This is a genomic window from Bifidobacterium mongoliense DSM 21395, from assembly GCF_000741285.1.
GTDB lineage: Bacteria > Actinomycetota > Actinomycetes > Actinomycetales > Bifidobacteriaceae > Bifidobacterium > Bifidobacterium mongoliense.
This window is the reverse complement of the sequence record NZ_JGZE01000001.1, coordinates 57,672-115,342: the sequence shown is the minus strand read 5'-3', so window position 1 is coordinate 115,342 and position 57,671 is coordinate 57,672. Positions and strand designations below refer to the sequence as shown.

General features: G+C 64.8%; 42 protein-coding genes, 1 pseudogene and 1 riboswitch (2 of these 44 cut by a window edge). Of the genes and pseudogenes, 24 read left to right on the top strand and 19 right to left on the bottom strand.

The genetic code is table 11. The features are described from left to right. Positions 1 to 1,160, top strand: partial view of a proteasome accessory factor PafA2 family protein gene (locus BMON_RS00440; protein ID WP_033512184.1) — the 3' portion only. The gene continues 400 nt to the left of window position 1, outside the view; 1,160 of the gene's 1,560 nt are visible here — the last part of the coding sequence; its start codon lies off the left edge, out of view; it ends in the stop codon at positions 1,158 to 1,160. Between the two features lie 230 nt (positions 1,161 to 1,390). On the opposite strand, the gene BMON_RS00435 is transcribed toward BMON_RS00440, so the two are convergent. The 12 genes from BMON_RS00435 to BMON_RS00380 form a co-directional block, all read right to left on the bottom strand. Further along, entirely contained in the window at positions 1,391 to 1,672 is a 282-nt protein-coding gene (locus BMON_RS00435) for an HU family DNA-binding protein (protein WP_033511961.1), read from the bottom strand. A 161-nt stretch (positions 1,673 to 1,833) separates the two neighbouring features. Continuing rightward, entirely contained in the window at positions 1,834 to 4,314 is a 2,481-nt protein-coding gene (locus BMON_RS00430; RefSeq protein ID WP_337588743.1) for a lysylphosphatidylglycerol synthase transmembrane domain-containing protein, read from the bottom strand. An 8-nt stretch (positions 4,315 to 4,322) separates the two neighbouring features. Beyond that, positions 4,323 to 5,768 (bottom strand): adenylosuccinate lyase, encoded by a 1,446-nt coding sequence (gene purB, locus BMON_RS00425; RefSeq protein ID WP_033511962.1) that lies wholly within the window; start codon positions 5,766 to 5,768, stop codon positions 4,323 to 4,325. A gap of 150 nt (positions 5,769 to 5,918) precedes the next feature. After that, positions 5,919 to 7,418, bottom strand: a complete 1,500-nt coding sequence (locus BMON_RS00420; protein ID WP_033512187.1) for a PGAP1-like alpha/beta domain-containing protein — start codon at positions 7,416 to 7,418, stop codon at positions 5,919 to 5,921. A 5-nt stretch (positions 7,419 to 7,423) separates the two neighbouring features. Beyond that, complete coding sequence (locus BMON_RS09770; RefSeq protein ID WP_123644838.1) at positions 7,424 to 7,849, bottom strand: hypothetical protein; 426 nt, start codon at positions 7,847 to 7,849, stop codon at positions 7,424 to 7,426. Positions 7,850 to 7,958: 109 nt separating this feature from the next. Next, a complete protein-coding gene (locus tag BMON_RS00410; RefSeq protein ID WP_051917681.1) occupies positions 7,959 to 8,516 on the bottom strand; it encodes a DUF6466 family protein in 558 nt (185 codons plus the stop codon). Continuing rightward, positions 8,513 to 9,556 carry a vWA domain-containing protein gene (locus tag BMON_RS00405; protein WP_033511964.1) on the bottom strand — a complete coding sequence of 348 codons (1,044 nt, stop codon included), beginning with the start codon at positions 9,554 to 9,556 and terminating at the stop codon, positions 8,513 to 8,515. The genes BMON_RS00410 and BMON_RS00405 overlap by 4 nt, the downstream gene beginning before the upstream one ends. Continuing rightward, positions 9,553 to 10,605: a VWA domain-containing protein gene (locus tag BMON_RS00400; RefSeq protein ID WP_033511966.1), complete on the bottom strand. Its 1,053-nt coding sequence runs from the start codon at positions 10,603 to 10,605 to the stop codon at positions 9,553 to 9,555. The genes BMON_RS00405 and BMON_RS00400 overlap by 4 nt, the downstream gene beginning before the upstream one ends. A 5-nt stretch (positions 10,606 to 10,610) precedes the next feature. Next, positions 10,611 to 11,204, bottom strand: coding sequence for a hypothetical protein (locus tag BMON_RS00395; protein WP_051917679.1), 594 nt, complete (start codon positions 11,202 to 11,204; stop codon positions 10,611 to 10,613). After that, the gene (locus BMON_RS00390; protein WP_033511967.1) at positions 11,201 to 12,151 is read right to left on the bottom strand and encodes a DUF58 domain-containing protein; all 951 of its coding nucleotides are present in this window, start codon (positions 12,149 to 12,151) and stop codon (positions 11,201 to 11,203) included. Before BMON_RS00390 ends, BMON_RS00395 begins: the two co-directional genes overlap by 4 nt. After that, positions 12,148 to 13,221, bottom strand: a complete 1,074-nt coding sequence (locus tag BMON_RS00385; RefSeq protein ID WP_033512193.1) for an AAA family ATPase — start codon at positions 13,219 to 13,221, stop codon at positions 12,148 to 12,150. Before BMON_RS00385 ends, BMON_RS00390 begins: the two co-directional genes overlap by 4 nt. 61 nt (positions 13,222 to 13,282) lie before the next feature. Continuing rightward, on the bottom strand, positions 13,283 to 14,017 hold the full coding sequence (locus tag BMON_RS00380; protein ID WP_033511969.1) for a uracil-DNA glycosylase: 735 nt from the start codon (positions 14,015 to 14,017) through the stop codon (positions 13,283 to 13,285). A gap of 121 nt (positions 14,018 to 14,138) precedes the next feature. Between BMON_RS00380 and BMON_RS00375 the strand changes: the two genes are divergently transcribed. The 4 genes from BMON_RS00375 to groL all read left to right on the top strand — a co-directional run bounded on the left by BMON_RS00375 (position 14,139) and on the right by groL (position 18,147). After that, positions 14,139 to 14,789, top strand: a complete 651-nt coding sequence (locus BMON_RS00375) for a LytR C-terminal domain-containing protein (RefSeq protein WP_033511971.1) — start codon at positions 14,139 to 14,141, stop codon at positions 14,787 to 14,789. 186 nt (positions 14,790 to 14,975) lie between these two features. Further along, entirely contained in the window at positions 14,976 to 15,179 is a 204-nt protein-coding gene (locus BMON_RS00370; RefSeq protein ID WP_033511973.1) for a cold-shock protein, read from the top strand. 208 nt (positions 15,180 to 15,387) lie between these two features. Further along, positions 15,388 to 15,933, top strand: a complete 546-nt coding sequence (locus tag BMON_RS10610) for an IS1/IS1595 family N-terminal zinc-binding domain-containing protein (protein WP_420307211.1) — start codon at positions 15,388 to 15,390, stop codon at positions 15,931 to 15,933. Between the two features lie 585 nt (positions 15,934 to 16,518). After that, complete coding sequence (gene groL, locus BMON_RS00365; RefSeq protein WP_033511975.1) at positions 16,519 to 18,147, top strand: chaperonin GroEL; 1,629 nt, start codon at positions 16,519 to 16,521, stop codon at positions 18,145 to 18,147. Between the two features lie 251 nt (positions 18,148 to 18,398). Here groL and BMON_RS00360 read toward each other — a convergent pair whose 3' ends face one another. Further along, positions 18,399 to 18,692 (bottom strand): WXG100 family type VII secretion target, encoded by a 294-nt coding sequence (locus BMON_RS00360; RefSeq protein WP_033511976.1) that lies wholly within the window; start codon positions 18,690 to 18,692, stop codon positions 18,399 to 18,401. Positions 18,693 to 18,801: 109 nt separating this feature from the next. Between BMON_RS00360 and BMON_RS00355 the strand changes: the two genes are divergently transcribed. From BMON_RS00355 to BMON_RS00335, 5 genes are all read left to right on the top strand, one after another. Further along, complete coding sequence (locus BMON_RS00355) at positions 18,802 to 19,572, top strand: TPM domain-containing protein (RefSeq protein ID WP_152595724.1); 771 nt, start codon at positions 18,802 to 18,804, stop codon at positions 19,570 to 19,572. Positions 19,573 to 19,840: 268 nt separating this feature from the next. Further along, positions 19,841 to 20,584 carry a response regulator transcription factor gene (locus BMON_RS00350; RefSeq protein ID WP_033511978.1) on the top strand — a complete coding sequence of 248 codons (744 nt, stop codon included), beginning with the start codon at positions 19,841 to 19,843 and terminating at the stop codon, positions 20,582 to 20,584. A gap of 74 nt (positions 20,585 to 20,658) precedes the next feature. Further along, positions 20,659 to 22,515 carry a sensor histidine kinase gene (locus BMON_RS00345; protein ID WP_081882714.1) on the top strand — a complete coding sequence of 619 codons (1,857 nt, stop codon included), beginning with the start codon at positions 20,659 to 20,661 and terminating at the stop codon, positions 22,513 to 22,515. A gap of 267 nt (positions 22,516 to 22,782) precedes the next feature. Next, positions 22,783 to 23,172: a cold-shock protein gene (locus BMON_RS00340; RefSeq protein ID WP_033512197.1), complete on the top strand. Its 390-nt coding sequence runs from the start codon at positions 22,783 to 22,785 to the stop codon at positions 23,170 to 23,172. 23 nt (positions 23,173 to 23,195) lie between these two features. Beyond that, a complete protein-coding gene (locus tag BMON_RS00335; protein ID WP_081882713.1) occupies positions 23,196 to 24,269 on the top strand; it encodes a DUF3027 domain-containing protein in 1,074 nt (357 codons plus the stop codon). 100 nt (positions 24,270 to 24,369) lie between these two features. Here the strand turns inward: BMON_RS00335 and BMON_RS00330 are convergent, their stop codons facing one another. After that, the gene (locus BMON_RS00330; RefSeq protein ID WP_237745265.1) at positions 24,370 to 25,413 is read right to left on the bottom strand and encodes a universal stress protein; all 1,044 of its coding nucleotides are present in this window, start codon (positions 25,411 to 25,413) and stop codon (positions 24,370 to 24,372) included. Positions 25,414 to 25,572: 159 nt separating this feature from the next. Here BMON_RS00330 and BMON_RS00325 point away from each other — a divergent pair, with 159 nt between their 5' ends. Continuing rightward, positions 25,573 to 28,257: an ATP-dependent Clp protease ATP-binding subunit gene (locus BMON_RS00325; protein WP_081882712.1), complete on the top strand. Its 2,685-nt coding sequence runs from the start codon at positions 25,573 to 25,575 to the stop codon at positions 28,255 to 28,257. 232 nt (positions 28,258 to 28,489) lie between these two features. Here BMON_RS00325 and BMON_RS00320 read toward each other — a convergent pair whose 3' ends face one another. Then, complete coding sequence (locus tag BMON_RS00320; RefSeq protein WP_033511980.1) at positions 28,490 to 30,004, bottom strand: DUF349 domain-containing protein; 1,515 nt, start codon at positions 30,002 to 30,004, stop codon at positions 28,490 to 28,492. A 91-nt stretch (positions 30,005 to 30,095) separates the two neighbouring features. Here BMON_RS00320 and hisS point away from each other — a divergent pair, with 91 nt between their 5' ends. The 10 genes and pseudogenes from hisS (at position 30,096) to BMON_RS00270 (ending at position 44,040) form a co-directional block, all read left to right on the top strand. Further along, positions 30,096 to 31,499: a histidine--tRNA ligase gene (hisS, locus tag BMON_RS00315; RefSeq protein ID WP_033511982.1), complete on the top strand. Its 1,404-nt coding sequence runs from the start codon at positions 30,096 to 30,098 to the stop codon at positions 31,497 to 31,499. 47 nt (positions 31,500 to 31,546) lie between these two features. Further along, positions 31,547 to 33,346 (top strand): aspartate--tRNA ligase, encoded by a 1,800-nt coding sequence (gene aspS, locus BMON_RS00310; RefSeq protein ID WP_033511984.1) that lies wholly within the window; start codon positions 31,547 to 31,549, stop codon positions 33,344 to 33,346. A gap of 267 nt (positions 33,347 to 33,613) precedes the next feature. Further along, positions 33,614 to 34,396: an amino acid ABC transporter ATP-binding protein gene (locus tag BMON_RS00305; protein WP_081882711.1), complete on the top strand. Its 783-nt coding sequence runs from the start codon at positions 33,614 to 33,616 to the stop codon at positions 34,394 to 34,396. A gap of 72 nt (positions 34,397 to 34,468) precedes the next feature. Beyond that, a complete protein-coding gene (locus BMON_RS00300) occupies positions 34,469 to 35,317 on the top strand; it encodes a glutamate ABC transporter substrate-binding protein (RefSeq protein WP_051917677.1) in 849 nt (282 codons plus the stop codon). A gap of 2 nt (positions 35,318 to 35,319) precedes the next feature. Further along, complete coding sequence (locus tag BMON_RS00295) at positions 35,320 to 35,997, top strand: amino acid ABC transporter permease (protein WP_033511985.1); 678 nt, start codon at positions 35,320 to 35,322, stop codon at positions 35,995 to 35,997. 5 nt (positions 35,998 to 36,002) lie between these two features. Then, positions 36,003 to 37,211 carry an amino acid ABC transporter permease gene (locus tag BMON_RS00290; RefSeq protein ID WP_081882744.1) on the top strand — a complete coding sequence of 403 codons (1,209 nt, stop codon included), beginning with the start codon at positions 36,003 to 36,005 and terminating at the stop codon, positions 37,209 to 37,211. A gap of 46 nt (positions 37,212 to 37,257) precedes the next feature. Beyond that, positions 37,258 to 39,786 (top strand): annotated as a pseudogene (locus BMON_RS00285) (DEAD/DEAH box helicase); the annotation flags it as partial. Positions 39,787 to 39,916: 130 nt separating this feature from the next. Further along, positions 39,917 to 41,359: a replication-associated recombination protein A gene (locus BMON_RS00280; protein ID WP_051917676.1), complete on the top strand. Its 1,443-nt coding sequence runs from the start codon at positions 39,917 to 39,919 to the stop codon at positions 41,357 to 41,359. Positions 41,360 to 41,488: 129 nt separating this feature from the next. Further along, positions 41,489 to 42,970, top strand: coding sequence for an MFS transporter (locus tag BMON_RS00275; protein ID WP_033512209.1), 1,482 nt, complete (start codon positions 41,489 to 41,491; stop codon positions 42,968 to 42,970). Positions 42,971 to 43,071: 101 nt separating this feature from the next. Further along, positions 43,072 to 44,040 (top strand): D-2-hydroxyacid dehydrogenase, encoded by a 969-nt coding sequence (locus tag BMON_RS00270; protein ID WP_033512211.1) that lies wholly within the window; start codon positions 43,072 to 43,074, stop codon positions 44,038 to 44,040. A gap of 101 nt (positions 44,041 to 44,141) precedes the next feature. Here the strand turns inward: BMON_RS00270 and BMON_RS00265 are convergent, their stop codons facing one another. The 3 genes from BMON_RS00265 to BMON_RS00255 form a co-directional block, all read right to left on the bottom strand. Further along, positions 44,142 to 45,491 (bottom strand): metal-dependent hydrolase family protein, encoded by a 1,350-nt coding sequence (locus BMON_RS00265; RefSeq protein ID WP_033511986.1) that lies wholly within the window; start codon positions 45,489 to 45,491, stop codon positions 44,142 to 44,144. A 161-nt stretch (positions 45,492 to 45,652) separates the two neighbouring features. Beyond that, the gene (locus BMON_RS00260) at positions 45,653 to 48,202 is read right to left on the bottom strand and encodes an energy-coupling factor transporter ATPase (protein ID WP_081882709.1); all 2,550 of its coding nucleotides are present in this window, start codon (positions 48,200 to 48,202) and stop codon (positions 45,653 to 45,655) included. A 14-nt stretch (positions 48,203 to 48,216) separates the two neighbouring features. Beyond that, positions 48,217 to 48,915 (bottom strand): ECF transporter S component, encoded by a 699-nt coding sequence (locus BMON_RS00255; protein WP_081882708.1) that lies wholly within the window; start codon positions 48,913 to 48,915, stop codon positions 48,217 to 48,219. 4 nt (positions 48,916 to 48,919) lie between these two features. Further along, positions 48,920 to 49,075, bottom strand: a riboswitch (FMN riboswitch). Between the two features lie 258 nt (positions 49,076 to 49,333). On the opposite strand from BMON_RS00255, the gene ppgK reads away from it, so the two are divergent. Next, positions 49,334 to 50,104 (top strand): polyphosphate--glucose phosphotransferase, encoded by a 771-nt coding sequence (gene ppgK / locus BMON_RS00250; RefSeq protein ID WP_033512215.1) that lies wholly within the window; start codon positions 49,334 to 49,336, stop codon positions 50,102 to 50,104. Positions 50,105 to 50,170: 66 nt separating this feature from the next. Beyond that, entirely contained in the window at positions 50,171 to 51,358 is a 1,188-nt protein-coding gene (locus BMON_RS00245) for a pyridoxal phosphate-dependent aminotransferase (protein ID WP_033511988.1), read from the top strand. Between the two features lie 79 nt (positions 51,359 to 51,437). On the opposite strand, the gene BMON_RS00240 is transcribed toward BMON_RS00245, so the two are convergent. After that, positions 51,438 to 53,687, bottom strand: a complete 2,250-nt coding sequence (locus tag BMON_RS00240) for a hypothetical protein (protein ID WP_237745264.1) — start codon at positions 53,685 to 53,687, stop codon at positions 51,438 to 51,440. A gap of 1,272 nt (positions 53,688 to 54,959) precedes the next feature. Between BMON_RS00240 and BMON_RS00235 the strand changes: the two genes are divergently transcribed. Then, positions 54,960 to 57,671, top strand: partial view of a tetratricopeptide repeat protein gene (locus BMON_RS00235; protein ID WP_156098602.1) — the 5' portion only. The gene runs 81 nt beyond the window's last position; the window shows 2,712 of its 2,793 coding nt (coding positions 1-2,712); the start codon lies at positions 54,960 to 54,962; the stop codon falls past the right edge of the window.

Sequence of the window (57,671 nt, the reverse complement as noted above, 5' to 3'; positions counted from 1 at the left end):
ACTCGGCCGGGCACGCCTTCGGATGCCACGAGAACTATCTGGTGCGCCGGCAGGTGTCGCTCGATGCGGTGGAGCGGCAGCTGCTGCCTTTCCTCATCACCAGACAGCTGATATCGGGTGCCGGCAGGGTCGATCCCCGGGGGTTTCAGCTGTCCCAGCGCGCCGCCTTTCTCGAGGAGGGGGTCTCCTCGTCGACCACGCGCGACCGGCCCATGGTCAACACCCGTGACGAGCCTCACGCCGACCCTGACCAGTTCCGGCGGCTCCACGTCATCATCGGGGACTCCAACCGCATCCAATACGCCACGATGACGAAGCTGGCCCTGACCCATCTGGTGCTGTGCGTCATCGAATACGGCGTGCGCACGGGGACTCCGACCGGTTTCGAAGCGTGCGCGCTGTGCGATCCCAGTGCGGGGAATCGTGCGGTGAGCGCCGATACCGGGTGCGCCGATGCGCGACTGGAGCTTGAGGATTCGATGGGATTCAGGGAGTGCGAACAGCGGTTCCTTGACGATGACGGCGACGATGACGACACCCAAGCACCTGCGTCGCGGCACGCTGACGACAACGGGCCTACCGCCGTGAGGATGCAGGAGCATTACTGGCGGGTGGTGCGCCGGTTCGTGCGCGAGCACGGTGAGGAGATCGACCGTGACACCCCCGGCTTCGATGCCCGGGAGACCTGCCGTGCCTGGCGTGGATTACTCGATGATGTCATCGCGGGCGACATCGACGCCTTGGCCGACCGGGTCGATTGGGCGGCGAAGCGCCGGTTGCTCACGCGGATGGAGTGTCGTCTGCCGCAGGGTGGGGGACGTGCTGCCCTGCAGCGTCTCGATATGGACTATCACGATCTGGCGAACGGTTCGGTCTTCGCCTCGTTGCAACGCCACGGGCTTGTGGGTGAACTGGCCACGCGGCAGGAGGTGCTTGCGGCGTTGCACGAACCGCCACATGATACCCGTGCGTGGTTGCGCGGGGCGTTCGTCGCGCGTGCGTTGGACGCGTCGCTGCCTTTCTCGTGCGATTGGACCCATATGGCTCTCGGGGCCCATGGACAGGCGGGGGACATGCGCGCGCAGGCCACCCTGCTCGACCCCTTCGACACCACGGGCGATGCGGAGTACCGCGCGCTCATGGAGCAGCTGGATCACTAAGCCGTCGATCCTTGGGACGTCGGCCCATGAGGCGCCGGCCCATAGGATGGCGGTCGCTGAGTGATGCGTCGTTGTCGTATGAGCCACAGTGTGTGAGCTACCGAATGATGATGCACCGAATCATGGTGCGCAGGGTGTGATGGACGAATAGTGAATATGACGAAGCCCGGGACCTTGCGGTCTCGGGCTTCGCGGTTCGTGGTGTCTGAATGACGCCTACTCGGTGATGCTTACTTCGCCACGGCTTTCTTGAGCAGGGATCCCGCGGAGATGCGCACGCCGTAGGACGCCGGAATCTTGATGGTCTCTCCCGTACGCGGGTTGCGGCCGGTGCGGGCGGCACGCTTGACGCGCTCGGCGGAGAACAGGCCAGTGAGCTTCAGGCCTTCGCCGGACTGCATGGCCTCGACAAAAACGTCCTGGAACGCGTTGACGGCTGCTTCGGCCTGTGCCTTGGTCAGATTGGACTTCTGGGCGATCTTCGAGACGAGATCAGACTTGTTGTATGCCATAAAGCATCCTTCTTGATTCGGGGGCCTCCCACTTCGCAAAGGCCACGTTCATCACACGATACTAGCGCATATTGGCGCATGATGCCGCATGATTCATAGGTTTTCAGCATATCCTTCGTGCAATTCGCCACACGGGCGAGCGCTGCGCAGGCGATGCACGGTCAGACGAGGTTGTGCCGGTCGAGCCATTTCATCGACAGCGCCCCGATGGGGATGCGTATCCAGTAGAAGCACACGCGGTACAGCAGCGTCGCCGAGAGGGCCACGGCGGCGGGAACGCCGACCGAAGTGAACGAGAAGGTCAGCGCCGCCTCGACCGCGCCGATGCCGCCTGGAGTGGGCACCGCCGACCCCAGGGTGTTGGCGAGCAGGAAGATGAACAACGTCTCGACGGGGTTGGTGTGGTAACCGAAGGCGAGCAGCGCGGCCCAGAAGCCCATGCCGGTCGAGATGTTCAGTACCAGCGCACCCAGGATGCCGCCGGTCATCTTGGCGGGTTGGGACATGATCTCGAGCAGCTGCCGCGCATACGCCTTGACAATGGGCCAGTATCGGTCCACGACCAGTCGCCGTATCGGCGGTATGACCATGGCGGCGGAGATGGCGAGCGCCACCACGCCGATCGAGACGATTAGGGTGTTCGCGGGAATCATGCCGGACAGGGTGTTGCGCCCGGTGAACACGCCGATGACGAGCAGCAGGAAGACGGTGGTGATGGCTTGGATGAGCCATGCGGCGGTCATGATGGCCGTGGCGGCCGTGCCGTGATAGCCGTTCTTGCGCAGGAACTGGAGGTTGACGAAGGCCGGGCCGACCCCTGCGGGCATGGAGACCGCGGTCAACCCCGAGGCGGCCTGGGAGTTGAACAGGGCGAAGTACCGGCGTTTGGAGCGCTCCATGAAGGCGCCCAGCGTCGTGGCCGCACCCACCCAGGCCAGCAGGCTGAAGAGGAAGCACATGGCCGCGGTCCACAAGGTGGCATGGCGTACGGCGTCGATGATGTCGTCCGGGCGCAGCTGGATGACGATGACGATGAGCGCGACGACGGTCAGCACCAACGCGACGAAGGATCGCAGATTGAACCGCGAGAGCACCACCGGTTCCATATCCTCTTCGGCATCCTCGGGTGCCAGCGCCTTGAGCGCGCCGCGCAACGATCCCAGCGTGTCCTTGTCCCATCCCGGCAGGGCCCGGGTGGCCGCCGGGACCGCGACCTTCTGCACGAAGGGCGCCAGGGCGATGAGCTGAGCATCACCCCAGGCGCGGCGTGCGGCGGCGATCGTGCGCGCGACGCCGCACGCCGCGGTGAGCAGAGCCAGAAGCTGGACCTTGTCCAGCGCGGCGTTGGCGGAGCCGCTCGCGCAATCGCCGTTATGCCATCCGATGATCGCCATGGTGCCGTCGCCCATCCTGCCGATGGTGTCCGGGGTGATGCGTCGATGCGTGTAGCCGCGCCGATTCGCCGTCTCGAGGAAAGTCAGGAGTCCGGCGATGTCATCGTCCGACAGTTCCTCCGGAGCGCAGGGTGTGGCCTCATCCTCGTGCGTGAAGACGAGGAGTGAGGATTCCTCGCTGTCGGCGACGCCGTAGGCTTCCAGCGTCGCCAGTCCGATGTGGCGCAGGCCCAGCAGCATGGCCAGATGGTGGTGGTTGGCGGCGGCGGCCGATCGATCACGGCGCATGGAGACGCCCGACAATCTGATCCACTGCCAAAGCTGGTTGATGTATCCGGCCGTATGCGTCTGGTTGTCGAGCACCGAGATCGTGTAGCGTCGTCCGGTGCTGTCCGCGCCGTCGTACAGACGTGAATTCTCGATGAGGTCGTCATCGAAGGAGGTCTGCAGGATCCCCGTTTCACTTGAGGTTGCAGGCCGACGGACGAGCGTCGTGAGATCGAGTCCGATGCCATGCAGGCACTGCACGATGTCGCGGCCCCAAGTGCCCTTGTTCTGCGTGCCTACGGTGAACCGCAGCAGCATGCCGACCACGCGGCCCACGGCGAAGGATGCAAGGACTCCGGCGATGGAATGCCAGGAGACGATGATCAGCACGACCGCGACCGTATACAGGGTGTTCCAGCCCCATTTGACCGGGGTGCGGCTGCGCCGCGGACCGGCGAGCGTCAGGAATGCGCCGACCCCCGCATAGATATCCGGCAGGAGTCCGGAGTCGGGGCTGACGCCGACGGAGTCAAGGGCGGCGATGAAGTCGAGACCGGCGATGTGGGTCAGCCCCAGGGACAGGGCCCTGATGGCGAGGTATCCGCCGAACAGCGCGATGACGGATATGCCCGATTGCAGCCACTCCCTGCCGATGAGCATGTGGATCAGCACGCTGAGCACGATGACGACGGTGGCGAGTTGCTGCAGCACGGAGGCGGGCAGGTCCATGAGCCAATCGAGCGCGTGGACCGCCGTGTGGGCGTCGTATTCGACGCCGCTGGTCACCCCTCGCAGATACAGGGATATGAGCAGTGCCCCCACGGTGAGCAGCGCCGCGATGGCCGCGTGCATCAGGTCGCCCAGATCCCTGGTCCGCAACGGGGCCGTATCGTCGATATGGACGGGTTCGTCGTCATGGTCGTTCGGGGACGTAGCGTCCTTCGCGGCCGTCTTCATCGCATCACGCATCGCAACGTTCACCGGTCCGTTCACCGGGTCGTGTAATTCACCAACTGCGCGGCGAGGCCGACATACGAGTCGGGGGTGAGTTCCTTGAGTCGCCGCGCGGTCTGCTCATCGAAGGGCAGGGAGTCGATGAAGCGCTCCACGTCGCGCTGGCTGATCGCATGGCCACGCATGAGGGCCTTGACCTGCTCGTACGGGTGGTCCATGCCGGGCCTGCCCGCCAGTTCCTCGGCGCGCATGGCCGTCTGGATCGGCTCGCCGAGCACCTCCCAGTTGCCGTCGAGCTCGGCGGCTATGGCATGGGTGTTGGGGTGGACGGCCTGCAGTCCACCGAGAAGATTGTTCAGCGCCAGCAGGGAGTATCCAAGCGCCGAACCGATGTTGCGCTGCGTCGTGGAATCCGTGAGGTCGCGCTGCCAGCGGCTTTCGACGAGCGTGGTGGCGAGTGTGTCGAGTAGGGAGCAGGACAGCTCGAGGTTGGCCTCGGCGTTCTCGAAGCGGATCGGGTTGACCTTGTGGGGCATCGTGGAGGATCCGGTGGCGCCCTTGACGGGTTCCTGGGCGAATACGCCCCGGGAGATGTACATCCAGATGTCCACCGCGAGATTGTGCAGGATGCGGTTGGTGTGCGAGATCGCGCCGTACAGCTCAGCCTGCCAGTCGTGGCTTTCGATCTGGGTGGTCAGCGGGTTCCACGTCAGTCCCATGCGGCCTTCGACGAACTCCCGGGAGATCGCTATCCAATCGGCCTGAGGCCGTGCCGCGACATGGGCCCCGAAAGTACCGGTGGCGCCGTTGATCTTGCCCAGGTACTCCTGTGCCCGGATATGGATCATTTGACGGCCGAGGCGATGCACGTAGACGGCCAGTTCCTTGCCCAGTGTGGTGGGCGTGGCGGGCTGGCCGTGCGTCATGGAGAGCATGGGCAGCGTCCGGTGCTCCTGCGCCTTCGCGGCGAGCAGGTCGACGATGGCTTGGGCCGCCGGCAGCCAGACATGCTCGACGGCGCCCTTCACGCACCGGGCGATCGAGAGGTTGTTGATGTCCTCCGAGGTGCAGGCGAAATGCACCAGGGTCTTGAGCCGGGGCAGCTGCGTGTCCGGTCCCAGCGTCTCGACCGCGCGCTCGAGCTGGTCGTCGATGTAGTATTCCACCGCCTTGACGTCGTGATGCGTGATCTTCTCGTAAGTGGCATGGGCCGCGATGCCCTCCTTGCCGAACGCTTCGGGGATGTCTCTGAGGTAACGCCGCTCTTCGTCGCTCAGCGGTTCGACCCCGTCGAGCACCGACTGGTCGCCGTTGGCGGCGTAGCCGTTCGCCAGCAGGATCATCCATTCCACTTCGACACGGATGCGCTCGCGATTGAGGGCCGGTTCGCTCAGGTATTCGACCAACGGGGAGGTCTGGGTCTGGTAGCGCCCGTCGAGCGGGCTCAGGGCAATGGCGGGTGAAATGTCAGTCAGCTGCATGGGGCCTAGATTACCGTCAGCCGTGAACCTGCATGTGCGTCGTGGTCGCGCCTCACCGGACGTTCCTCGAAGGCGTCCCATCCGGACGGGTGCCGCATGTAAGCCGGCCGGTGGCGTCGTCGCCTGTCGCCGCCGGCGAAGGTGCGCGATTCAGCGCCCTTGGGAATCGTGCGACATGCGGCCCTGCCAATAGCTCGTTTCCTCAAGTTCGCCGGCGATCAGATCTTGGAAATGGCGTTCGTGGCGCCGCACGCCCGGTGAACCCAGTTCCTTCGCGTGGCGGTACGCGGCCTGATGGAAGGGCAGCCCATGGCTCATCTCGCGTTGCTCGCCCACGCCGCGGACCCTGCTGGCGCTGAAGGGTGGCGATGATCCGGCGTCGGCCCGCCGCACCGTACCGTGCACCGTCAGCCAGGAGGGGGAGCTGGGATTGTCCGCGCCGTCCAGCGCCGCGACGAGTTCGTCTTCGATCTCGATACTCGTCACCCATGTTCGGGAGGGTATCGGGTGGCCGGCTATCGGCGCACCGGCGGTCACCACATGCTTGATGGCATAGCGCTTGCCCTCGTCGGCGGCGATGGCTGCGGCCACGATGCCTCCCTGGGAATGCCCGACGAGCGCGACTTCGTCCCGTGGCCCGATCCCGGCCCCCGCCATGGCCTGTTTCACCAGCCGGACGCTGTCGGCGTGCCGTCTCCTCACCGGATCGGCGCTCATCGCCTCCACGTTCTGCATCCAGCCGAAGGGGGAGTCGGGTTGTCCGTCGGTCCCCGGAATCACGACGAGCCAGGAATGCGAGCCGTCGGGTCGTCGGTAGCGCTGCACGGCGATGGTGGCGTAGTCCAAGCCGCTGCGTGAGGGTACCGTGACGCCGGCGCCGTCGTAGGTCCGTTCGGAGTCCAGGGTACGCAGATTCTCGAGCGCCTGGGGCAGGGAACGGCTCGCGGTGAGCACGGGTGTCTTCGGATGGACCCGGGTGACCCGTAGGGTATCGCCCTGACGGTTGTCCGCCATGCGCCGTGCGATGCCGGCGATGCGTTCCGCGCCGGCGTTGACTTGTCCGTGCCGGGCCGTGAACAGGTTCAGCGGGGCGGCGCCGACACCCAGGCCCCGCATGAATCCGTGGTGGGCCCAGGATGTCGAGTCGAGCGCCGCGAGGCCGCGGGGCGTGTCGTCTCCCCGGCCGGGGCCGAATGCGCCAGCCAGAGCCGAGGCCCCCACGCCCAGCCCGGTGTGCACGGGAAGGAAAGTCGTCGCGCCCTGCACGATCGAGTCCATGAAACCGCGTGATTCCGCCTCCGCGTCCGCATACAGCGCATGGGCCCGGATGAGCAGATCCGACAGATGTCGGGTCCGTTCGGCGATGCTGCGGCACCATGCCGCGCAGCGATCCGCTTCGGCATGCAGGTTCGCGAAGGACATGGCGGTATGGCCGGGACCTGGCGACAGGCCTGCCGCGCGATGGACCAGACAGGGGATCGCGGCGGTTTTCGTCCGGATCTCGAGTCCCGTCGCGGTCCATGACACGGCGAGGCCATCGAGGGTCGAGGCCTCGTCGGTGAGCGCCCTGGCGACCCGGGCGTACTCCTCGAGCGTTGCCGCGGTCGTGACGGTACCGCCTCGGATATGCGAGGACACTTCCCATGCCATGGCCGTCACCCGCCTGCGATCAGTCGTCGCACGACGGCGACACGGTCATCCAAGATGGTTTCGTGGCGCGACAGTTCATCGATGCGGTCGCGGAAATAGGAGGCCGCCGGTCCCGTCCAATCCAGTTGGTCGGAGGCGCGGCCGGCCGTGCGCAGTCCGTCGGTGGCGCGGGTCGTGGCGCTGGCGAGTCGGATCAGGGTCGGCTGGAGGTCGGCTTCGGCGCGCATGCAGGGACATGTCGAAGCCTGTGCGGACAACGCCGGCGCGGCCGCCTGGGAGAACGGGGTTGGCCCGGAGGGCAGTGGTGGCGCCCCGCCGCCGAAAGGGGACGGGGCAGTGGGGGATGGCGAAGGGGTGGATGGCGCAGTGGTGCGTGGCGCAATCGGTGACGGCGTGCTGCGTGACGGTGTGCTGCGTGATGAAGTGGTCATGCCTCCATTGCATCCCATCCGATCCGGTCGGCCGTGGTCGTCGGGGTCGTTGTGGTCGAACGCGGCCAGAAGTGGAGGATTGGCGTGTCGGGGCGGGGGAGTGCCGGCTTTACCAGGGTTTGACGGTGGAGTCCTGCGTGGGGGTCTTGCCGTCGTCCACGTGTCCTGACGTGGAACGTTCGTTCGAGGTGAGGAGTTTATCGAGTTTGTCTCGCTGCTCGGCGTTCATGCCGTTGTCGTTCCGTGGCGACGACGAGGCGGACGGGGATGACGTGGAGGCATCGCCCTGCCCTTGTTTCGCGGTGTTCTGACGTCGCAGCGTCTCGGCCGTCCGCTGGGTGAGGGCTCGGGAAGTGGAGGCGTTCGCCTCGAGGGATTCGCGCACCGAAGGCAGGAGGGCGGCACGCAATGATGAGGCTTCGGCGAATTGGGCGTCGGTCTGCTGCTGCCGGGTGTGCAGGGCGTCGAGATCGACGCCGGTGGATGTGGAATCCTTGATGGCCGCATCGAGGGCGCGCGTCGCCTGGTTGTATATCGATATGGCATGCAGATTCACCGCCGACCATCCCGCCCCCGCGAGCAGCACGGCCGCCAATGCGATCATCACGATGCGCAGGACGGTGGCTTTCCCGTGGCGTTGAGGGGTATGTGTTGTCGCGTTGTTCATATCATCCTCCGTGACATGGCCAGCCATGCGCCGGCCTCCCAAGCGAGCAGCAGGGTGGTGCCGATGGCCAGCGGCCAGATCACCGGCGATACCCGTTCGCGCTGCTTGGGCGTCTGGCTCAGGCGCCACCGTGTGGAGCGTTTGGCCGAAGTGGCGTTCGTGATGGTGTGCGAGGCGTCCATGATGACCGACGTGCCGTTCATCTCATCCGCGATGGCATGCAGATTGTCGGGGTTCATCATGGAGATGCCGGGCTTGCCGGTGCTCGGGTCGTTGACCCAGGGGCCCGCGTCGTCGGACTTGGCCGAGGGGGTTCCGCCCGACGGGTTGTCGGTGGCGACGGGGATTTTGCCGCCCTGCTTCGAACCGACGCCGATGGTGAATGCGTCATCGAGGTACTGGCGCAGCGATGAGAACGTGCGTCGTGCTCCGGAGGCCGTCTGCTCGCCGTCGGTGATCATATAGAGCACGATGGCGTCATCGGGTCGGTTCTCGCGCATGGCCTTGAGCTGGACCAGGAGCTGGTCGAGCGGCGCGTCGAGCTTGGACCCCGCCGAGACGGATGTCGGTTCGACCGTCAGGGTATCCGCCCAGCTGCGTATGGCCAGCGTGTCCGGTGTGAGGGGCACGTCGAGCGTGCCGGCGGCGCCGAAGCGCAGCGCGGCGAAACTCGAATTCGGGTACATGCCGGTGAGGCCCTCGACGGCCTTGCGGGCCGCGGCGATCCGGGGCATGGTCTCCTGGGATCCGTATCGGGCGTCGTCCACGCCCATGGAACCCGTCACGTCAACGGCGACCACCACGTCGGTGGTGTTCACCGCGCGGGAGGTCGTGGTCGTGACGATACTGGGGGTCAGGGCCATCGCGGCGATGAGGAGCGGCAGCAACGTCCTGCGGATGCAGGCGGTCAGGGTCTCATCGCTCGATTCTCGCCGTCGCACGTATACGACGACTCCGGCAATGGCGAATCCAGCCATCGCCACGGCGATGACCAGACCCACGGGCCAGCCCATCATGGGGCGTATCGTGACGCCGTTCATCGTCTCAACCTCCAAGTCATGACCCGCCATACCGCGGCCAGGGTCGCCAGGGCCAACATCCACCAGAACGGCGCGTCGATGACGGCGGTCTGGTGCCGCCTGCGGTTCTGCGCGTCCCGCCGTCGCTCGATGTCCCGCACCAGGGCGTCGACGGAATCCGACGATGTCCTCGTATGGAACACGCCACCGTGGGATTCGATCGCCGTGCGCATCTGCGTCGTGGTGTCGTCCCCTTCGCTTTGCCGGGGGCCGGAGAAGAGTCCGTCGACCGTGATCTTCGCGCCGCGTGTCAGATCGAGCGCCTGTTGCAGGGTGTAGGTCGGATTTCCGGACACGACGTTATCCGTCGCCAACACGATGGAACTGGCGCGGCGCTGTCCGTCGCTGGCCATCTGCTCGTCGCCGTAGGCGAACCCGGGCAGCATCGCCGCGCAACTGACGAGGCCATCGCCGATCAGGGATGTGGCGTCCTTGCGGTTCTGCGTGCCGTCGAGCCAGTCCGAGATCTTCTGATAATCCCGGTCGCTCATTTTGTCGATGTCATCCTGGGACTGGACCTTGCGCAGTATGGACGCCGCGGATTTGAGCTGGGTGAGCACCAGCGGGTAATCGTCGGTCAGGGGGAAGACCGTGCGCGAGGTGGAGTTGAAGATGCTCAGGGCGATGCGCTCGCCCTGGAACCGCGACACGAGATCGATGTACGTCTCGATGACCTGCCGGTCGTAGGGCAGCGTGGATCCCGATACGTCGAGACAAAGCACGATGTCGCGGCTGTTGGCCCGTTCCTCGCCGGTGTCCACGGCCGACGGCCGCGATACGAGCGCGATGGATACCGCCAGAGAGCACGCGAGCAGAACGGCGGCGATGCGTTTCATCCGACGCCACCGCACCATGAGTCGCGAGGCCTCGTCGGTGCGCAGATCCTGCGCGAGGCTGAAGACCGGATCGGTGTTGTGCTCCCGTCGTCCCATCAGCACGACAAGCAGCACCACCAGTGCGATGCATGCCACGAGGGCGATGAGGGCGGCCCAGGGCCATTGCCATGTCATACCCGTCATCGGCGCCACCGCTGCACGAGGCGCAGCACCCATTCCCCGGCCTGGTCCACGCTGGCCTCACGGGCGGCCGCATCGGCTTGGGTGTCCGCGAATTCGGGCGGGTACAGTGCCGCAATCGTCTGCCGGAACAGATCGAGGCCATGGCGATTGCCCGGATTGCGGGGTGCATTGCCGATGTCGGCGAGCGTATGCGAGGTCATGGGTGTGCCCGAGACGTGGCTGGCGTAGTCGCGTGCGACCTTCGCCAAGGCGGTGAACGCCGCATCGCGGTCCAACGATCCGTCGTGGTATCGGCGAAGGATGTCGTCGACCCGTGCGCGCCACGGCCCTTGCGCGCGTGATCCGCTATGCGCCCCTGCCGGTTGCGCCGGGTGGGGGCGTCGACCGATGCGCGACGCCAGGATGGCCGTCGTCACGCAGACGATCGCGAGGGCCAGACAGCACAGCAGTGCCACAAGCAAGGTCGTGGAGCCGCCGATGAGGGCGCGTGTCCGCAGTGGGCTGTCAGCGTTCGTGATGTCAGCGCTCGTGATGCGTATGTTCGTAAGGATTGTGTTCGTGCTTATGGTGTTCATGATGGTGGTGGTCATCGGGCCTCGCCTCCCCAAGCGGACACGGGGGTGCGTGCATCCAGGTGCGCCTGACCGGAACTCGCGGCGACCAGACGCACGAACCGGGTGAACATCGCCTCGCTGGAGGCGGAACGGATGAGACGGGAACCGGAGGTGTGCAATTCGCGCTGGAGCGCAGCGGCGGTGAACTCGCGATGGGTCGAAACCTCTCGCGCGGCCTGCTCCGTCTTGAGGAAGGCCGGCACGCGCCGGCCCGACACCCCGTCGGCGGCGTGGTTGGCGTTGCCCGGGACGAAGGGGTTGAGCGTGGCCACGTCGACGATCACCAGTGGATGGGTCTGCGCGATGGTCCGGATCGTATGCAGATGACGCTCCGTAAGGGCATGCTCGTCGGTGGCCAGGATGATCAGGGCGTGGCGTTCACCGATGCGTCTGGCGTATTCCAGCAACGCGTCGATATTGCGTGGGGTGTCCCAGCCATGGCGCAGTGCGGTGTCCAGGGTCCGTTCGAAGTGTGCAAGCCCGCCGTGGAAGGGGATGCGCACGATGGATGCCGCGTTGCCGAACACGAGCGAGACATCATCGCTGCGCCGCAGGCTCAGGGCGGCGAACATGCACAGGGCGTTGGCGGCCACCTCGTATGCCGCCTCGCCGGAAGGGCAGACGCCGCGCATCTCACGGCCCACATCGAGCAGCATCCAGACGCGCGAGGTGACGAGACGCTGGCGCTGCACGACCATGGTCCTGCCCGTTCTGGCGCTGCTCTTCCAATCGATCAGTCGAGCCTCGTCGCCGGCCTCGTAGGCGCGGACGTCCATGGCGTCGTCGCTGCCGAACCGGCGCGTCGACGCGTGTTCGCCCTCGAGAGCGCCCAAAGCTCGACGTACGGTCGGCAGCGAAATGCTGGTGCCGAGCGCCTCGATCCTGCGGCGAATCCGGTCGCTGGGAAGCATGTCGTCGATCATGGAACGGGGACCGCTTCGACGATGGAATCCACGACCTGGTCGGTGCTCACCCCGTCGGCCAACGCCTCGAAGGTGAGGATGATGCGGTGACGCAGCACTTCGTGGGCGAAGTCCTTGATGTCCTCGGGAATCACGTAGTCACGGCCGGCCAGCAGTGCCCGTGCCTGCCCGGTGCGCAGCAGGCCTATCGAGGCTCGAGGGCTGGCTCCCAAGCGTACGAGCGAGGACAGCCCCTGCACCGGATGCGTGCCGGCGCCGCGGGACGTGGCGGCGAGGTCGACGGCATAGCGCATCACGGCGTCGGAGGCGTGCACGCGGCGGGAGGCGGCCCGAAGGAACTGCACGTCCTGCAAGGAGATGGCGTCGTGGGATGGCGTGGAGGTGTCGAGCGTGTCCGAACCGCGTCGGCTGAGCATGTCCAGCATCCGGCGTTCCTCGTCCGCCGACGGATAGGTCATGACCGCCTTGATCATGAAACGGTCCATCTGGGCTTCGGGCAGGTTGAAGGTGCCCTCCTCCTCGATGGGGTTTTCCGTGGCGATGACCATGAATGGCTGCGGCAGGGCGATGCGCTCGCCGCCGATGGTCGTGGCGCCCTCGGCCATGGCCTCGAGCATGGCGGACTGGGTCTTGGCGTTGGAACGGTTGATCTCGTCGAGCAGCACGAAGTTGGCGTGGATCGGACCGATCTGCGTCGAGAACCGCTGCGTCGAGAAGTCGAAGACCTGCGTGCCGACCAGGTCGGAAGGCATGAGGTCGGGGGTGCACTGCACACGTTTGAATGTGCCGGACACCGATGTCGCCAGCGTCTGGGCCGCCGTCGTCTTGGCGAGGCCCGGCACCGATTCGATGAGGATGTGGCCGCCGGCCACGAGAGCGACGATGAGCGCCTCGCGCAGGGTGGTCTGGCCGACGAGGGTGTCGGCGAACCGCGCACGGATCCGGTCGGTCAGCGTCCGTGCCCGGGCCAGGTCATCCTTGGAGGGTCCTGCCGGTGTCGCGGACGCCATGGTGGGCGTGGTCGCCCGGGTCTGTGCGGGGGTGGTGGGTTGTTGCGGGAATAAGGTCATGATCTTCACTCTATCGGGCATGGGGTATGGGACGGTATGTTCGTCCACTGGATTGTAGCGTTCACGCTTGTGTGTCCGCTGTGAGTTTTTCCGTGGGCAGCCTCCAATCGACGGGATCGGCATGCATGGCGACGAGGGCTTGGTTGGCGCGGGAGAAGGGGCGGGAGCCGAAGAACCCGCGGGATGCGGAGAGCGGACTCGGATGCGGCGAGGCGATGATCGTGGCGTTGCCGAGCAGCGGTGAGAGACTCTGCGCGTTGCGTCCCCATAGGATCGCGACGAGCGGCATGGGAGAACCATGTTCGTCGGTCCGGGCGTTGAGGGCGCGTATCGCGGCCTCGGTGACGGCTTCCCAACCCTTGCCCTGATGGCTGTTCGGTCTGCCGACCTGGACGGTCAGGCAGCGGTTGAGCAGCATGACCCCCTGTCGCGTCCACGGGGTCAGGTCGCCGTTGATGGGCGTGGGCACGCCGAGATCGTCGACCAGCTCCTTATAGATGTTGATCAGGCTTTTAGGCAGCGGCCGCACGTCGGGCGCGACGCAGAAACTCAGTCCGACCGGATGTCCCGGGGTGGGATAGGGGTCCTGTCCCACGATGAGAACCTTGATCTGGTCGAACGGGATGGTGAACGCCCGCAGTATGGCGTGACTGGCCGGCAGATAGCGTCTGCCGTGCTCGAGTTCACCCCTGAGGAAATCGCCCATGCGGTGGATATTCGGCTCGACGTCGGCCAAGGCCCGCGCCCAACCGGGGTCCACCAGTTCATCAAGTGGCTTGATATGGCTTGTGCTCATGGCTCACCACTGTAGGGACACCACTGTAGGAAGCCTGAAGAGACGGTGATTACCACGGCTGCCGCGCGTGGACCTTGGTGGTCGGTACACTGTGATGTGGGAATAATACGAAGGGACGGCCATGGCTCGCAACAATCAGGACACCTATGCGTCATATCAGCGTGATGAATTCGATAATCCGCCGCAGGGTCCGGTGGGGGCGCATCGGGGCAAGACATCGCTTGCCAGCCGCATCATGCCGTATTTCATCGTTGTGATCGTGGCGGCGCTGGTGGGCGCCCTGGCTTGGGGCGTGTACTCGGGCGAGGCTTCCCATATTCGCATGCCCTGGTCCACCTCCGCGTCGTCGTCCGCACCCAAGGCCAAGAGCGCCGCGCCGTCGGCCAAGGACAAGACTGACACGGATAAGACCGATACTCCGAGCACTTCCGCGTCCCCGTCTCAGAAGGACTCCGAGAGTCCCGAGGCTTCGTCGTCCCCTTCCAGCTCCGCTCCGCAGCAGACGGTGAACAAGAACACGGCGATCGTGGTGACGAACGCCACGTCGATATCGGGCCACGCGGCCCAGCGGGCCTCCGCGCTTACGCAGAACGGGTATACGAGCGTGTCTTCGCGTAATGCCTCGGGGCAGGTTCCGAGCGCCACCGTCGTGATGTACCAGAATGAGGTCGACAAGGCCACGGCCCAGGATGTGGCCAACACGCTGGGCATTTCGCTCGTCGAGCAGGTGCCGACGATCGCGGGCCCGGTGGTGGTCGTGCTGCTTGACTGAGCGCATTTGTCGCGTGGAGCCGTGACCAGGGCCCGTATTGACGTTTGCATGGCGAACGGAATACGGGCCCTCGGCGTTTCGGTCATCGCCGGACGATACACTGGTGCACAGCCACGAGGTGGAGGGTTCGGAATCGACCGAGTTTTCTGTATGTGTTCGCGGCGATTCAAACGAGAGATGATAATTATGGCACAAGGCACCGTAAAGTTCTTCAATGCAGGCAAGGGTTATGGATTCATCAGCCCTGATGATGGAAGCGAAGACGTGTTCGTGCACTATTCTGCAATCCAGGGCAATGGCTTCAAGAAGCTTGATGACGGCGACAAGGTCGAATTCAAGGCGGAGCAGGGCCCCAAGGGTCTGCAGGCCACCGAAGTAACCAAGATCTGATTACTGCTTCAGCAGTACATACGAAACCCCAACCACTCCAGTGGTTGGGGTTTCTTCGTATGTTGCGGTCTGTTGGGGTGCTGGGTCGGTTTCGGGTGCGTGGCGTGCTGGTTATAGGCACAGAAGTGTGTGGGAAATCGTGTTCTAGCCTTTGTGGGAGTAGGCGTTGCTTCTGTTTTATATTTTTTGGGGGTTATAACGGCACGGCATGAAAGTGTGTGTGAAACATGCCGTGAGTCGTTCTCCCGGCTGGGGTTTGGGCTGGTTTATAACCCTGCTTGACTTCGAAGGCATGAAAGCCACCATGTGCCGGCATTGCGGCACCATCATGCACCGCAACGGGACCACCAGCGCGGGAACGGCCAGGTGGCGTTGCCCGAACCGTGCGTGCGGCCGTTCCCGTGTTATACATCCTGACCTTGTGATGCGTGACTTCGACCTGTTCCTTCCCTACCTGTTCGGAGCGTGGGACGTTGCGTCTCATGTCCGTCATATCCGTCAGGCAAGTCGGGGGATAGCGAAATGGAGCCGCGGAATATGGCCCCTCGGATTTCGTATCACCCGACTTGCCTATGCGAATCGTCGACTTGTGTCGGGCTATCGTCGACTTGCGTCAGTGAATCTCCGACTTGTGCCAGTCAACCGTCGACCTTGGTACGTAGATCGTCGACTTTGGCATGGCAATCGTCGACCCTTGTCACTCAATCTCCGACTTGTGTCGCTCAACCGTCGACTTGTGGCGGGTAAGCGTTGACTTGTGTCGGTGAATCACCGACTCTCGTTAATCAACCATCGACCTTGGGCGCTCAATCGTCGATCCTTGTCGCTCGATCGTCGACTTGTGTCGGGCAAACGTCAACCCTTGTCGATCAACCGTCCAACCGTCGACCTTCGTACGTGCATCGTCGACTTGCGCCAGCTCGTCGTCGAACTCGGGCGGTCAAACAACGAACGCCGGTATGCAGACAAGAACACGTGCCCCGTCCGCCGGTGATGTGGCCGGGGTCAAATGCGGTTGGGCACTTATTGTTCGCGCTCCCGGAATTACGCCCGCAACGACTTCACGCCCAAACCTGATTCTCTATTCACCCGTTCCTTTCTCTTCCCGATGCACTCCCGGATGCACTTGCTGACCGATGATTCCTTGACCGTCGCCACACTGGCATCCGTATTCTTGCCATGAGCGCAATAGCGGTGCCTCGTGTTGGCACTCGGTCGGTGAGAGTGCTAATCTCCCAATTAGCACTCGGAGCCTGAGAGTGATAACCGGCAGCTGACGGCCGGTCATCCGAATCGGGTTCGGGGTGGGTATATCCATGGAGCCACATGTGGAGGAACAATGGCAAAAATCATTGCATATGACGAGGAAGCTCGCCAGGGAATGCTCGCGGGCCTCGACAAGCTCGCCAACACCGTCAAGGTCACGCTTGGTCCGAAGGGCCGCAATGTCGTGCTCGATAAGAGCTACGGCGCCCCGACCATCACCAACGACGGCGTGTCCATCGCCAAGGAGATCGAGCTCGAAGATCCCTATGAGCGCATCGGCGCGGAATTGGTGAAGGAAGTCGCGAAGAAGACCGACGACGTGGCCGGTGATGGCACCACCACGGCGACCGTGCTCGCACAGGCTTTGGTCCATGAGGGACTGAAGAACGTCGTGGCCGGATCCAACCCGATCGCACTGCGTCGCGGTGTCGAGAAGGCGTCCGACGCCATCGTCAAGGAGCTCGTCGCCTCGGCCAAGGACGTGGAAACCAAGGAGCAGATCGCGGCTACGGCCACGATTTCCGCCGCTGATCCCGAGGTCGGCGACAAGATCGCCGAAGCACTCGACAAGGTCGGTCAGGACGGCGTTGTGACGGTTGAGGACAACAACCGGTTCGGCCTCGATCTGGAGTTTACCGAGGGCATGCGCTTCGACAAGGGCTACATCGCCCCGTATTTCGTGACCAACAACGAGGACCAGACCGCCGTGCTCGACGATCCCTACGTGCTGCTCACGTCGGGTAAGCTCTCCAGCCAGCAGGATGTCGTACACATCGCCGAACTGGTGATGAAGTCCGGCAAGCCGCTGCTGATCATCGCCGAGGATGTCGACGGTGAGGCGCTGCCGACCCTGATTCTGAACAAGATTCGCGGCACGTTCAACTCTTGCGCCGTCAAGGCCCCTGGCTTCGGCGATCGCCGCAAGGCCATGCTGCAGGATATGGCGACCCTCACGGGCGCTCAGGTTGTGTCCGAGGATCTCGGCCTCAAGCTCGAGAGCATCGATATGTCGGTGCTGGGCACCGCCAAGAAGGTCATCGTCTCCAAGGACGAAACCACCATCGTGTCCGGTGGTGGCTCCAAGGATGAGGTGGCCGCGCGCGTCTCGCAGATTCGCGCCGAGATCGAGAACACCGATTCCGACTATGACCGTGAGAAGCTGCAGGAGCGTCTGGCAAAGCTCGCCGGTGGTGTGGCCGTCATCAAGGTTGGTGCCGCTACCGAGGTCGAGGCCAAGGAACGCAAGCATCGCATCGAGGACGCCGTGCGTAACGCCAAGGCGGCCATCGAAGAGGGTCTGTTGCCCGGTGGTGGCGTGGCTTTGGTCCAGGCCGCCAAGAAGGCCGAGAAGTCGGCTGATCTGGCCTCGCTGAGCAACGAAGAGGCCACGGGTGCCGCGATCGTCTTCCGCGCCGTTGAGGCGCCGATCAAGCAGATCGCCGAGAACTCCGGTGTGTCGGGCGATGTCGTGCTGAACAAGGTGCGCGAGCTGCCCGAGGGCGAGGGCTTCAACGCGGCGACCAACGGTTACGAGGATCTGCTGGCCGCAGGCGTTGCGGACCCGGTGAAGGTCACGCGTTCCGCCTTGCAGAACGCCGCTTCGATCGCGGGACTGTTCCTGACGACCGAAGCCGTCGTCGCCAACAAGCCTGAACCGGCCGCTCCGGCCGCTCCGGCCGGTGGCGCTGACATGGGCTACTGATCTAGCCGCACGTGCGAAAGCGCTGCGTGCAGGCGTTGATGAATACCGTGCGGTGAACGCCGCACCGCATGCAGTGCGCAGAATGTCGCGCGCCGCATCAGCGACAAGTACGATTCCCCGGATGGCTTCGGCCGTCCGGGGAATCGTCGTCTTGGACGTCGTCTTGGACGTCGTATCTCCGGCGACGGATCGTAACTGCTCTGGACGTCGTATCGCCGGTGATGCCCACACCGGTCATGGCATCAGTCTGCTCATGACCCCGCGAACAGTCGTGAGGCCTGCACCTCGGCGTCGGTGTACACGCTGGACGCCTGACTGAGCGCCAGCTGGATGGATTCCAGCGATTGCTCCATCTGCAGTTGCGCGGCTCGCCATTGTTCGGACACCCCGGCGAACCGGGTGGCCGCCCCACCGGTCCACACGCTTTGGAGCGAGGTGAGGTTTGCATACATGCCGGCCACGGCCTCCCGTATGGTGCCGACCGAGGCCGAAACGGCCGCACTGGCCGTCATGATGCGTTCTGAATCCACTTGATATTGCGACATGTCTGTCCTCTCATATGATGCGGTATGCATCGGTTGGCACGGTCCGACGGTTGCCGGATTGGATCCGTGGCGGAGGTCCTTGGCGGACCTGCCCGCTACCATGGAATCTATGGCACGAATGAACCGGAGAGACGATGGGCCCGCCACTGTGGTCGAAGGGCTGATGTCCACGACGTGTATGGTGTTGGCGATCGTGCTGTTGATGGCGCTTGGTTTCGACCTGACCCCCTACCGCGCGTACGCCGACGACGCATCTCCCACGGCGTCGCCCTCGGCCTCACCTTCGCCTTCGAGCCAGCAGGGCTCCGAATCCGACGGCATCACGGTCACCAGCAACATCACCGATACCGAGAATCTGTTGGGCGACAGTGTTTCCGCCGTCAGCGACAAAATCGCCGCGACCCATCGCTCCAGCGGCGTCACGGTCAAGCTGCTGTACCTGTCCACCTTCGGTGATCATGTCAAACCGGAGACTTGGGCCGGTCAGGTGTTGGAATCAACGAATCCCAAACCCAATACGGTTATGCTCGCCGTGGCGTCCAATGACGGCAGCCTCGTCGTTGTGGTCTCCTCGAATTCCGATGAATGGCTCAAAAGTCGCAAAACCGCGGACCTGCTCTCTGCGGCCGCACTGAAACCCATCATGAAGGACAGCCCCGATTGGGCGGGCTCCGCGATGGCCATGATGACCGAAATCGACACCCTCAAACAGACGTCGACCTCGACCATGACGTCGCGGGTGGGGGTCATCGTGCTCATCGTGGTGTTGCTCGCTCTGGCTTTGCTGGTCGCGGTGGTTCTGATCCTGCGGCGCAGGGGCATCAGTCTGCGGCCTCGCCGCCGTGCCGGCAGGCATGCGCCCCGTGACCCCACCGCCTGATACCGCGTGTGTCGCCGAGTGTGCGCTGTGTGTGGCGAGTGTGGTGTCGCATCGTGATTCCGTGGTGTTGCTATATGGCTGGGTGATCCTTGGGTGCGATACGGCGGTGCGATACGGCGAATGTGTGACCACATCGACGCCACCAGGGCACGCATCCGCCGCGTTGGTGCCCGCCCCGTGTGGCGGACGCAACCCCGGCCCCCGATTCGCGTATAAGTATCAGTGAACGTTCAGGAAACATCCAGTACATGGAGACAAGCTAGCGAATATGAGCAATTCAATAGAAGCATCGATCGTCGTCGTGGACGACGAGCCCTCCATCAGGGATCTGCTCGTCGCATCCCTGCATTTCTCGGGATTCGAAGTCGAGACCGCGGCCTCGGGCTCCGCGGCCATCGAGGTCATCGAGCGGACCCAACCAGACCTTATCGTCCTCGACGTCATGCTGCCCGATATCGATGGATTCACCGTCACCAGGCGCATCCGGCAGGCCGGTGTCACCGCACCGGTGCTGTTCCTCACCGCCCGTGACGACACGCAGGATAAGATCATGGGATTGACCGTGGGCGGCGATGATTATGTGACGAAGCCCTTCAGCCTCGAAGAGGTCGTCGCGCGCATCAGGGCGATCCTGCGGCGCACGCACGAGCAGATTGAGGATGATCCGATCATTCGGGTCGGCGATCTCGAGATCAACGAGGATTCGCACGACGTCTCCCGAGCGGGACAGCCCATCGAACTGAGCCCGACCGAATACAAGCTGTTGCGCTATCTCATGGACAACGAGGGCCGAGTGCTATCCAAAGCGCAGATCCTCGATCATGTCTGGCAGTATGACTGGGGCGGTGACGCCGCCATCGTCGAATCGTACATCTCCTATCTGCGTAAGAAGGTCGACGGCATCGAGGTGGCCGACGAGCACGGCGACACACACAAGGTGACCCCGCTGATCGAGACCAAGCGCGGCATCGGTTACATGATCCGCGGGCCCAAGGCCGGCCAGGCGTCGTGATGGCTGGGGCGAGGCCGGATTCCGAAAGCGGGCGGAACGCGGCGTCGGCGGGGCAGGAGTCTCCCGATGCCCGTATGACGGATGCCGGTTCCAAGGATGCCCGTCTCGCTGATGCCCGCTCGACCGGTCAGAAGACGACCGGTCCGAAGACGACCCGGCCACAGGGTCCCGCCGCACGCTCCGGAACCCCGCGCGCGCGGCGGATCACCGACACCATCCCGCTGAGCACGAAGCTGGCCGCGTGCACCTTGATTCTTCTGCTCATCGGCGCGGCGGCCATTTCGTTGACCATCCGCGAACTGGTGGGCAACTATATGCTGGAGAAGACCGATGCCCAGCTGGTCAACCAGGCGCAGCTCGTCTACGACAACGTGGATGTTCTGCGCAGCAAGGATGGCGACGGCGCATCATCCGGGCCGAGCGATTACTTCATGCAGATACGTGACATGGATGATGCAATCGTCGTGACGCCGCTGGTGCCCACCCTGCCCAACGGCGTGGTCTCACAACCCCTGCTGCCCGCCAACCGTTCGAAGGCCGGCGTGCGCATCGGCAGGCCGTTCACCACGCCCGCCGTCGTCAAGACGGCCTCCGGCTCGAATCCGGACCGCAGCACGGTGCAGGTAGCTCACGCCCCGTGGCGCGTGCTGGTCGTCAGGCTGGTGCAGAAGGTCGACGGTGACACGACCGAGAACCGTGGGCTGGTGTATATCGGGTTGTCGCTCAGCGATCAGATCGACACGATCAACACCCTGACCCGGTATTGCGCGATGGTCGGTCTGGCCATTGTACTGCTCGGCGGGGCCATGGCCACCTTGCTCATACAGCACACACTTACACCGCTCAAACGCATCGAGAAGACGGCGGCGAAGATAGCCGCCGGCGATCTGAGCCAGCGCGTCCCCTCCGCTCCTGAGAACACCGAGGTCGGTTCGCTCGCTGCTTCGCTGAATGCCATGCTGGCCCGCATCGAAGGCAGCTTCCACGAGCAGCAACAGACCACCGAGAAGATGAAACGGTTCGTCTCCGACGCCAGCCATGAGTTGCGTACCCCGTTGGCGACGATCCACGGCTACTCCGAGCTCTACACCATGCAGCGCGACATGCCCGGCGCCTTGGAGCGTGCCGACGAGTCGATCGCCCACATCGAGGCCTCGAGTTCGCGTATGACGGTTCTGGTGGAGGATCTGCTTTCCCTGGCGCGTCTCGATGAAGGACGCGGCATCGACATTACCCAGCAGGTGGCGGTACGACCGCTGATCGCCGACGCCGCCGACGACTTGCACGCCCTTGATCCGGAGCGCACGATCCGCCGAGGTGCGGTCCTGTTGGACGAATCGGGCAGGAATTCCACCCCGCGCCTGAGATTCCGCGAGGGGCCGATGCCCGACATCGAGCTCAACGGGGACGGCTCGCGGTTGCGCCAGGTGATCACCAATATCGTGGGCAACATCCATCGCTACACGCCCGGCGACTCCCCGGTCGAGGTGGCGCTGGGGATGGTGCCCGCCTCCATCGGGCCGGAGTCATTGGCCCGGATGCCTTCGACGGAGCGGTCGATGCACCGATTCCTCGAGGCGGCGGAGGTCGGCCGTTCCATGCAGGTGGGGATGAACTACGCCGTGATCCGGTTCATCGACCACGGACCCGGCGTGCCGGTGGCATCGCAGGCGCAGATCTTCGAACGGTTCTACACCGCGGATCCTTCGCGGGCCAGGCAGAAGGGCGGCACAGGATTGGGCATGTCGATCGCGCAGTCCGTGGTCAAGGCCCATCGGGGCTTCATCTGCGCTTCGAGTTCCGATGGCGGGGGACTGACCCTCACGGTGATCCTGCCCGTGGGTCCGTTGGAGCCCGTAGGCGTTGCCCGACAGCAGACGAAAGTATCGACGAAAGGCGATCGGCGAGGCAGAAAGTCGCGCAGATCCTGAATGCGCCACTGATGGCGGGGCCCGGCACGGCGATACCGATGGCCACGGTCCTGCATGCTTATCCGTCCATGGCGGTGGTTCCGTGGTCGGACGTCGCCTTCCGGTCGCGGGGTCGACCGTGTCGTGATAGCGCGGATCGACCTCGCCGCGATAGCGGGGATGCGCTAGACTGGGAAGCTGGTTTGGCAAGGATGGGCGGTGGCCCTTCTGAGCGCGGAGTGTGCGGCATAAGGAAATGCGGCACAGGGAATGGATGAGGTGTGTGATATGCCCAGCGGACGAGTGCGTTGGTACGATGCGAACAAAGGCTATGGATTCATCACGGACGCGGAGGGAAGGGACGTCTTCCTTCCTTCGGCGGCGTTGCCCGACACGTTGACGACCCTGCGCAAGGGCGCCAAGGTCGAGTTTTCGGTCGTGGACGGCCGCAAGGGGCCGCAGGCCATGAACGTCACCGTGCAAGGTCCCGCGCAGTCGGTGGTCAAGGCTCGCAGGCCGAATCCCGATGACATGGCCGCGATCGTCGAGGATCTCATCAAGCTGCTCGATGCGGCGGGCAACGGGTTGCGGCGGCATCACTATCCGTCTCCCGTCGACAGCAAGAAACTCGCCCATGTGCTGCGCGCCGTGGCCGATGATTTCGATGTACAGGACTGACACTGAGAATGAAGGCTGAGGATATGGACGAATCGCAGGAGCAGGGCGCCGTTGAGGCCGATCCGAGGATGCTCGCGAGGCAGGTCGCGCTCGACGTGGCCGACGAATCGGACCAGGTCGGCGATTTCGTCCACTCCATCCCTATGGATGACGGAGTGGAGGACTTCCGCTTCGCCTGCCTGATGCGTGGGTACGAAGGATGGCAGTGGTCGGTCACGTTGTATCACGACGTGGAGCGCGGCCAGTGGTCGGTCGATGAGTCCTCGCTGGTGCCTACCGAAACCGCGTTGCGGCCTCCGGCCTGGGTGCCGTGGAAGGATCGCCTGCGGTCCTCCGATCTATCCATGACGGACGCGCTGGGAACCGATCCGAACGATCCGCGGCTCGAAGATGGATTCTTGCCGACCCGCAAACCTGCCGACGCCGGTCATTCCGACGCCGCCGATACGGGTACGGATCATCAGGGCGCGGATCATGCTGATGCGACGGCCGCGGATGGGGCGGCGCACAAGGCTGCCGGGGCTGCCGACGGCGTGTCCGGCGCCACTGCCGACCACGCGACGTCGGACGCATCCGCAGACGCAGATGCCGACGAAGACGGCGATGAGGATACGAGGCAGGTGGCGGAGGAATTCGCGCTGACCAGGCGTCATGTGCTCAGCCCGCTGGGTCGGTCGCAGACCGCGAAGCGCTGGTACGAGGGGCCGCACGGTCCCAAGTCGCTGTCGACCAGGACGGCCGGAGGCAAGGTTTGCGAGACCTGTGGCTTCATGGTGCCGTTGCAGGGCGAGTTGGGCACCATGTTCGGCGTCTGTGCGAATGCGTGGAGTCCTGATGACGGGCGGGTCGTTTCCCTGGATCATGGCTGCGGCGAGCATTCGGAGATCGAGCCGCCGGAGACGGCGCCGTTGTGGGTGCAGTCCAAGCCCGCATTCGACGATCTTCATATCGACATCCTCGATACCGGCCAGCGAGGGGAGCATGGTCATGTGGAGCTGCTCGAGAGTCTGACCGATACCGATCCCAACGAGATCGATGACGACGATGATCACGGCGACGACGGACACGATAACGAACGCGGTGACACCGAGCGCTGAGGTGGCACCGAACACTCAATCGTGACGGTACAGAGTCGGTCGGCACTGAAGTCACAACGACTCCAAGTCGCTACGGCACTGAGACGCTACGTACGGGGCCTCAGTGCACGACGGTGACCGTGCATTCGGCGAATTCGACCACCCGATTGGACACGGACCCCAGGAAATGGGCGTCCAGACCGGTTAATCCGCGTGAACCGAGAATCAGGTGGGCGGCGTACTTCGACGCATTGACGAGGCCGTGGTCGGCACGGATATGGAAGGCGTGGGGGCGTACGTCGAGGTCGGGGCCGAGGTCGGCCCGTTCAATAACCTTGTCGAGGATGTGCTCCGCATGGCGCTGGTTGACGTCCATGGGCGCGACGGCGCGTTCATAGCCGGGAACGACTCCCAGATCCTTGATCTGCCAGCAGAAGATGACGTGCAATGGTTGCCCGTGCAACCGGGCCTCACGGGCCGCGAACCGCAGGATGGATGAGTTGGACGGCGAGGCGTCGACTCCGGCCACGATGAGTCGATCATGGTGGCTGGCTCCCGTCGCTCCGGCATCCTGCCCAAGATTCACACCATGCCGTTCGTCGCCCAGGGCTTTGGCGATGCCCTGCTTGACGTCATCCTCATCGGGTTCGCTCATGCGCACGACGGTGACGGGGACGACGGATTCCGAGGTGAGCGTTGAGGACGTCGACCCCGAGAACCAGCGCATCACCCGTCCCATGGTGCGCCGGCCCACGACGATCTGCTGGGCGTCGGCGCCGATCTGCAGCAGGGCGACCGCGCCGGAGGCCCGGACCGAGGTCAGCGCGATGTCATCGGGCTTGCGCGGCAACGTCGAGCAGACGTCATCAACCCAAGCGCGCAACTTCGCCGATATGCGCTCCCGCATCCGATCCCAACCCTCATCGTTATCAGGCTGATCTCCCATGTCCCATGAGGCGGTCCACCCGAACACGGCGTTCACCGGCTGTCCGCTGACACCCGCCTCGCCCAGCGCCCAACGCAGCGCGGCGAACGACTCCTTGGATCCATCGACGCCCACGACGATGTCACCCGTCACGTGCGCCGCATCGCCTGGTCCGTTCGCGACGGCGTCATCGCCATCCGCCCGGTCACCCATGATCAACCGCGGTTCCTCGTCATGCATCGTCAACCTCCTCGTTTCGACCCGATCCGTACGGACGCGGGTATGGCATCCAGCATATCCCGCGCGCTTTGCGTTGTAAGCTCAATTCGCCACCCCCGGAAATAAACGTCACCGCGAATCGGTAGAGTGAAGTGGATTATCACTAATGGAAGGACAAGCATGTTCGAACGGTTTACCGACCGTGCCAGGCGCGTGATCGTGTTGGCGCAGGAGGAGGCTCGGGCCCTTCAGCACAACTACATCGGCACCGAACATCTGCTGCTCGGCCTGATCCGTGAAGGCGAGGGCGTGGCGGCCAAGGCGCTCGCATCCAAGGGCGTGACCTTGGAGGACACGCGCAAGCAGGTGGAGGAGATGATCGGCAAGGGCAATGCCTCGCCGAACGGACACATCCCGTTCACCCCGCACGCCAAGCAGGTGCTTGAGCTCAGTCTGCGCGAAGCGTTGCAACTGGGTCACAGCTATATCGGCACCGAGCACATCCTGCTGGGTCTCATCCGTGAGGGAGAGGGCGTGGGCACCCAGGTGCTCATCAAGATGGATGTCGATCTGGGCGATCTGCGCAGCGCGACCATCGATATGATTCGCGGGAATTCCGGTAGGGGTGACGACGGCGACAAGGGCGACCTCGCCAATGCCGGCGGCGTCGAGGACAAGGGACAGAAGACCGGTTCGGCCATTCTGGACCAGTTCGGCCGCAATCTGACCGCCGAGGCCGCCCAGGGCAAGCTCGACCCGGTGATCGGGCGGAGCAAGGAAATCGAACGGGTCATGGTCGTGTTGTCAAGGCGCACCAAGAACAACCCGGTGCTGATCGGCGAGCCCGGTGTGGGCAAGACCGCCGTCGTCGAGGGGCTGGCCGAGAAGATCAACGCCGGCGACGTGCCCGAAACACTCAAGGGCAAGCAGGTGTATTCCCTGGATCTGGGCTCCATGGTGGCCGGTTCCCGGTACCGTGGCGACTTCGAGGAACGTCTCAAGAAGGTGCTCAAGGAGATCAAGACGCGGGGCGACATCGTCCTGTTCATCGATGAGATCCACACCATCGTCGGCGCGGGCAGCGCGGACGGCGCATTGGGCGCCTCCGACATGCTCAAGCCGTTGCTTGCACGCGGCGAGCTGCAGACGATCGGCGCCACGACGACCGACGAGTACCGCAAGTACATCGAGAAGGATGCGGCGCTCGAACGGCGCTTCCAACCCATCCAGGTCCATGAGCCGACCGTGGCGGAGACCATTGAGATCCTCAAGGGTCTGCGTGAGCGCTATGAGCACCATCATCACGTGACCATCACCGACAAGGCTCTCCAGGCCGCCGCCGAGCTGTCGTCGCGGTACATCCAGGACCGCAACCTGCCCGACAAGGCCATCGACCTGATCGATGAGGCCGGCGCACGGCTGCGCATCAAGCGGCTCACCGCACCGCCTGAGCTCAAGGAACTCGACGCCAAGGTCGCCAAGATCTCGGCGCAGAAGGATCAGGCCATCAAGGACCAGGACTTCGAGAAGGCCGCTGACCTGCGCGACCGCCAGGAGAAGCTGGAGGCCGAGCGCAAGGAGAAGGAATCCACGTGGCGCGAAGGTGGTTCCGATGTGAAGATGGTGGTCGATGAGGATGTCATCGCCCAGGTCATCTCGAACAGCACCGGGATCCCCGTGTTCAAGCTCACCCAGGCGGAGTCGAAGAAGCTGCTCGGCATGGAGAAGGAGCTGCACAAGCGCATCATCGGCCAGGACGAGGCGGTCTCCGCCCTGTCCCGTTCGATCCGTCGTGCGCGCGTCGGTCTCAAGGACCCCCGCAGGCCTTCGGGCTCCTTCATCTTCGCCGGCCCCACGGGCGTCGGCAAGACGGAGCTGGCCAAGGCGTTGGCCCAGTTCCTTTTCGACGATCAGGATGCCCTGATCAGGGTCGATATGTCCGAGTTCTCCGAGAAGTACGCCGCGTCGCGGCTCTTCGGCGCCCCTCCGGGGTACGTGGGGTACGAGGAGGGCGGCGAACTCACCGAGAAGGTGCGTCGCAAGCCGTTCTCCGTCGTGCTGTTCGACGAGATCGAGAAGGCCCACCCGGACATCTTCAATACCCTGCTGCAGGTGCTGGACGACGGCCACCTGACCGACGGCCAGGGCAGGACCGTTGATTTCAAGAATACGATCATCATCCTGACCACGAACCTGGGCACGAGGGATATCGCGAAGGCGGCCAACACCGGCTTCAACCTCGGTTCGGGTGCGGCGTCGAGCTACCAGCGGATGAAGGATCAGGTCACGAGCGAGCTCAAGCAGCAGTTCCGGCCTGAGTTCCTCAATCGTCTCGATGACATCATCGTGTTCCAGCAGCTCACCGAGCCCCAGGTCCGTCAGATCGTCGACCTCGATATCGCGCAGCTCAACGATCGTCTGTTCGAGCGTCATATGTCGCTCGAACTCACTGACGACGCCAAGGATCTCTTGGCGCGCAAGGGCTTCGATCCGTTGCTTGGTGCACGTCCGTTGCGTCGTGTCATCCAGCGTGACATCGAGGACGCGATCTCCGAGCAGATCCTCATGGGGAATCTCTCCGATGGGCAGAACGTGCTGGTGGATGCCCATGGTGAGGATATCCTCGGCGAGTTCACCTTCAAGGGGGAGCGGTTCACGCCCCAGGTCCCGGCCGACGGGGCGGGTTCCGACGGTGATGGCGATGCCGACGGTGCCCATCCGGGCGACGGGGACTCCGAGACCTCCGGTCACACCGAGCCACGCGAGATGGTCGATGCGGCGACGGGGACCGGATCCACGACCGAAGCGGACGCCGACACGGGCGCTGCGGATCCGGATCATCAGGAAGGCACGCAGGGCGACTAGAGTCATGCATCCTGAATCTGGTTCGGCCCCCAGTACCGATTGGTACTGGGGGCCGAACCGTATGCGGGTGGCGAGGTCGTGTTCGCCGATATCTCATGACGTAGGGCCGGCCGAACGGTGAATCACATCGTTCGACCGGCCCTACGTCGCCCTGTGTTGCAGGTGGTTGTCCGCATCACTGCGGTGATGCGGACAACCGGCGCCTATCGTGGTGCCGTGGGGATGACGGCTGTTACTTCACCGCGTTGAGCCACTGTTCCTTGGTGGCCTTCTCGGCTTCGAGCTTCGCCTTGCGCTTCGGGTCGTCGGTCGCGGCGATCTTGGCGTCGAGCTCGGCGAGCTGTGCGTTGAGCTGCTCTTCGAAACTCGATTTGCGGGCGTCCGCCTCGGGATCGGTCTTGGTCCAGGCGGCGTCCTCCACGGCCTTGATCTGCTTGTCGACCGCGTCGAGACGGCCTTCGATGCGGCGCATGTCCTCGCGGGGCACGTAGCCGATCTCATCCCACTCGTCCTGGATGGCGCCCAGCGCCTGACGGGCGCGTTTGGCGGAGGGCAGGTCCTTGACCGGCACGAGCGCTTCGGCGCGGGTGAGCAGCGCCTCCTTCTTGACGAGGTTCTCCTCCTCGGCGCCGTGCATCTGATCGCGGTCAGCCTGGCGGGCGTTGAAGAACGTGTCGGCGGCCTCGCGGAAGCGAGCCCACAACGCATCGTCCTCGGCGCGACCGGCGCGTCCGGCCTGCTTCCACCGGTCCATCAGGGCGTTGAACCGACGCGAGGTCTCGCCCCAGTCCGTCGAATCCTTGATGGCGTTCGCCTCTGCGATGATGCCTTCCTTGGCCTGCTTGGTCTCCGCCCGTTCGCTGTCGCGGTGCTGCGCCCACTTGCGACGGCCCTGGTTGAATGTGGTGCGTGCCGAGGAGAACCGCTTCCATAGGGCGTCGGCATCGGGTTTGTCCAGGTGGACTGAAGTGCGCTGATGCTGCTGCCACTGGTCGAACAGGGAACGGAACTTGTCGGCGGTCTGGCGCCAGTTGGTCGAGTCGCCCAGCGAGTTCGCCAGGTCCTCGGCCTTGACCACGATCGCGGTGCGTTCCTCCAACGCCTTGGCCACGGCCTGTCGGCGGGCCTTCGTCAGCTCCTGCTTCTTGGTCTCGGCGGCGGCTTTGAGCTCGGCGTACTGCGTCTTGAGGGACGCGATATCGCCGACCACTTCGGGTTCGGCGGTCTCCTGCTCCAGCGACTTGACCGACTCGTCGATCTCGTGCTGCTTGATGGTCGAGGATTCCAGGCGCTTGGCGAACAGCTCCAGTTTGTCCTTGATGTCGAGGAATCGACGGGCGTAGAGCGTCAGCGCCTCATCCGCCGGTGCCCCCGGGAATTCGCCCACCTTGCGTTCGGTTTCGCCCTCTCGGACGAACACGGCGCCGGATTCGTCGACATGGCCGAACTGCTTCGCCGCGGAGATGTCCTCATCGGCGTGTTTCGACACGGCCGGTGCGACCGTCGGTGCGGCATGGCGTGTCGGATGCTTGGCGAACGCCGCAGGGAAGGGTGCGTGGGGCATGGGAACCGCGGCCTTGTGCGGTGCGGGCACTGCTGCGGGCGTGGGTGCGGGCTCGGACGGTGAAACCTCGGGGTTCCGGGCCTGCTGGGCTCCGTCGTCGGACGGCGTCGGCGTGGGCGATGTGGCGCCCGGCTCCTGGTGCTCGGATGTGTGTTCGGGTTCGGTGACGGTTTCGTCGGCCATGGCCAGCTCCTTACGGGTACGTGATGCGCGGTGCGCGGATCGGCGGGATTGACGCCCCACTTTTCCGTGACCTCACTTATTATAGGGAATCGTGTCAAAAGGTGCATCAATATCAGGATTTCCGGAATGGCTTCCCACCGAACGGGTGGTGGAGCAACGCGTCATCGATACGCTGCGTAGGGTTTTCGAGCTCAATGGGTTCATTGGCATCGAGACACGCGCGGTCGAGGCGGGGGCGAGTCTGCTCAAGAAAGGCGAGACGAGCAAGGAGATCTATCTGCTCTCGCGTCTGCAGGAGGTCGGGCATGAATCCGACACCCCGCTTGACGAACGGCTGGGGCTGCATTTCGATTTGACCGTGCCGCTGAGCCGGTACGTCGTCGAACATTCGGGCCAGTTGGTCTTCCCCTTCAAACGGTGGCAGATCCAGAAGGTCTGGCGTGGCGAACGTCCGCAGGAGGGCAGGTTCCGCGAATTCGTCCAGGCCGATATCGATGTGGTCGGCAACGGCGAGTTGCCCGAGCATTACGAGGTCGAGCTGCCGCTGGTCATGGTGCGCGCGCTTGAGGCGCTGCGTGACTTCGGCCTGCCCAAAGCCACGGTGCACGCCAACAACCGCCGACTTTCCGAAGGTTTCTACCGTGGTCTGGGGCTTGAGGACATCGAGGGCGTGCTGCGCGAGATCGACAAGCTCGACAAGATCGGTGCCGATGAGGTCGCCAGATTACTGGTCGAAACCTGCGGGGCGAACGAGGATCAGTCGCGGGCCTGCCTGGAGCTGGCCGACCTGAGCGCCGCGAACGGCGCCGAACTGGCCGAACGCTTCGACGCCTTGTGCGCGCGCCACGGCATCGCCCGTGAGAGCGAGGCCTATGCCCTGGCCCATCAGGGGCTTGAGACGCTGTCCATGATCATTGACGAGGCCGCGCGCATTCGCCCCGGTTCGGTGATCGCCGACCTCAAGATCGCCCGTGGTCTCGATTACTACACCGGCTCGGTCTATGAGACCTTCCTGGAAGGGGCCCAGTCGCTCGGGTCCATCTGCTCGGGAGGGCGTTACGACGACCTCGCCTCACAGGGCAGCAAGCGCTATCCCGGTGTGGGGTTGTCCATCGGGCTCTCCCGTCTGGTGTCGTACATGCTGCACACCGCCGGCGCCACCGCCTCTCGGGTCTCGCCCGCCGCGGTGCTGGTGGCCGTCTGGGACGAGGCCGACCGTGAGGGGTCCAACCGCATCGCCGAGACCTTGCGTCAGCGCGGCATCGCCGCCGACGTGGCCCCGACGGCGGCCAAGCTCGGCAAGCAGATCCGATACGCCTCGAGGCTGGGCGTGCCTTACGTGTGGTTCCCCGCCCAAGCCGTTGACGATGGGTCCGCCCAGGGCGTCGACGAGGTCAAGAACATCGTCACCGGGGACCAGGAGGCCGCCGATTGCAAGTCGTGGGAGCCGGATACGGTGTATGCCCGGCAAACCATTGGTCTGAAGGCTGAGTGAACCGCGGTGTCATGCGGTTTTGCGAGGGATACGAAGAAAGAGGAAGTATGAGCCAGACGGCTTATCGTACATATCATGCCACTGAGGTCACCGAACAGCTGATCGGCGAAGAGGTCACGCTCGCCGGTTGGGTCGACCGTCGCCGCGACCATGGCGGCGTGGCCTTCATCGACCTGCGCGACAGCACCGGTCTGGTTCAGATCGTCATCAACGACGAGGAGATCGCGCGCCCGCTGCGCAGCGAATTCGTCATCCAGGTCATCGGCAAGGTCCGCCTGCGCCCCGACGGCAATGAGAACGTCCACCTCAAGACCGGCAAGATCGAGGTCGTGGTCAAGGAGCTCAAGGTCCTGGCCAAGTCCGACGCCCTGCCCTTCCAGGTGTCCACCGCGCTCGAGAACGAGTCCGAGAACAAGCTGCCGGGCGAGGACGTGAGGTTGGCCTACCGCTACCTCGACCTGCGTCGTCCGGAGATGCAGCGCAATCTGAAGCTCCGCTCCGACATGACCAGGGCCGCCCGCCATGCCCTGGAGGACATGGACTTCACCGAGGTCGAGACCCCGACGTTCATCAAGTCGACGCCCGAGGGCGCCCGTGACTTCGTGGTGCCCGCCCGTCTCGTGCCGGGTTCCTGGTACGCCCTGCCCCAGTCCCCCCAGCTGCTCAAGCAGCTGCTCATGGTCGGCGGCATCGAGCGTTACTACCAGCTGGCACGCTGCTACCGCGACGAGGACTTCCGCGCCGACCGTCAGCCCGAGTTCACCCAGCTCGACATCGAGATGAGCTACGTGAGCCAGGAGGACGTCATCGCCATGGCCGAGCACGTCATCCAGGCCATATGGAAGACCCGCGGCTATGAGATCACCCTGCCGTTGCCCCGCATCACCTGGCAGGACGCGATGGACCACTACGGTTCCGACAAGCCCGACCTGCGCTTCGGCAACCAGCTCATCGACCTGACCGAGTACTTCAAGGGCACGCCGTTCCGCGTGTTCCAGGCGGCCTATGTGGGCGCCGTGCTGTTCAAGGGCGGCTCCTCCACGCCGCGTCGTCAGTTCGACGCCTGGCAGGAGTGGGCGCGTCAGCGGGGCGCGAAGGGCCTGGCCTACGTGCAGTTCGGCGATGACGGTGAGCTCAAGGGCCCGGTCGCCAAGAACCTGTCCGACGAGGAGCGCAACGGGCTCAAGGAAGCGGTCGGGGCCGAGAACGGCGACGCCGTTTTCTTCGCCGCCGGTTCCCGCGAGTCCTCGCAGCTGCTGCTAGGTGCGGTCCGCGTCGAGCTTGCCCGTCGCGCCGGTCTGCTGCATCCCGACGACTTCGCGTTCACTTGGGTCGTGGACTTCCCGCTCTTCAAGCGCACCGACGATCCCGATGACGACGACGTGGCGGTGGGCCACTCCAAGTGGACCTCCATGCACCATCCCTTCACCATGCCGTCGGCCGATTGGATCGACACCTTCGACAAGGACCCCGAGCATGCGATGAGCGATTCTTACGACATCGTGTGCAACGGCGAGGAGATGGGCGGCGGTTCGGTACGTATCCACCGCGACGACATCCAGGACCGCGTGCTCAAGGTCCTCGGCATCGAGCCCGAGGAAGCCCAGGAGAAGTTCGGCTTCCTGCTTCAGGCGTTCAAGTTCGGCGCCCCGCCTCACGCCGGCATCGCGCTGGGATGGGACCGCACCGTGTCGATCCTCGCCGGTGCGAGCTCCATTCGCGACGTCATCGCCTTCCCAAAGGCCGGCGGCGGCCGCGATCCGCTGACCGGGGCCCCCGCCCCGATTTCGGACGAGCAGCGTGCCGATACGGGCGTCGATTACGACCCCGATGAGGACGACGACTGAGGTCCGAACCCAGCATTGATGCCGTCTCGATGAGACGTGGTGTGCGTGGCACATCCGCTTCATCGGGGCGGCATTTCGCGTATCCGGTAGGGCCCGCCGGTCGCCGGCGGAGGTTCGTGAGCGAGTTGCATGAGGCGAAGGGGTGGCACTCGGGGCCTGTATGGCATGGACGATGGGGCATGGACGACCATACCTCGTTGAAACATGGCGTCGTTATAGTGAGCACCACATGCTCGGCATGCGCGTTAAGAAGAGAAAGAGGCAACCGTGATATCACCAAGCTCATCACCGGATTCGACGGTGAAGGACCCGGGACACCCGCTGGTCGAACTGTCTCATGTGGAGAAGCATTTCGGCAGTCTCCACGTGCTCAAGGACATCAATCTCAGTGTCAACAAGGGTGAGGTGCTCGTCGTCGTGGGGCCTTCGGGTTCCGGAAAATCGACGATGTGCCGCACCGTCAACCGCCTCGAGGGCATCGATTCGGGCGTCATACGCATCGACGGCAAGGAGCTGCCCCAGGAGGGCAAGGAGCTCGCGATGCTGCGCGCCGAAGTGGGCATGGTCTTCCAGTCCTTCAATCTCTTCGCCAACAAGACGATCCTCGAGAACGTCACGCTCGCCCCCATGCGGGTGCGGCACATGAGCAAGGCCGACGCCGAGGATCTGGCCATGGATATGCTCTCGCGCGTCGGCGTCGACTCCCAGGCGTCCAAGATGCCGTCGCAGCTCTCCGGCGGGCAGCAGCAGCGTGTCGCGATCGCACGGGCGTTGGCGATGAAACCCAAGGTCATGCTGTTCGACGAGCCCACTTCCGCACTCGATCCGGAGATGGTCAACGAGGTGCTCGACGTCATGGTCGGCTTGGCCAAAGAGGGCATGACGATGATCTGCGTGACCCACGAGATGGGATTCGCCCGCAAGGCCGCCGATCGCATCGTGTTCATGGCGGACGGCCGCATCCTCGAATCCGGCACGCCCGAGGAGTTCTTCGATCACGCGCAGACCAAGCGCGCCAAGGACTTCCTGTCCAAGATCCTCACCCGCTGAGTCGGCCCGCCCATCGGTACGGGAAGCATCACACAGCAGCACAGGGGATCATCACTGAGAGGAAGGCAATCCATGGTCAAGCAATGGTATACGTCGCGCATCCGCCATGGGGTGCGCGCCATATTCGCCGCGTTGTGCGCGGTGGCGTGTTCGTTCACGTTGGCGGCCTGCGGTTCGCAGGAGAGCGCCGGGGAGATCCGCATCGGCATCAAATTCGACCAGCCGGGCGTGGGATTCAAGAAGTCGGGCACCTACGTCGGATTCGACGTGGACGTGGCCAAGTACATCGCCCGCAAGATGGGTTACTCGGAGGACAAGATCATATGGAAGGAGGCCCCTTCCAAGCAGCGTGAGGCGATGCTGCAGAACGGCGATGTGGATATGGTCATCGCCAGTTACTCCATCACCCCGGAACGCAAGAAGGAGGTGTCCTTCGCCGGCCCCTACTTCGTGGCCGGACAGGATCTCATGGTCCGCAAGGACGAGACCTCGATCAACGGCCCCGGTGACCTGAACGGCAAACGACTGTGCTCGGTGACCGGCTCGACCTCCGCATCGACCGTCAAGGAACGGTTCTCCAAGGAGGTCCAGCTCATGGAGCAGCCGGGATACGCCGAATGCGCGACCGCATTGTTCTCGGGCATCGTCGACGCCGTCACCACGGACGACATCATCCTCGCCGGTCTGGCCTCGGCCTCACGCGGCCGGCTGCGCGTGATCGGCAAACCGTTCACCAAGGAATCGTACGGCGTGGGCATCAAGAAGGGCGACACGAAGCTCGCCGCCCAGATCAACAACGCCATCGACGACATGATCCAGGACGGTTCATGGAAACGCGCCATCGATGACAACACCCGGGGCATCGCCTACACGCCGAGCGCCGAATACAATCCTCCCGAACCCACGGAAGGGGAGCAGTGATTATGCATACGTTGGTTGAGCTTTTCTCGCAGTACGACATCGTCGGAGCCTTCCTCGTCAACATCGAGATCACGGCCTGGTCGACCCTGTTCTCGCTGATCCTGGGCGTGGTGCTCGTCATGATGCGCATCTCGCCGGTGTCATCGATGCGCATGGTGGCCGGCGCCTACGTCGAGCTGTTCAAGAACATGCCGTTGACCATCATCATGGTCTTCATGGTGCTGGGCGCTTACGCCCAGCTGAAACTGAGCTTCTCGAGCTCCTTCGCCACCAACTTCTTCTGGCTCGCGGTCACCGGACTGTCGCTGTACACCGCGGCGTTCGTCTGCGAATCGTTGCGGTCCGGCATCAACACCGTGCCGCTCGGCCAGGCCGAGGCCTCGAGGGCTCTGGGACTGAGCTTCCTGCAGTCGACGACGAGCATCATCCTGCCGCAGGCCTTCCGCGGATCCGTGGCCCCGCTGGGCAATACGTTGATCGCCTTGCTCAAGAACTCCACGGTCGCCGCGGCCGCCTCGGTGGCGACCGAAACATCCTCCCTGATGAGTGAGATGATCGAATTCCATGCGGATGCCATCATCGCAATCTTCCTGATCTTCGCGATCGGCTACGTCATCCTCATCATCCCCATCGGGATCCTCACCACCTATCTGTCCAACGCGCTTGCGGTCCGGAGATGAACACCATGTCCCAACATCAAGAAAGTTCGGTTCTGTTCGACGAGCCCGGCCCACGCGGCCGTCGCACCATACGGATACTCAACTGGGTCGCCGCCCTGGTCTTCATCGCGGTCTTCGCACTGTTGCTCATGCGGCTGCACAACCCGCCGGACGGCGAGAACCAGCTGAGCTGGGAGCTGTGGAAGCCGGCGCTCGAAGAGGAGGCCTGGGTAGATTTCTACCTGCCCGGCGTCTGGATGACCATCAAGGCCGCGGTGCTCGCCGTCGTGGGCGCCGTCGCGTTCGGCCTGGTCTTCGGTGTCGGCCGATTGATCCCGAATCCGGTCCTGCGCGGTATCTGCGCCGTGATCGTCGAGTTCTGCCGCGCCGTGCCCGTCCTCATGCTCATGATCTTCTTCTGGCGCGGATTCGCCTTCATCGGCATGGAGGACGCCTCGTACTGGGCGGTCGTACTGGCCTTGGTCCTGTACAACGGGTCGGTGGTCGCCGAACTCGTCCGATCCGGCGTCGCCAATCTGCCTGACGGGCAGCGTGAGGCGTCGCTGGCGCTCGGTCTGACCCGCACCCAGTCGCTCATGCAGATCGAGGTGCCGCAGGCCATATACGCCATGCTTCCCGCGGCGGTGACCCAGCTGGTCGTGGTGCTCAAGGACACCGCGCTCGGATCGATCATCATGTACACCGATCTGTTGCAGGAGTCCAGGCGTCTGGGCTCGATGTACTTCAACATCCTGCAGACCCTCATGGTGGCGGCCGTCGTCTACTTCATCATGTGTTGGCTGCTGTCGCGCCTGGCCGAATGGCTGCCCACGCGAATGAGCCAGCGCACCTCGGGGCCGACCGAGCTCGAGCCGGTCGCTCCCATCGCCTTCATGGACGCTTCGAATACGGTGCAGGTCGCCGTGGCCCGCGAGGTCAAGGAGCTTCCGTTGGGTGGAGCCCCACGTCAGTACCACGTGAGGCACACCGGCTCGAACTCCTCCATCCAGGATTGGCGGCGTATTCGGTACCGTCAGGGATACGACCAGATGCACCCCGAAACGCAACGGGACTCCCGGTCCCTGCAGATTCCGGAGTTCCTCAAACCCAAGGTGTCCGGTCGCGACGAGCGTCACGGCCAGGCCGACGACAGGGAGACGCCTGGGAGGGCCGGCGGGGCTCCCGGATCAGCCCAGGGATCCGATGGGAACGGTGATGGCGGCCAAGCCGCCTGATCGCCGCACTCCGCCACGGTAGCCACGGACCACTAGAGTGGCAGGCATGACGGAGTCATTGGGAGAACAAGCGCCACGATGGGGCGAGCACAGGGCCATCGACGAGGACGAGATCTACGACCGGTTCTTCTCCTGGGTGGAGCGGACCAAGGGCATCAGCCCGTGGCCTCACCAGGAGGAGGCCGTCATGGATCTGCTCGCCGGTGACCATGTGATCCTCAACACGCCGACCGGATCGGGCAAGTCCCTGGTGGCGCTGGCCATGCATTTCGCCGCCTTGTGTACGGGTCGGCGCTCCTATTACACCGCGCCCATCAAGGCGCTGGTCTCCGAGAAGTTCTTCGATCTCGTCGCGACGCTGGGCCGGGATCAGGTTGGTATGGTCACCGGTGACACGAGGATCAACGCCGACGCGCCCGTGGTGTGCTGCACCGCCGAGATACTGGCCAACCAGGCGTTGCGCGAGGGGCGGGACGCCGATATCGGCTGCGTGGCGATGGATGAGTTCCATTATTACGGCGATCCGGAACGCGGATGGGCGTGGCAGGTGCCCCTGCTGACGTTGCCCGATACGCAGTTCCTGCTCATGAGCGCGACGTTGGGCGATGTGAGCGCCATCGCCGACCGATTGGAACGCGCGACCGACCGGGACGTCGACGTCATCGCCGACGCCCCGCGGCCTGTGCCGCTCAAATATGAATACACCGACCGACAGCTGGCCGCCACGGTCGAGTTGTTGTTCGACCGTCAGCAGACTCCTGTCTACGTCGTGCATTTCTCGCAGGATGCGGCGTTGGAGACCGCGCAGGCGCTCGCCAGCAGCGGTGTGTCCAGCAAGGAGCAGCGCTCCGCCATCTCCGACGCCATGAAGGGCACGCGGTTCACGACGGGCTTCGGCAAGATCCTGCAGCGTCTTCTGCGTTCCGGTGTGGGCATTCACCACGCCGGCATGCTGCCGCGCTACCGCAGGCTGGTCGAGCAGCTCGCACAGCAGGGTCTGCTGCCGGTCATCTGCGGCACCGACACCCTCGGCGTGGGCATCAACGTTCCCATCCACACGGTGGTGCTCACCGCGCTGACCAAATTCGATGGCAGGAAGATGCGCCGGTTGCGTGCCCGCGAATTCCACCAGATCGCCGGCCGCGCCGGCCGCATCGGCTTCGACACCGAAGGGCTGGTGGTCGCCGAGGCGCCGGAATTCGAGATCGAGAACGCCCGCGCCATCGCCAAGGCCGGCGACGACCCCAAGAAGCTGCGTAAGATCAAGCGCAAGAAGCCCCAGGAGGGTTTCGTGGTCTGGACGAAGGCCACCTTCGAGCATCTCACCGAGGCCGAGCCCGAGACCCTGACGCCGCATCTGGAGATCACCCATGCCATGGTGCTCAACGAGGTCGCCCAGGGAGGCGACGCGAGGGCCCGCATGGACCGTCTCGTCGACGATTCCGCGCAGAGCGACGAGCAGAAGGAACGGTTGCACGAACGCGTCGCCGAGATATTCCAGACCATGCTCGACGCACGGTTCATCGAAACCGAGGACGATGGCTCGGGGCACGTCGCATACCTGTTGGCCATGGACATGCCCGACAATTTCGCGTTGGACCAGCCGCTCTCGCCGTTCGTGCTCGCCGCGCTGGAACTGCTCGACCGGGAGTCGCCCACCTATGCGCTGGACGTGGTGTCCATGGTCGAGGCCACGCTCGACGACCCCAAGCAGGTGCTCAAGGCCCAGCAACGGCAGGCCAGGGACGTCGCCATGACCGCCATGAAGGAGGAGGGGCTCGAATACGACGAACGTATGGATCGCCTGCAGGAGGTCACGTATCCCAAGCCGCTCGAAGAGCTGCTCGACGCCGCGTTCTCGCAGTATTGCCAGGATCTGCCGTGGGCGAGGGATTACGAGCTGAGCCCCAAATCCGTGGTGAGGGACATGGTCGAGACGGCCAGCGATTTCAACGGGTATATCTCGCGGTACGGCATCGCACGCTCCGAAGGCACCTTGCTGCGGTATCTGTCCGACGCCTATCGGGCGCTCGCCAGAACCGTGCCCCTGGAATCCCGCGACGAGACGCTCGACGACATCATATCCTGGCTGCGTGTGGTCGTACGGTCCGTGGATTCGAGCCTGGTCGACGAATGGGAGGAGGCCGGGCAGGATGCGACGCCGGATATGACGCCCCCCGATGCCTCACGGTCGAAGGAGGCCCGGGTGGTCGAGGACAGGCGCGGGCTCATCGTGCTGATTCGCAATGCGTTGTTCCGCCGCGTGAAACTCATGGACTTGGATCGGCCGCAGGATCTCGGCGCACTCGACACGGACTGGGGGTACGGCGTCCATGTGTGGGAACGGGTGCTCGATGAGTACTACGATGCGCACGAATACGTCGGCATCGATGCGAAGGCGCGGGGCGGCGATCTGTTCATCCTCGACGATGCGCATGAACGCGACGAGCATACGTGGCGCGTGCGCCAGATCATCGACGATTCGGACGGCGATCACGACTGGGCGATCACCGGAGTCGTCGATCTCGATGCGACGCAGGAGAGTGGCGACGTGATCTTCGAGGACTACCACGTCGGCGCGTTCGGCGAGGATGCCCGATTCGATGATGGTACCGACGATGGCAGCGATGATGATGGCATGGGTGACGACTCCGATGATGCAGCCGATGCCACCGATGACGCCGTGGCGGAAGGCGAGGTCGAGGATGGTCGATGATCTGCTCAGCGCCGCCGAGGCGCCCCAGGAGATGACGCGCCCCCTCGCGGTGCGCATGCGGCCGAGCACACTCGACGAAGTGGTCGGCCAGTCCGCGGTGCTGCGCCCGGGTTCCCCGCTTCGGCGTCTGGCCGACTCCGCTTCGACGGGGTCACGCACGGCGCCCAGTTCCGTGCTGCTGTACGGGCCTCCCGGGGTCGGCAAGACGACCCTGGCCTACATCGTCGCGCAGCAGTCAGGGCGGGAGTTCGAGGAATTGTCGGCCGTCTCCTCGGGAGTCAAGGACGTGCGCGCGGTGCTGCAACGGGCACATGAACGCCTGGTGACGACGGGCAGGGAGACCGTCCTGTTCATCGACGAGGTCCACCGGTTCTCCAAATCGCAGCAGGATGCGTTGCTGCCCAGCGTGGAGAACCGCGACGTCACCTTCATCGGCGCGACGACGGAGAATCCGAGTTTTTCGGTCATCGCCCCGTTGCTGAGCCGCTCGGTCGTGGTCAAACTCGAGTCGCTCGAGGATGACGATCTGCGCACGCTCATCATCCGTGCCGTGGGCGATCCCCGGGGTCTGGACGGCGAGGTCGTGGCGGGCAAGGAGGCGGTCGACGCGGTCATCCGGATGGCCGGGGGAGACGCCCGCAAGGCCCTGACCATACTCGAGGCGGCGGCGGGGGCCGTGCTGTCGGTACAGCCCCGCACCAAGGGCGACGAGGGGAAGACCGCGTCGCGTACGCCTCCCGAAATCGATGCCGATACCGTGTCCCGAGTCATGGATGTGGCCACCGTGCGCTACGACAAGAAGGGCGACGATCATTACGACGTCGCCTCGGCCTTCATCAAATCCATGCGCGGTTCGGATCCCGACGCCTCGCTCCACTACCTCGCTCGGATGCTGCGCGCGGGGGAGGACCCGCGGTTCATCGCGCGGCGCATCATGATCGCCGCCGCGGAGGAGGTCGGCATGGCGGCACCGCAGGTGCTGCAGGTCACCGTCGCCGCAGCCCAGGCTGTGGCCATGATCGGCATGCCCGAGGCGCGGATCATCCTGTCCGAAGCCGTCCTCGCGGTCGCCACCGCGCCGAAATCCAACGCCAGCTACCTGGCGATCAACGAGGCGCTCGCCGACGTGGACGCCGGCAGGATCGGGCCGGTGCCGTTGCATCTGCGCAATGCCCCAACCAAGCTCATGAAGCAGTGGGGCAACCACGAGGGCTACCGGTATGCCCACGATGCCCCCGGGGCGGTCGCCACGCAGCAGTACATGCCCGACATCCTTGAAGGGCGCGAGTACTACCACCCGAACGAACGTGGCTACGAACGCGAGGTGGGGCAGCGGCTCCAAACGATACGCGGCATCCTGCACGGCGAGGATGCCGGTCCCCGAGACGGCCATGCCCCGGATCATCAGCACGGTCAGACACGGGACGACTGATTGTGTTGCGCGGCCTCCTAGGCAGGGGATGCGGTTAGACTGTCCCGGGAAGCCCGTGGGGCGTCGCGTGGAATCTGGAAGGTGATGTGGTTGGTGAGCGAGCCGGTGCAACGGTCGAATGGTGCGGATATGTCGAAGGATGGTGGGGCCGACGTGGATGACGGGCGCATCTCGAAGAGTCTGATCGGGTCGATCGTCGCGACCGGATCGCTGTCCTTCATAGGGATTCTGACCGAAACCGTGATGACGGTGCTGTTCCCGGAGCTCATGCGCGAATTCCGGGTGGACACGTCCACCGTGCAGTGGATCACGACCATCTACCTCGTCACGGTGTCCGTGACCATACCGATGTCGTCGTTCCTCCGACGGCGGTATCGGCTGAAGTCCGTCTTCGTCGCCGCGGTGGTCTTCACCATGACGGGGTCGGCCATCATGATCGTGTCGCATTCCTTCGCCATGCTCATCGTCGCCCGCATCATCCAGGGCATCGGATCGGGCATCGCCACCCCGCTGATGATGAACATCATCCTCGAGCAATCGCCCAGATCGAAGCTCGGCCGCCTCATGGGACTGGGGTCGTTGGTCATCACCACCGCACCCGCCATCGGCCCGACGGTGGGAGGTGCCGTCGCCAGCGTCCTGCCGTGGCGTGCCATCTTCGTCATCGTCCTGCCGATCATGGCGTTGTCGTTGCTGTTGGGGCTGCGATGCATCAGCCAGTCGGGCACGACCGGGAACGCTCGGTTCAATGGTCTGCAGTTCCTGTGCATCACCGTCTCGCTGGTCATCCTCATTATGGCGCTCAACCAGGGCGGCGTGGCCATCGGCGCCGCGGTGGCGGGCCGTCGTGATGCGGGCCCTGCGGTGGTGGCACTCGTGAGTCTGATCGTCGGCGTTGCCCTGTTGGTGTGTTTCGTCAAGATCTCGAGGCGGTCGTTCTCCCCGTTGCTGCGCATCGGATTGCTCGAGGATCCGGTGGTGGCCTTGCATGCCTTCGCCTACCTCATTCTGCCGATGGTGGGCATTGGATTCGGGTATTTGCTCACCACCCTCGCCCAGCTCTCCCTAGGCACCGACTCGTTCCTCGCCGGCGTCCTCGTGCTGCCCGGCACCTTGATCGGCGCGGCGCTGGCCCCGTTGGGCGGCTGGCTCTATGACCGGTTCGGCGCGAGCCGGCCGATCCTCATATCCCTGGGCTTCGCCAGGGTCGGCGCCGTCCTGCTGCTCATCTTCTCCGGTTCGTTGACCCCGTGGCGGGTCGCCGTGTTCTACGGTGTGTTCGGCGTCGGCTATGCGGTGGGCATGGCCAATGTCATCACCAGCGCCATGCGCGACGTGCCCGCCGAATTCACCCCGGACGGCACCGCCATCTTCAACACGCTGTTGCAGTTCGGCGGAGCGGCCGGCACGGCGTTGTTCTCCACCATCATCGGCGTGGCGCAGACGGGTTCGGGGCCGCAGGGCAGCGCCTCCTTCCGGCAGGCGACGCAGATGGGCGGCACGTGGAATTTCGTGCTCATCGTCGTGATGGTCGCGTTGGGCTGGGCATGCCTGTGGCGTGCGTTCTCGATACACGCCCGCCGCACCGGACATCGCGTGTTTACCGACTGACCGTACACTCGATGGCGTGGGCCGTCAGTCCGTATCGTCACGGACATCCGTTCCCGGAAGGTGAGCGTCATCCGACGGCGGCCCGGAAACGAGGCGTCGTCATGCATGATCTGATCGTCAATATGCTGCCGTTGCGCGAGGAGGAGCGTGACCGGTTCCTGCAGTCCGCCCCGGCGGTGCGTCAGGTGTTTACCGGTGATCCCGCCGAGCGCGACGCCCCCTCCTGGAGCCAGCACCTGCCTGAGGATGTGCTTGAGGAGGCCACCGTCGTCATCGGCAATCCTCCCGTCGACCTGATCCGTCGATGCCCGAATTTGCGATGGATGCAGACCTGGAGCGCGGGATTCGAGGAGTATGCGGCCCCCGGTGTGCTGCCCGAATCGGCGATGATCAGCAACGCCACCGGGGCGTATGGCCAGGCGGTCGGCGAGCATATGTTCGCCATGATGTGGGCCCTCATGAAACGCCTGCCCGCCTACGCCGTGCAACAGACGCATGAGCAGTGGCTCGACGCCGGCCGGGTGCTCAGCCCCGAGGGCGGCACGGCCTTGGTGATCGGTACCGGCGACATCGGCAGGCATTTCGCCAGGCTCGCGCGCGGCGTGGGCATGCGTACTCTGGGTGTCCGTCGTAAGGCCGCACGCTCACTGCCCGAAATCGATGAGATGCATGGATTCGACGATCTCCCGGAATTGTTGCCGCGGGCCGATGTCGTGGCGATGGTCGTGCCGTCCACGCCGCAGACGCGACATCTGCTCGACCGTGAAGCGTTGGCCGCACTGTCGCCGCACGCGATCATCGTCAATGCGGGGAGGGGCGATGCCATAGACACCGGAGCGTTGGCCGAGGCGTTGCATGGCGGTCGGATCTGGGGGGCGGGATTGGACGTCACCGACCCCGAGCCCCTGCCCAAGGGCCATGCGCTGTGGTCGGAGCCGCGGTGCCTCATCACCCCGCATATCGCCGGCAGCAATCATCTGGCCTCCGTATCCGACGCCATCATCGCGATAGCGCTCGAGAACGAGCGACGGTATGTGTCGGGGGAGAAGCTGCACAACGCCCGTCGCTGAAGTGGCGTACTCGGGTTGCTGTGCTGTTGCTGTGTCGGGCGTTACTGTGCCACGTCCGGGTTGCTGGGCCGCAACCGGTAGTACCGACGGATGTCGGTGCGTCAGAGCTTCGTGTCGAGCGGCGCGTCGATGGATTCGATGTGCCGCACGTGCGGGCGCCATACCGGCCTTCCGGCGGTGACCACGAGTTTCGGCGAGGCCAGGGTGCGCAGGTCGCGTGCCGGATCGTCATCGAGCACGAGCAGATCGGCCGACTTGCCGACCGTGATGGAGCCCGTCTCGCGAGAGATCCCAAGGATTTCGGCATTGCCCTGCGTGGCGGCATGGAAGGCTTCGGCGGCGCTGAATCCCGCGTAGTGGGCGAGCAGGTACAGTTCGCGCCACGTGGAGTACTGCGTGACGAAGGTCATCCCGGAATCGGTGCCCACGCCGACCTTGACGCCATGCATGTGCGCATTTCGTGCACCGGCGATCATGCCATCGGTGATCTCCTTGGCGCTGGCCGCCTGGATGTCGTTGATGCCGGTGAGTTCCTGGGGCAGTGCCGTCAGGGCGAGACCTGCGGACATGGTCGGTATGAGTGCTGAATATCCCCGAAGGGCATGGGGATTGTCGGCGAACAACTCCAGCGTCTCCTCGTTCAGGTGAGCTCCATGTTCGATGGTGTCGACACCCGCCTCGAGAGCCGCGCGCACCCCTTCGGGGCTCTGCGCGTGGGCCGCCACGATCATATCGTCCGCATGGGCGACATCGCATATCGCCCGCATGGAGGCGACATCCATCTGTGGTCTTCCGGCCTCGCCGGGTTCCTGGGCGTCGGTGATGCCGCCCGTAGCGGCGATCTTGAGGACATTCACGCCGTGGTCGATGTTCGTCTCCGCATTGCGGCGCGACTCGTCAGGACCCTCACCGGTCAGTGCCACCAGCGGCGCCCCATGCCCTTCAGGTACGGCCAGCATTGGTCCCGATGCGAGTATCCGCGGACCGAGCAGCGCCCCGGATTCGACCTTGCGGCGCAATGCCACGGCCTCGTAGCCGATATCGCCCAAAGTCCGGACCGTCGTGACCCCGGAGCGTAGCAGTGTCGTCAGATTCGTACGGGCCTTCGACGTGGCTACGGCTCGGCCGCCCGGTGTGCTCAGCAGGGATTTGAGACGTTTCTGGGCTCGCGGCGTGGCGCGGTCCGGGTCCAGCGGCCTGCCGTCGGAGAAGAGGTGGACATGCGCGTTGATGAGTCCGGGCGCCACGTATTTGCCCGTTGCATCGATGCGATGGTAGTGGGCGGGTATGCCGATGGTGTCGCTCGGTGCGATGGTCTCGATGCGTCCGGTCTCGTTCACCACGACGCTCATGTCGCTCAGCGTGGTGCCGTCGACGTCGCCTGTGCCGATGGTCGCATGATCGATGGCGAAGGGTTCGATCTTCGATGTTCGCCCGGGAAGCATCATCATCAATCTCCTGTGATAGTCTCTGATATTCGTTTCACTGTATCATCCGCATCGTGGGTGTCGGGGCCGTTTCCCGTAGGGGTGAACGGCCCCGATGACCCGCCTGGCGACAGGGCCGGGCACCCCTTGGATCGGGCGGCATAGTCGTCAGCGAGATTCGTGAGTCAGAGGAACATGAGTGCGATGAGCAGCATGATGTAGGCCGCGCACAACGTGGCGAAGACGATGTCCCGTGCGGCGATGCTCATCCGGCGCCAATGGGTTCTGTGGATGCCTTCCTCGTAACAGCGCGCGTCCAGGGCGAGGCTGAGGTTGTCGGCATGCCGCAGGGTGCCGGCGAACACCGGGATGAGGATGGCGCCGAGCGCCCTGATGCGCTGCGTGAGCGACCCGGTTTCGATGCTGCCACCGCGTGCGGCCTGGGCGTCGATGATCGCATGGGTCTCCAGGGTCAGGGTCGGCATGAACCGCAGCGCCAGGCTCATGACCAACGCAAGTTCCTGGGTGTGCACGCGGCGGCGCAGCGGCGAGAGCAGCGAACCGACCGCGTCGGTCAGTGAGGTCGGCATCGTGGTGGCCAGCAGTATCGCGCCGAGAATGATGACCATGGCGAGTCGGCTGGTGTAGAGCACGGCCACCATGAGCCCGTCGGTCGTGATGGGGATGGTGAAGACGGTGGCGAGGGTGCGCCCTCCACGCACGAAGAACACGTTGAGCAGTCCCATGGCGGCGAAGAGCGCCAGGAAGCCGCTGATGGAACGCCACATTGCCCGCGGATGCATGCGTGCGGCGATCGTCATGGCCGTGACCATGACCGCCGTGGCGATGAGCTGCGCGGGTGAGACGACGGTGAAGGCGGTGAACATGAGCGCCAGGAAGGAGACGAGTTTGACGCGAGGGTCGAGCGAAGCGATGAACGAGGGGGAGGGAACCGGATGGACGGCCGTCCTGCCTTCGATCGCAACGTGATCCGGGTGGTCGTGCGATGTCGTGGTCGTGCGGGGCGTCTCTGCCGGCTCGTTGACGGCCGAGTCCATCTTCGTGCCAGTGGCCGCATCCATATCCGCAGCCTCATCGGGCGTCGGCATCTGCAGCGTCCGGTCACACAGGCTCGCGGCCTCCTGCGGCGAATGCGTGATGAGCAGCATGGTGACCCCGCGGGTCCGCAGCTCGTGGACGAGGTCATGGATACCGGTCTTGGCACGGGCGTCGAGACTGGCCGTGGGCTCGTCCATGACGAGGATGTTCGGCCGGCAGGCGAGGATGCCGGCGATGGCGACCAGGCGCTGCTGTCCGCCGGAGAGACTGAAGGGCGAACGCTGCGCGAGATGGGAGATGTGCACGAGCGTCATCGCCTCGTCGACGCGTTCCCTGACCTCCGTGGGCGACAGGCCCTGGTTGCCCGGCCCGTAGGCGATGTCGGCGGCGACGGTTCGAGCGAACAACTGGCGTTCGGGCCGTTGCATGATGAACCCCGTCTCGCGGCGCAGCGCCTTGCGGGCGCGTCGGGAGCGCGAGGTCACGTCCAATCCGCCGACGCGGATCGTGCCGCTGTCCGGGCGGGTCAGCGCGCAGATCATGCGGGCGAGCGTCGTCTTCCCCGAGCCGTTGCGTCCCATGATCGCGACCGTTTCGCCGCGGGAGACGCTGAAGGACAGGTCGTTGATCACCGTCGCGCCGCCGTACCCATAGTGTTTCGAGACGTGGCTGACTTCGATCGCGGGCTCGGTGGTGTGCGCACGCCATTGGGAGTCGATGACCGGGCATGACGGGCGCGTCGCGTCGCTGTCGGGAGCTGCGCCGCCGTCGGCGCCCACGACGGCATCGGGGTGTGCATCCGGATGATCGTGCGTGCGATCCCGGGGCGCCTGGATGAATTCCGGCAACGTCGAGGTCTCGGCGGGCCATGACCCGTCGCGGCGGATGTCGGCCACGATCCGGCCGTGGTCCAGACGGATGATGCGGTCGGCGTGGGGCGTTTCGTCGGCGAGATGGGTGACGTGCACGATCGTCGTGCCCGCCTGGTGCATGCGGTGCAGCGTGTGCACCACATCGTGGCGTGCGACGGTGTCGAGCATTGCGGTGGGTTCGTCGAGGACGATCATGCGGGGTTCCATCGCCAACGCTCCGGCGATGGCGATGCGCTGTTGCTGTCCGCCGCTCATATGGGTCGGATCGGCGTCGCGGTACCGTGCCATGTCCACCGCATCCAGGGCGTATGCCATGCGATCGCCGATGCGTTCCCGTGGGAATCCGAGATTCTCGGGGCCGAAGGCGATGTCGTCCTGCACGACGGTGGTGACGATCTGATCCTCGGGGTTCTGGAACACCGCGCCGATCGACCGGCGGGCGCGCCGGTATTCCTGCGGTCGCGGCCCGTCGTCGTCGAAGACGGTGGATCCCAGGAGTTCGACGACGCCGTGGTCCGGGGCGATGAGTCCCGCCAGGATCTTCGACAACGTGGATTTCCCGGAACCGTTGGGTCCCATCAGGCACAGGCTTTCGCCGGCGCGAATGTCCAGATCGACGCCGTCAAGCGCCCATGTGGCGCCCCGGTCGTAGCTGAAGCGCACATTGCGCAGGCTGGCCACCACGGAGATGTCCGGATCGGCGGCGCTCCGGACATCCGGGGTCGCCGAAGCGACTGGGCTCGGCGACTCTTGGTTCGTCCGCTCGCGGACGTCGCTCGGGTCGAATATGGCCTCGGCGCTCATGCTGTCGCCTCCGATCAGCGGTGCAGCAGGTTCGAGACCGGCTTGTAGATGACGTAGGTGGCGATGCCGTCGATGGCGAATTTAATGAGGTTGAACGGCAGCAATGCGGGCACGATCAGCGCCGCCACGGCCTGGACGCTCATCTTGGCGTAGATCGGCGTGATGATGAGATTGCCCAGAATCGCCACGGCCAAGGCGACCAATGCACCGACGACCAGACCGAGCGCCGCGGCCTTGCGCGAGCGGTGGGAACGGTAGATGAAGGCGGAGGGCAGGCCCAGGCCCAATGCCACGAGGATGGCCAGGAGGGCGCCCCACGGGTCCATGAGCAGATGCGGGGCGAAGCCCAGCACGCCGACGATGGACGCCGCGGATGGCCCGAAAGCGAATCCGGCGATCAGCACGATGATGCCCGAGGGGTCGTATTTGAGCCAGGGCATGGCGGGCATGAGCGGCACTTCGATGAAGCTGGTGACGATCGCCAGGGCGACGAAGAGGGCGTAGATGGCGATGCGGCGCGTGGACCAGCGGCCGGAATCGGATACGCCGGTGTCGTGGGCGTTGCGTGCCTCCGTCGAACGCAATGCGGCGGATTGCGCATCGGTGAGATGCCCGGCGCCCGCGGCGTCCTTGCCCGCAGCGGCGCCGGTATCGGCGCGGTGTGCGGAATTGGTTTGATCGAAGCCGTTTTCGGCATGCTGAATAGAGCTCATGGGAGCCTCGTTTCTTCCATCCGGACTGTAACCGTTGGCTCCGGATTCTCACCGGGTCAACCGCGTGGGTACGCGGGTTGCGGGCTTCGCCTTCATCCGTTATGAATCCCGGATGAGCCGTTACCGCCAGTAAGGAGTCGCACCTTCCCTGAAACTTGCACAGCACATCCAAGCACAAAACCGCACGGTGCGCAACACGCGTCCCGCTTCCCTTCGCCCTGAGCTTGACGGGTTGGTCCCGGGTGAGCCTGGTTGCCCGAGCCGTCCGACGCGCGCCGGGACACCGCGATAAGTCACCCCGGCCACGTATGATGCAAACGCTTGCTCCACGTATCCGTGGCGTGTGATGTGTCGCTGCAGCGGCGCCATGGATGGCCGGTCGAACGATTTATAATCATGACTGATAGAGAGGTTTATGATGATTGCAACTGCACAGGCTTTCGGCGTCGATATCGGGGGCTCCGGCATCAAGGCGGCGCCGGTGGATCTCGAACATGGTGAGTTCGCCGAGCCGCGTCTCAAGATCCTTACCCCGAAGGTCTCGACGCCCCAATCGGTTGCGGCCATCGTCAAGCAGCAGCTCGAGCACTTCGAAGTGGGCGAGGACACCCCCATGGGCGTCGCGTTCCCGGCCCCCATCAAACCAGGTCAGAAGCTTGACTTCATGGCGAATCTCGATCAGTCGTGGATCGGTGTCGATGTCACCGAGGTCTTCTCCGAGGCGTGCGGACGCCCTGTCACGGTCGTCAATGACGCCGACGCCGCCGGACTCGCCGAGCAGCGGTTCGGTGCGGCCAAGGGCCAGGATGGCCTGGTCATCGCCACCACTCTCGGCACCGGCATCGGCACGGCCCTGATCTACAACGGCGTGCTCATCCCGAACACCGAGCTCGGTCACATCGAACTGCCCAAGGGCAAGGGCGACGCCGAGAAGTGGGCCGCCTCCTCCGTCAAGGACAACGAGGGGCTGAGCTACAAGCAGTGGGCCAAGCGTCTGACGAAGTACTACGGCCTGCTCGAGAAGTACTTCAACCCCGACCTCTTCGTCGTCGGCGGCGGCGTGAGCCGGGCCAGCGACAAGTTCCTGCCGCTCATCGACATCAATGCCGAAATCGTCCCCGCCAAGTTGCGCAACGAGGCCGGCATCATCGGTGCGGCCTATTACGCCACGACGAAGCAGCTGCACTGATTCGATAGCTGACGTCGTCGACGCCCGGTCCGGTCGCTGCCTGAGGGTGCGGCTAGGCTGGGCGTCGTGCGTTTCTCCTCACGAGTCGATACCGGCAACCCCAATCCCATCATCGTCGAGCAACGGCGGGCGCTCGCCGCGGGGGAGGCGCTGACATCGCTCAACGATTCCAATCCCACCCGTCACGGTCTGGCGCCGGAGGGGTTGTCCTCGGTGTATCGGGCCCAGCCCCGCGGCCCCATCGAGGCGCGTCGCGCGCTGGCGCGATTCCTCACCGACCAGGACGAACGAACCCGCTCCTATCGACTGCCCGCGGTGGATCCCGAGCATCTGTATCTGCTCAGCTCGACGTCGCAGGCCTATTCCTGGCTCATGAAACTGTTCTGCGACGCTGGCGACGCCGTCCTGGCGCCGACCCCCGGCTATCCGCTGATCGCATCGATCGCCCGGCTCGAGAACGTGCATGCCCTGCCCTATCAGTTGCGATTCGACGGGTCGTGGGTCATCGATCTCGCCGGCATCGCCGCCGTGCTGGACGGTCCCCAAGGGGACCGGGTGAGGGCGTTGATCGTCATCAATCCGAACAATCCGACCGGTTCGTACGTCAGACCGCAGGAGCGCGCCGCGCTGCTGGACCTGTGCACGCGCCACGGCATCGCCCTGATCGCCGATGAGGTCTTCTTCGATTACGCGTTGGAGCCGTTCCCCGGCAACGATCGATTGGCCGGAGAGCCGGCGGTGCTCACCTGCGGCCTCGACGGCTTCTCCAAGATGTTGGCGGCGCCCCATGCCAAGGTCGGGTGGATCCGGTTGTCAGGCCCCGACGTCGAGGTACGCGAGGCCACACGACGACTCGATGTGATCGCCGATGATTACCTGCCGATGAGCGATATCATCGCGCGGCGCATCCCCGCGCTGCTGGACGATGCCGAAGCGCAGACCGCGTTGGTCCAGGCGCGGGTGCGCGGTAATCTCACGGCGCTCCACCGGATGCTTGAGGAGGATGGGGGCAGCCCCATCTCCGTGCTGCGCGCCGAAGGCGGGTGGAACGTCCTGCTGCGTGTCCCCGCGGTCCTCGACGAGGATGAACTCGTGCTGAGCATGATTCGCGAACACGGCCTGACCGGTCAGCCCGGCTACTTCTTCGATATGCCATCGAATGGCTATCTGGCCGTTTCGCTCCTGCCCGAACCCGAGGAATTCGAACGGCACATCCGTCAGGTCATCGAGACCGTGAGCCGTATGCTGGGCTGAGCCCAGACGCCGACGCGGCGAGGGCGCTCGGCGTCTCCAAGGCCCGATGTCCAGGCCCGAGGTCCAAGGCCGATCGCATTCAGAGCACGGTGAACCAGGAGCTGACGATATGGAACAGCCCCGGTGAGGTGCGCATCAGGGAGTCGTCGCGCCCCAACACGAAGGCCGACAGCAGCGTGATGAGCAGGCAGTCCAGCAGCAGCGCCAGCATGGCCGAACGCGTGCACCATAAGCGAACCCGCCGGATACGCGTACGTGTCGTCGTCGATGGCGCGGTCGGCGACGTTGGACCGTCGGGCAACGGGTCCGGAGCCGTCTCGCCGAGCATCACCAGCATCGCCCCGATGGCGGGCAGGGCGAACAGCCAGCAGAAATCGGCCATGTAGCGCCAACCCAGGCCTCCCGTCACGGCGTCCACGACGATGAGGGTCATCGCGAGCGCCATGCAGGCGGTGAGGAATCGCCATGATCCGTTGCGGTGCATCCGTCGACGCAGGAAGGGCGTCGCGAGCGCCATCAGCAGCGCCGGACACAGCATGACCATGCCGCCGATCATCGGTTCGGTGAACCCCCAACGGGGCAGCGGAGTGGGTGATATCGCCAGGAAGGGGAAGCGGTCGGTCGGGTGCAGGGGCAGCGCCAGATAATAGCCGATCATGTGCAGCACATTGGCCGCCGACGCTCGGTACGAGGTCATGTCGGTGACGGTCATCTGGTAGTCGACCCCGAAATCGAGGGGTGAGCCGAAACGCCGGGCGTTGTACCATCCCACGGCCGCGAGGAAACACCCCGCGGGGGCCAGCACGCTCACGAGGAGACCGCGCAGGGACCCGCATCGCCAGCGTGGGCCGCCCCGTCGGCACAGGGCTTTGATCTGCGGCCAGAAGATGGCGAATCCCAACAGGGACGTCGGCGCGAAGGTGGGGCGGCAGGCGAGGGTGGCCGCTATGGCGGCGGTACCGCCGGCCAGACGGGGCAGGGACAGCGCGGGGGCGCCCTCCACCTGCCATCGACCCCGGCGGGGGAGCCGACGTTCTTCGGTCAGCCCGGGTGCCTGGTCGTTGGTCGTGTCGTTGGTGGTGCCGACGGCCGAGAGCCAGAGCAGCAGACCAAGCGTGGCGAGCAGCATGGCGGCGACGAAGGGCACGGAATAGAAATTCGTGCGCAGGATGAGATAACCGATGTTCGATCCGACGAGCATGAGCGCCAGGGCCATCGAGGTCGCGGCCAGCGAAGCCCGCGGCGCGAGGCGGCGCACCAGTGTGACGACCAGCAGACCGGCGGTGAGCAGGAAGCCGAACGCCAGCAGAATCACGGCCGCCGAGGAGGGCATCATGGCTCCGCCGGGAACCCACCATGAGGATATGAGTCGGTACGGCGCGAAGATCAGGAGGGCGGGGAGCGCACCGAAGTATGAGTACCAATGGCCATCGAACCAGGCGTAATCCCAGTAGATCGGCGAGACGCCCTGAGCGAGGAGCCGTTCGCGCACGGCGGTGTCGTAGGGGTGGTCCGCGTGGAACAGCGCATCGGGCGTCGGCAGATCGAGCCACAGCCGGCCGTGCAGCAGCGAGTCGGCGAGATGCCCGTAGAGATCGAAGTCATAGGTGTAGCCCGCGGGGGCATGGAACGCGAGTGGTGCGGGGGACCGCAGCGCGCTGACGACGCCGACGACGGCGATGACCGCGAGCACTCCGACCGCCGCCATGAATCCCCAGCATTGACGGCGGCTGCCGAGGTCAAGGGGAATCGACCACAGCCGGCTGCCCGGCCGCCAGGCGAGGACCAGTGCGGCGAGGATGATCATGCCGCCCACCCGCAGGCCGTCGATCTGGAACGGTACCCGCACGTTGGCGCGGACGGCGGCGAGCGGCAGGATCGTTCCGCGAGGCTCCTGGACCCAGACGCGGATCGTGCGCGCAGCATCCGTGCGCAGGTACAGTGAGCGTGGGGCAAGGAAGGAGACGGACCGCGTGGTCCCGACCCGTCCGTCGGAGTCGAGACGCAGATGCGCCGTCGTGCGCAGGCCCCGGGTCTGCGGTGTCCCGTCCGGTGTCGTGACGGAATCGACTCGTGCGAACCGTGATGTGCCGTCGGCGCCGACGTCCAGATACGCCTGCGTGGGATCGACGACCTCGAGCTTGCCGTCCCGGGTGCGTTGGATGCCGGAGCCGGTCGTGTTCGTGACGGCGTCGGTGTCGGTGCTCGCCGCCAGGGTCGACCAGAAGGCGGCGTTGCACACGAAGCACTCGACGAGCATGATCAGGACCAGCATGACCAACGCCGACACCATGCCCCGAGAACCGTGCGACCGTCGTCTATTATGCATACTCACCCCATTATTCTATAAGCATCATGTCTGGCTGGCTTGGAAGAATAAGCGCCATGCCCATAGACACACCATTCCCTTCCCAGAAAGGTCATACCGGACCGTCCGACGACCCTCGTTCGTCATCGTTGCGGTCGTTGTTCGCGCCACTGGTGCTGCCGTTCCTCACATCCGTCTCGGGGCCACTCGGCCGGTCCATGCGACGTACATCCCACATGCCGATGGGTGCCGCGGCGAAGCGAACGTTGGCCGCGGCCCTGGAGCGTGTGCTGTCGGCCGCATTCGGGGATGCCACCCGTATGCACGGCGAAGAGGCCGGCACGGAAGACGGTGCGAAAGACGGCGCGACCCGGACCCGGGGCGGTGAACACGGTCACGGTGATTGGCGCGATGGTCTGGCCGAGGCGTTGGCCGATCATGCCATGAGGCTCGGCCCTCTGGTAAAACGACGTGAATACGAAGGTTTCGCGGGATTCGACGAGGACCTGCGTCCGGGGTGGGCGCAGATGCCCAGAACCGCGGGCCGGGGGTTCTCCATCGGCGTCTTCTCGGGGCGGGACGGCTTTCTTCAGCTCGCCTTGGCCGATGACCATGGACGGGTGTTCATGGGCGCCGATCCCGATATGGATACCCATGACCATGATCCGAGTCTGATATTCGGCAACGAGGGGACCGTGCGCATACCACCCAAGCCACGCATGACGGGTCGTGGAATGCGGGATGCGGCCCCGAGCCTGCTGCGGCCCATCGAAGCCGTCATGCGCGGGCTGCAGCCGGACGAAGCGTCGAACGACCCCGTGGACGCGATGCAGGGCGGCATCGTCGGCAGGGACGATTCGGGGCAGATGCTCTGGCTCGCCTCCTGGCTCAAACGGAACAACAGGTACACCCTCGAGCAGATGCGCACCGAGCTGCCCGAATCCATGCGTCTCGATCTCGAATACCGCGACGCCATCACCATCGCCTTCCTCGCGACCTATCTATTGCCCCGATTGCAGGAATTGCTCATCGGATTCGGCTCGGGGAACATCTTTCGCCGGCTCAACCGCGAAGCTCCCATCGGGGCCATACGCCGAAGCGTGGCCGACACCGTCCAGGCACGGGCCATCGGTATGCGTACCTCCGGGCTGGAGGAGTACTTCGCCGACCTTATGCGCGAGGCGGGTGCCCTCGATCCCATCACCGGACTGGAGGCCGTGCATGGCGCCGAACCGCTGCATGCCTACACATCCTCGACATCGGGGGGGCTACTACCTGACGTGGGATGCCTCCTTGGAGTTCTCCCCGGCGTTGAGCGCGCTGCGCATCGAAGGCAACCTCAACCGGTTCGCCAATGTCAGCGCCCTGCTCGAGCGCAACGCCGGGTTCGGCGTGCAACCCATCGAGGACACGGTCACGCGGGCGCAGGCCGCGCAGATCGATCTTGAGTTGCTGCGCAACCCCGCGCTCATCGCCCTGAAGCCCGACGAGCGCCTCACCGGCGATCTTCTGCAGGGGGATGGCAAGGCGGCCGTGCTCCACCTTATCGACGCCGCACGGGCTACGGCGGGCGCCATATCCCGCGACCATCCCGATCCCGCCGGTGCGACCGACGGACCGGCCCACGACGGCCGGGAGGCATCGGGCCCCCAGGCCTCGCGCACCTCCCTCGATGCGCGCGGTGACGGTCCCATGTCGCCGTGGGTGTATCGACAGGCACTGGCGTCGATGCTGTCGGGCCTGAGGTTGCCCTACCGATTCGATGTGGGGTTCCGGGCCAATCTGTCCGGTGGCAATGCGGCCGTCGCTTTCACGACGGCGGGTGTTTCCATGATGCCGACGAGTCGCTATGATCAGGCCACGCGTTCGTGGGTCGATCTCGATGAGCCCGAGCGCGCCAGGATGAGCGCCTCGTACAATCTTCGGGTCGGCCTGATGATGGCGGCCCTGAGCTTTGGCGCCAGCACGGGCATCGAACGGGTCTCGCTGCACATCGATTCCATCGGGCTCGAGGAGGCCGTCGCACAACAGGATTCCGCGATCGCCACGTTGATGGGGCAGGCCGTCGAGGCGTTCGATCGCTTGCGCGACCCCGGCGCCAGCATCGGTTCATCGAAGGCCGATCCGAAGGACGGCGACATCCACGGCGATCCGACCAAGGCGAGGGCCCGTATGGACGACCCCCGATCGGGGCATGGTCCGCGGCAGGGCGATAACGGCGACGGCACGTCGACTTCGGATGGAGCATCGACATCGGATGATGCGACGGTCCACGATGGTTCCGATGGCAGGTCCGTCGACGGCACGTCCGTTGACGGCGAGACTGACGCCAACACCGACGGTAACGCTGACGGGCGAGCCCAGGCCGCCTCTCGTGCGGATCGGGTCGTGTCGGGTGATGACGCCGGCGCATCGGATGCCGGCGCCTCGGACGATAGCGCAACGGTGGATGGTGCATCCGGTGACCATGCGTCAACTGACGGTGCATCCGCCACGCAGTCCTCGATGGATCGTCGCTTCGAGGATCTCATGCGGGGCGTCGACATCCCCGATATCGATGAGATGACCTTCGCCGCGCCCGACGGCGAGAGCAATACCAGGCCTGCCGCCGACGATGCGAGCGATGCGGCGAGCGGCGATGACGGCGCGAATGGCGCTCGCGAGGCCCCCGGTGACGTCGGCCGGGGCGGAGCGGACGGGGACCATGCGAGAGCCAACGATCCCGACGCGAATCAGGACGGGCCGTTGAGCGCCCTGCGCAGCAATCCCACCGTACGCAGCATGGTGACGGTCACCTTCAGCCGTGAGGCGTTCATGCAGCGGCTGCACGCCGACGGACTGGCGCATGTCGTCGACACCTACCGGATGTTCGACGCCGCGATGCACGTCGACGAGCACGGCGGACTCACGCCGACCGACGCCGCATTCAATCTGCGTGATGCGCGGTTCTCCCCGTTGGGCGCCCAGGAGGAGCCGGAGTTCTCCGATACGCGGTTCGACGGGGCCGTGGCCCGGGTGCTCGGTGCGGACCGAGGTTCGGACATGTCGATCCAGCGCGTCGACCTGCTGCAGCGGGCCGTGAGCGATTTTCATATCATCGCCGCCGAACCAGGTACGGCCTCGGCGGACAAGGCCCAGCGTGCCATGGGCATCATCGATGCGATCGGCGACCCGGAACTCACCGAGTTCGCCCCGCAGGTCGGCAGTGCCCTGATCAATGGCGGGGACACCCCCGAGTTCGACTTCCCCCTCGCCGGACGTCTCGATGCCGCGCGGCTCAAGGCGCGCGATCTGCTGTTCTCCGGGCAGCTGGACCAGGCGATCGAACTCATCGAAGCCGCGCTCACGCGGTTCGACCAGCGATTCTCCAATATCCCGGGCGTGCCCCGCTATTTCAACTCGTATGCGGAGCGGGTCATCTACAATCGCCTGTTCGCCACGCCGGGCGAGCAGACGGTGCTGATACCCGACAATCTCTTCTACGCACATATGGAGTTGTCGGACGTGCTTGCGCAGCTCAAAGGCGCCAAGCGCGCCTTGCCCCATCTCAATGCACTGGTCTCGTATGCGCCGGCCTACCCGTTGTCGCATATGAAGCTGGCGGTCCAGCTGGCACGCGAGGAGGATTGGGATTCGGCCCGGGCCGCGTGTCTCAACGCCCTGCGGGTGTCGCTCGATCGTAACGACGCCTCCTACGCCTACTACCGGTTCGCGTATGCCGCGTGGATGCGGGACGAACTGGATGTGGCCGCGGCCGCATACATGATGAGCGATCACATCGCCTCCGGGCAGATCGCCGCGTTGGAGGGCGAGTTGCACGAGCTGGTGGCCCGGGCCCAGTCGCAATGCGTGCGCATCCCCGGCACCATCGAGGAGGCCCAGGCGGTGCTGCGCGAACGCAACCTTCCCGTATGGCCGCACACCGAGGCCGCGGGCATCGTGCGTGACGCCGCGCGCGTGTGCGTGGATCACGGCATGTTCGTGCCGGCGCGCACGCTGTCGGTG

Bases quoted from the DNA above. Each gene is read 5' to 3' on its own strand.
- BMON_RS00435 (WP_033511961.1), bottom strand. From the start codon at position 1,672: ATGGCATACAACAAGTCTGATCTCGTCTCGAAGATCGCCCAGAAGTCC.
- purB (WP_033511962.1), bottom strand. From the start codon at position 5,768: ATGCAGCTGACTGACATTTCACCCGCCATTGCCCTGAGCCCGCTCGAC.
- BMON_RS00420 (WP_033512187.1), bottom strand. From the start codon at position 7,418: ATGGCATGGGAAGTGTCCTCGCATATCCGAGGCGGTACCGTCACGACC.
- BMON_RS09770 (WP_123644838.1), bottom strand. From the start codon at position 7,849: ATGACCACTTCATCACGCAGCACACCGTCACGCAGCACGCCGTCACCG.
- BMON_RS00410 (WP_051917681.1), bottom strand. From the start codon at position 8,516: ATGAACAACGCGACAACACATACCCCTCAACGCCACGGGAAAGCCACC.
- BMON_RS00405 (WP_033511964.1), bottom strand. From the start codon at position 9,556: ATGAACGGCGTCACGATACGCCCCATGATGGGCTGGCCCGTGGGTCTG.
- BMON_RS00400 (WP_033511966.1), bottom strand. From the start codon at position 10,605: ATGACATGGCAATGGCCCTGGGCCGCCCTCATCGCCCTCGTGGCATGC.
- BMON_RS00395 (WP_051917679.1), bottom strand. From the start codon at position 11,204: ATGACCACCACCATCATGAACACCATAAGCACGAACACAATCCTTACG.
- BMON_RS00390 (WP_033511967.1), bottom strand. From the start codon at position 12,151: ATGATCGACGACATGCTTCCCAGCGACCGGATTCGCCGCAGGATCGAG.
- BMON_RS00385 (WP_033512193.1), bottom strand. From the start codon at position 13,221: ATGACCTTATTCCCGCAACAACCCACCACCCCCGCACAGACCCGGGCG.
- BMON_RS00380 (WP_033511969.1), bottom strand. From the start codon at position 14,017: ATGAGCACAAGCCATATCAAGCCACTTGATGAACTGGTGGACCCCGGT.
- BMON_RS00375 (WP_033511971.1), top strand. From the start codon at position 14,139: ATGGCTCGCAACAATCAGGACACCTATGCGTCATATCAGCGTGATGAA.
- BMON_RS00370 (WP_033511973.1), top strand. From the start codon at position 14,976: ATGGCACAAGGCACCGTAAAGTTCTTCAATGCAGGCAAGGGTTATGGA.
- BMON_RS10610 (WP_420307211.1), top strand. From the start codon at position 15,388: ATGAAAGTGTGTGTGAAACATGCCGTGAGTCGTTCTCCCGGCTGGGGT.
- groL (WP_033511975.1), top strand. From the start codon at position 16,519: ATGGCAAAAATCATTGCATATGACGAGGAAGCTCGCCAGGGAATGCTC.
- BMON_RS00360 (WP_033511976.1), bottom strand. From the start codon at position 18,692: ATGTCGCAATATCAAGTGGATTCAGAACGCATCATGACGGCCAGTGCG.
- BMON_RS00355 (WP_152595724.1), top strand. From the start codon at position 18,802: ATGGCACGAATGAACCGGAGAGACGATGGGCCCGCCACTGTGGTCGAA.
- BMON_RS00350 (WP_033511978.1), top strand. From the start codon at position 19,841: ATGAGCAATTCAATAGAAGCATCGATCGTCGTCGTGGACGACGAGCCC.
- BMON_RS00345 (WP_081882714.1), top strand. From the start codon at position 20,659: ATGACGGATGCCGGTTCCAAGGATGCCCGTCTCGCTGATGCCCGCTCG.
- BMON_RS00340 (WP_033512197.1), top strand. From the start codon at position 22,783: ATGCCCAGCGGACGAGTGCGTTGGTACGATGCGAACAAAGGCTATGGA.
- BMON_RS00335 (WP_081882713.1), top strand. From the start codon at position 23,196: ATGGACGAATCGCAGGAGCAGGGCGCCGTTGAGGCCGATCCGAGGATG.
- BMON_RS00330 (WP_237745265.1), bottom strand. From the start codon at position 25,413: ATGCATGACGAGGAACCGCGGTTGATCATGGGTGACCGGGCGGATGGC.
- BMON_RS00325 (WP_081882712.1), top strand. From the start codon at position 25,573: ATGTTCGAACGGTTTACCGACCGTGCCAGGCGCGTGATCGTGTTGGCG.
- BMON_RS00320 (WP_033511980.1), bottom strand. From the start codon at position 30,004: ATGGCCGACGAAACCGTCACCGAACCCGAACACACATCCGAGCACCAG.
- aspS (WP_033511984.1), top strand. From the start codon at position 31,547: ATGAGCCAGACGGCTTATCGTACATATCATGCCACTGAGGTCACCGAA.
- BMON_RS00300 (WP_051917677.1), top strand. From the start codon at position 34,469: ATGGTCAAGCAATGGTATACGTCGCGCATCCGCCATGGGGTGCGCGCC.
- BMON_RS00295 (WP_033511985.1), top strand. From the start codon at position 35,320: ATGCATACGTTGGTTGAGCTTTTCTCGCAGTACGACATCGTCGGAGCC.
- BMON_RS00290 (WP_081882744.1), top strand. From the start codon at position 36,003: ATGTCCCAACATCAAGAAAGTTCGGTTCTGTTCGACGAGCCCGGCCCA.
- BMON_RS00280 (WP_051917676.1), top strand. From the start codon at position 39,917: ATGGTCGATGATCTGCTCAGCGCCGCCGAGGCGCCCCAGGAGATGACG.
- BMON_RS00275 (WP_033512209.1), top strand. From the start codon at position 41,489: ATGTCGAAGGATGGTGGGGCCGACGTGGATGACGGGCGCATCTCGAAG.
- BMON_RS00270 (WP_033512211.1), top strand. From the start codon at position 43,072: ATGCATGATCTGATCGTCAATATGCTGCCGTTGCGCGAGGAGGAGCGT.
- BMON_RS00265 (WP_033511986.1), bottom strand. From the start codon at position 45,491: ATGATGATGCTTCCCGGGCGAACATCGAAGATCGAACCCTTCGCCATC.
- BMON_RS00260 (WP_081882709.1), bottom strand. From the start codon at position 48,202: ATGAGCGCCGAGGCCATATTCGACCCGAGCGACGTCCGCGAGCGGACG.
- BMON_RS00255 (WP_081882708.1), bottom strand. From the start codon at position 48,915: ATGAGCTCTATTCAGCATGCCGAAAACGGCTTCGATCAAACCAATTCC.
- ppgK (WP_033512215.1), top strand. From the start codon at position 49,334: ATGATTGCAACTGCACAGGCTTTCGGCGTCGATATCGGGGGCTCCGGC.
- BMON_RS00240 (WP_237745264.1), bottom strand. From the start codon at position 53,687: ATGCATAATAGACGACGGTCGCACGGTTCTCGGGGCATGGTGTCGGCG.